The organism is Geodermatophilus dictyosporus (genome assembly GCF_900115505.1).
Taxonomy (GTDB): Bacteria; Actinomycetota; Actinomycetes; order Mycobacteriales; family Geodermatophilaceae; genus Geodermatophilus; species Geodermatophilus dictyosporus.
Window position 1 is genome coordinate 1 of the sequence record NZ_FOWQ01000004.1, and the last position, 56,209, is coordinate 56,209.

The window sequence follows — 56,209 nt, forward strand, 5'->3', positions numbered from 1 at the left end:
GGGCGTCGGCTCCGGGGTGGGCGTCGGCTCCGGGGTGGGCGTCGGCTCCTCCGGCGGGGCCTCGATCGGGGGCTCCTCGACCGTGACCGGGGACTCCGTCGCAGCCTGCGACGGAGCAGGCTGCTCCACCGGTGCCCCTGCACCCGCCTCCGGCGAGGTCGGCACGGCCGGCGACGCCCCGGGCGCGGCGGGCGCGGACGTGGTGGGCGCGGACGTCGACGGCGCCGCGGGCGGCGGACCGGGCGCCCAGCCCCCGTCGAAGCCGGGTGCGAGCACGCCGATGCTCGGCACCTCCAGCGGACCGGCCGGCGACGGCAGCGGCTCGTCGGCCAGGCGCTCGGCGGTGCTGCCCGCCGGCGCCGTCCCCGGGGTCCGGGCGGCCGCGCTCGGCAGCACGGAGGTCGCCGCCAGCGTCGCCGTCACACCGAGGGCGCAGGCACTGGCACCGATGACCGGGATGAGGCGGGCCGGACGCCCACGCCCCGAGGACCTGCCCACGCGCTCTCCCCCTGAGCTGTCGGACGACGTGGCCCCCATCGTGACCGGACCGGTGACGCGGGGCCAGAGGAACGGTGACGGTCAGTCGTCCGGGGACGCCCGCCGTCAGCCGGACGGGTGCACCCCCGCGCTGCTCACGGTGGCAGCCCGGCGGCCCGGCGCAGCGCGGTCAGCCCCTCCGGCGTCCCCGGCCAGTGCCGGGACAGCGCCTCGGGCCCGGCCCGGCGGACCACCGAGCGCAGCACGAGGACGGTCACCACCGCGTCGTCGGCGTACCCGAGCACCGGGACGACGTCGGGCACGAGGTCGACCGGGGAGGCCAGGTAGGCCAGCAGCAGCCACAGCCGGACGCGCACCCCGCGGGGCAGCGTGCGGTCACCGGCCAGCCGGCGGACCAGGCGCAGCACGTCGGGCAGCAGCCGCAGCAGGTCCCGCAGCCGTGTCTCCTCGGGCCGCCGCCACCACAGGACGGCGACCAGGACGGCCCAGCACAGCAGCAGGCCGCCGGCGACCGCGAGCAGCGTCCGGGCCCAGTCCGGCACGGTCAGCGCGCGTTGCGGCGGGTGATCTCCGCGCTGAGGGCGACGGCGAAGGCCGTCCAGCCGGCGTAGGGGAGCAGCAGCCGGCCGGCGACGGGGTCCAGGCGCGCGGTCCGCCGGGCCAGGTCGGTGGTGGAGACGGCCAGCGCAGCGGCCTCGACGGTGGCCAGCGACGGCCGGTGCGCGCGGAAGAACGCCCAGGTCCAGCCGGCGTTGAGGGCGAGGTTGGCGGCGTAGGCCCGGACGTAGCCCCGGCCACCGCGCGGCACCGCCCGGGAGCCGGCCACCGCGAGGAGCACGTACAGCGCCGTCCACACCCCGCCGAAGACCGCACCGGGCGGCTGCCAGCGCGGCTTGTCCAGACGCCGGTACCAGGGTGAGGTGACGTCGGTACCGGCCGATCCCACCAGCGCGGTCGCGGCGACGGCGGCGGAGGTGGCCAGGGTCGTGGGCCTCATCACCCGAGCATGCTCCGGCCGGTGGGTCCGGCGGCCGGAGGGGGTCGGTCCTGCACGTCCCCGAGCAGAGGAGCCACGCATGCCCCCGACCACCGCACCGTCCGGCCTCCCGGCCGTCGGCCTGGCCGCCGCGGCCGCCGTCGCGTCGAGCACCGCCTGGTACACCGCCTTCGGCCGTCGCCTGGCACAGCTCGACGAGGTGTACGCCGGCGGTGCACCCCCGCCGCCGTGGCTGCCGCCCGTGGAGTTCGCCCGCAGCGCCGTGGTGGCCGCGGCGGTGCGCGCCCTCGCCGTCCGCACCGGTGCCACGGAGCCGGCGGACGCCGCCCGGCTGGCCCTCGCGCTGTGGGCGGCGTTCCCCGGCGTGCTGCTGACCGGGTCGGTCGTCCACGAGAAGGTGCCGTGGCAGCAGGCGGCGATCCACGCCGGCGACTGGCTGGTGAAGCTGCTGCTCGTCTCGGCGGTCACGACCCGCGTCCCGCGGCGACGGGCCCGCCGCCTCTGACGTCCGCGACGCGCCGCCCGGTGGGCTCTCGTCCCAGCGGCTGGATCGTCGTCCGCCTCGAACCGGGAGCGCTGACCCAGGTCCGGCGCAGGGACGTCGAGCACGGCGTCGGCTGCACCGACACCTGGGGTGTGCGAGGACGGCCGCGATTGCTGACCGCGCACACCCCGGGTCAGGGGGACCAGTTCGCGGCCCGGGTCCGCAGCCACCGGGTGGTGCCGTCGGCGGCGCGGCGCTGCTCCTCGCGCAGTCCCGGCGCGTACGGCGGAGGGGGCAGCAGCGAACTCGCCCGCCAGAAGCCGGCGAGGGCGACGAGGACGGCGTCGACTGCGGCCGGCGGCGCGGCGCGACCCGCGGCGCGGGACAGGAAGACGGCCTCGACGTCGTGCCGGCCGGTGCGCCCGGCCACCGTCGGCAGGAGGCACACCAGGTCCAGCCACGGTGCCCCGACGGCCGGCCACGCCCAGTCGACGAGCGCCACGTCCGTGGCGGTGAGCAGCACGTTGTCCCGGCGCAGGTCGAGGTGCAGCAGCGTCTCCCCGTCGACGCCGTCGGCCCACCGCGGCTCGCGGGCGACGAGGTCCGCCAGGTGGCCGGCGGCCCAGGGGTCGGCGTCGGGCAGCGCCGGGTGCCCGGAGAGCCGGGCCCAGGCGCCGCCGAGGACACCGGCGAAGGCGTCCCGGACCGGCGCGGCCCCCGGCACCGGGTTGGGCGTGAGGGCCCGTGCGCTGCCGTCGACGGCGTCCAGCACGCGGGCCAGGTCGCCGTCGTCCCAGGACGGCGAGGGGAAGCGGCCGGCCACGTCGTCGAAGACGAGGGACACCCAGTCCCCGTCGTCGAGGTGCGTCCACATCCGCGGCGCGGGCACCGACGGCGGCAGGTGGGCGTTGACCGCGGCCTCGTGGCGGTAGGCGGCGACCACCCAGTCGCCGTGGGTCGCCGACGCCGCCTTGACGAAGCACCGCCGCCCGTCGGCGAGCACCAACCGCGCGGCGACCCCGGGCGTGTGCCCGCCCTGCGGCGACCCGGCGGACACCACGGGCGCGCCGACGGCGTCGGTCACCGCCCGGCGCACCGCGGCCGGCAGTGCGGCCCAGCCCGCCCTCCGCGACGGCGGGTCCGACGAGCGCATGCCGACACCCTCCTCCGACCGGGGCCGGACGGCGGCGCGCCGAGCCGGTGGCGCGTGCAGGCGGCGTCTGGTCGGGACGCCGCAGAGGGGCCGCGTGGCAGGGTGCCGGTGTGCTCCCCTCGGCGATCGCGACCACCGACTACCACACGGGTGGGGAGCCGTTCCGGATCGTGGCCGATCCTCCGGTGCCGATCCCGGGGGCGACGGTGGCCGAGCGGCGGGCCCGCGCGATCGGGGACCCCGAGGTGCAGGGCCTGCGAGCGGTGCTGTGCTCGGAGCCGCGTGGTCACGCCGGCATGTACGGCGGCTTCCTCGTGCCGCCGGACGACGACGGTGCGCACCTCGGGGTGCTGTTCTGGCACGAGGACGGCTTCTCCACCGCCTGCGGGCACGGGACGATCGCGCTAGGGGTGTGGGCGGTCGACACCGGGCTGGTCGAGGCGCCGGAGACCGGCAGCGTGGACGTCGTCGTCGACGTGCCGTCCGGCCGCGTCACCGCACGGGTGCACCGCGAGGCGGGCCGGGTCGTCGCCGTCGACTTCGTCAACGTGCCCAGCTGGGTCATCGCCCGCGGGGTCCCGGTGGCCACCTCCCGGGGCGAGGTGACCGTGACCGTCGCCTACGGCGGCGCGGTCTACGCGACGCTGCCGGCAGCCCAGGTGGGTCTGTGCGTCACCCCGACCCACCTCGGTGAGCTCGTCGCCCTCGGCCGGGAGGTCAAGGGGGCCCTCGACGACAGCGAGCACGCCGTCCACCCGGACGACCCGCGGCAGGACGGCGTCTACGGGACCATCTGGTTCGACGACCTCGGCGACACCGACGGGCAGGTGCACCAGCGCAACGTGACCGTCTTCGCCGACGGCCAGGTCGACCGCTCCCCGTGCGGCTCGGGCACCTGCGCCCGGCTCGCGGTGCTCGCCGCCGAGGACCGCCTGCCCGGCGGCACGGTGCTGCGGCACGACTCGATCGTCGGCAGCACCTTCACCGAGACCGTGCTGGAGCGCGTCGACGTCGGGGGACGGCCCGCCGTCGTCCCCAGGGTCACCGGCACGGCGTACCGCACCGGTGAGCACGTCTTCTCCATCGACCCGCGCGACCCGCTCGTCCCGGGCTTCGTGCTGCGGTGAGGTTCCTCGATGCGGACGCCGTCGCGGCGCTCGGACCGGCCGCGGCGGTGCAGGCGGTGACCGAGGCCCTGCGCGGCGGGCTCGACCCCGCCGTCGACCCGCCTCGCGTCCCGGTCGGGTTGGCCAACGGCCAGTTCCTGCTGATGCCGTCGGAGGGAGCGGCCGCCGCCGGGGTGAAGGTCGTGACCGTCGCCCCGGACAACCCGGCCCGTGGGCTGCCCCGCGTCCAGGCCGTCTACCTGCTGTTCGACCCCGGGACCCTCGCGCTGCGCGCGGTGCTCGACGGGACCGCGCTGACCACGCTGCGCACCCCCGCGGTCTCGGCCGCCGCCGTGCTCGGCCGGCTGCCCGACCGGCCGCTGCGGGTGGGGGTGGTCGGTGCCGGCCCACAGGCGACCGGTCACGTCGCCACGCTGGCCGCGGTCCGCCCGCTGTCGCACGTGGTGCACCTCGTCCGCGACCCGTCCCGGACACCGCTCGACGCGGTCGCACTCGGGTCGCCGGAGGCGGGGGAGGCCCTGCGGTCGGCCGACGTCGTCGTCTGCGCGACCTCGGCGCGGACCCCGGTGGTCGACCCCGCCCTGCTGCGCGAGGACGTCGTGGTGGTGGCGGTCGGGTCGCACGAGCCCGACGCCCGCGAGCTCGACGCGGCGCTGCTCGCCCGCGCCACGGTGGTCGTGGAGGACGTCGCCACCGCGCTGCGCGAGGCCGGCGACGTCGTGCTGGCCGTCGCCGAGGGCGCCCTCAGCCCTGGCGACCTGGTGCCGCTGCGCGACGTCGTCACCGGGACGGCCGCCGTGCCCGCCGACCGCCCGCTCGTCGTCAAGACCGTCGGCATGTCCTGGCAGGACCTCGTCGTCGCCACGGCGGTCGCCGACCTCCACGGGGCCTGACGGCGACGGTCCGGTCAGCCGCTCGTCAGGACGACGAGCTGCGAGGTGGCGCGGGTCATCGCGACGTAGCGGTCGACCGCCCCCTCGACGCCGCCGCCGAACGCCTCGGGGTCCACGAGGACGACGAGGTCGAACTCCAGCCCCTTCGCCAGCTCCGGGGGAAGCGACCGGACGCGGGGCGTCGCGCGGAACGCGGGGTCGCCGATGACGCAGGCCGTCCCCTCGGCGTGCGCGGCCAGCCAGCCGTCGAGCACCGCGTCCCGCTCCGCGACCGACCCGTGGACGACGGGCACGCCGCTGCTGCGGACGGAGGTGGGCACGTTGGCGTCGGGCAGCACGGCGCGGATGACCGGCTCCGCCTCGGCCATGACCTCCGCCGGCGTCCGGTAGTTGACCGTGAGGGAGGCCAGCCGCACGTCGCCGAGCCCGACCCGCCGCAGCCGCTCCTGCCACGTCTCGGGGAAGCCGTGCCGCGCCTGGGCGCGGTCGCCGACGACCGTCAGGCTCCGGGACGGGCAGCGCAGCAGCAGCATCTGCCACTCGGCGTCGGTCAGCTCCTGCGCCTCGTCCACGACGACGTGCGCGAACGGCCCGGCGAGGGCGTCCCGGTCGGCCACCGGCAGCGCGGCCCGGTCGACCAGGGCGTCGCGGAGGTCGGAGTGGCGCAGGCTGGTCATCAGCAGCAGCTCGGAGTCGTCGGTCGCGATCAGCTCGTCGATGACGCCGGCCATGCGCTCCTCCTCGGCAGCCACGCCGGCGCGGTGCCGGCGCTGCCGCCGGGCGGCCTCCGGGTCGCCGACCCGCTGCCGGGCGGCGTCCAGCAGCGGCAGGTCGGACACCGTCCAGGCCCGGGGGTCGGCGCGCTGCAGCAGCCGGACCTCGTCCGCGCGGAGCCAGGGCGCGCACCGGCGCAGGTAGGCCGGGACCGACCACAGGTCCGCGACGACGTCGGGCGCCTCCAGCAGCGGCCACGCCCGGGCGAACGCCGCGCGCAGCTGCCGGTCCCGCTGCAGCGCCTCGCGGACCAGGTCGGGGTCGACGTCGTCGTCCTCGAGCCGGTCGGCCAGGATCGCCAGCAGCTCCTCCCACACCTGCTCGCGCGCCTCGTCGTGCGGCGTCCCGGGCTCGCGCGCCTCGAACGCCTCGGCCCAGTCGGCGGCGTCGAGGGGGAGGTCGCCCCAGGGGGTCTCGACCGTCAGGCCCCTGGCCGGGGGCTCCTCGTGGAACCGGACCGCCGCCTCGACCGCGGCCACGAGGTCCGCGGACGCCTTCAGGGCGGCGACCCGAGGGTCGGCCTCGACCGTGGCCGCCGCTCCCTCGGGGACCAGGTCCCGCAGCGTGCAGGTGAGCACGCCCTCCTCGCCGAGGCCGGGCAGCACGTCGGAGACGTAGGCCAGGTAGGGCTGGTGCGGGCCGACGAACAGCACGCCGCCGCGGTGGTGGCCGAGGCGCGGGTCGGAGTAGAGGAGGTAGGCGGTGCGGTGCAGGGCGACGACGGTCTTGCCGGTGCCCGGGCCGCCGTCCACGACCAGCGGGCCCTGGGAGCCGGCCCGGACGACGGCGTCCTGGTCGGCTTGGATGGTGCCGAGCACGTCGCGCATCCGCGGCGACCGGCTGGTGCCCAGGCTCGCGATGAACGCGGACTGGTCGTCGAGCGCGGCGTGCCCCTCGAGCCCGTCGGGGGTGAACACCTCGTCCCAGTAGTCGGTGATCCGGCCGCGGGTCCAGCGGTACCGGCGGCGGCTGGCCAGCCCCATCGGGTTCGCGTGGGTGGCGCCGAAGAACGGCTCGGCCACGGGGGAGCGCCAGTCGACCAGCAGCCGGCGACCCGCGCCGTCGGTGAGGCCCAGGCGCCCGACGTACACCGGGTCGGCGCCGTCCGCGCCCACCATGCGGCCCAGGCACAGGTCCAGGCCGAAGCGGCGCAGCGTGCGCAGGCGGGCGGTCAGCCGGTGCACCTCAAGGTCCCGGTCCAGCGCCTCCTGACCGGTGCCGCCGGGCGCTCTCCGCTCCGCGGCGAGGCGGTCGGACAGGTCGGCGATCGTCTGCCGGAGGCTCGCTGCGACGGCGGCGAAGTGCTCCTCGTCCCGTGCGATCAGCGCCGGATCGGCCTTGGTGGTCAGGTTCGCGGGGAGGTCGAACGCGCCGGTCGCAGCGGCGTGCCGGCGTCCGCCGTCCCCCTGGTCGTTGACGACACGTGCACGTGGCGACTCCCGGGTCCGCAGGTCAGAGCTCCGAGCGGCGAGTGTGGGGCCCGACCCGGGTCTTGCCGCAAGCCCCGGAGTGCGCTATACGTTCGAGTGGGACGAGGTGTGGTGTCCTCCCGTCCGTCCCCCTCCCGGCGGTCGTGCGCTCCGGCCGGCGTCCGCGCTCAGTTGATGCAGCTGGTGTCCTCGGCGGTCCGGGGCTCCTCGGTGGGGGCCGCGGGCTCGGCCGGCGTCTCCGCCCCGCCGCTGCCGGCGGCGTCGCTGCCGAGGACCAACTGGACCGTGCCGGGGTCCGGGTCGTCGCTGACCTCGGTCACGGCGCCGGGGACCGCCGCCGCCAGCGTCGCGGCCAGGGCCTCGTCGCCGGCCGCGTGCCGGACGACGGTGTGTGTGTGGTCGCTGGTGGCGGCGTTGCCGGTGGAGGTGACGACGAAGCCGACGGCCTCCAGCTCGGCGGTGGCGTCGGCGGCCAGGCCGGCGATGCCCGAGCCGTTGTAGACCTCCACCGACACCTCCGACGGCGCCACCGTGGCCTGTGCCTCCGGCGCGGGGCTGCCGGTGCCCTCCGGCTCGGCCGACAGCTCGGCGAAGAACGCCCGCAGCGTGGCCGCGTCGGCCAGCCGCACGATCGAGCGGCCGTCGTCGTCCACGTCGTCGGGGTCGGCGATCGGCACCGTCTGGAACTGGATGCCGTCGAGGCGCACCGCCTGCATCCGCTGGGCCAGGTCGAGCAGGTCCAGGTCCTCGTCGATGGTCAGCGACCGCGACGCCGCCTCGACGAGCCGCCGCTGCGTGCCGAGGTCGAGCAGCGTGTCCTGGGAGAGGATCTTGCGCAGCACCCCGCCGATGAAGACCTGCTGGCGCACGATGCGGTCGAGGTCGCCGCGGGGGAGCGCGGGGCTGCCGTCCGGGCGGACGCCGTGCCGCTGGCGGACGAAGGCCAGTGCCTCGGCGCCCTCGATCACCTGGACGCCGGCGTCGAAGACCGCGCCGGAGTACGCGGAGTCGTCCACCGCCGAGCAGAGGTTGACCTCCACGCCGCCGACGACGCTGCTGAGCTCGAAGAAGCCGAGCAGGTCCACCTCGGCGTAGTGGTCGATCATCAGGCCGGTGAGCCGGCTGATCGTCTGCACCAGCAGCTGCCTGCCGCCGGCCCTGCGCTCGTCCTCGGGGGCGGAGTCGTCGACCTCGCCGTAGCCGAGGGCGTAGGCGGCGTTGAGCTTGTCCGTCCCGTGACCGGGGATCTCGACGTAGGAGTCGCGGGGGAAGGAGACGAACGAGGCGCGCGACCCGTCGGCCGGGACGTGCACCAGGATCATCGTGTCGGTGTTGGTCCCCGAGTCGGTGCCGGCGCTGAACTCCTCGAGCTGCTCGGGGGTGAGGTCGGCGCGGCTGTCGTTGCCGACCAGCAGCAGGTCCATCGCCTCGGCGGCGCCACCGGCGTCGGCGTTGCCGGAGTCGGGGATGGCGTCGGTGCGGGTGACCGTGGCCTCCGCGACCCGGGTGAGGTACCAGCCCCAGCCGCTGGTGCCGAGCAGCACCACCGACAGGACGGCGGCCACCGCGTGCGCCACGACCGCACCGCGGCGGGTGCGGGACGCCGCCCGCTGCGGAGCGCTCGAGGCACCGTGCGGATGGGCCGGCCGGCCGGCGCGCGGGTCCAGCCGCGGCGGCAGGGGGCGGCCCGCGGGGGCGCCGTCCTCGTCCCGGGTCACGGGGCGAGGTTAGGGGCGGCCGGCGTTCCGCAGGGGTCCGCGGCACACGGGTCCACTGTCCGTCGTCGACCGGGCGCCGGGACCCGCCGTCAGGCGTCGAGGGCCGCATCGAGGACGAGCAACAGCTCGACCGACGGGCAGTTGCCGCTCCGCACAGCGCCGGCGACCGCGAGGATGTCGCCGTGACGGCCTTCCCCGAGCAGTCGGCCGACGCGTGGCCTTCCCTGGACGAGGTGCAGCGGTGGCAGCGGGCACTCGCCGACGTCGCGGCCCGGGTCCGGCACGAGCGGGGGATCGAGGAGCCGTACCGGTTGTCCGTGGTGGCGGACGGGCTGTGAACCGGGTTCGGGGGTCGCCGGATCCGCGTGGGCGGCGAGGCCCCCGACGTGCAGGACCCCTCCGGGCTGTTCGACGACGTCGACCACTGGGTGGCGTTCGAGCGGGCCGCAGGCCCCGGGCGCGTGCTCGACCGCGACCGTCAGGCCGTGGCCGTGTACCGGGCCCGCCTGCCGGAGGCGCAGCGGTTCTGGGAGCGCGTCACCGGTCGTCTCGTCCCGGACGTGGAGCGGACGACCGGACTCGAGCTGAGGTGGAGGGTCAGGGTGCGCGAGGACGAGGAGGTGTGGCCGGGCCCCTCGGTTGTTGGCGGCACGCTGCTGTCCGGGCCGGTCGAGCCGGTGCGGCGGCCGCTGCTCTTCCCGCAGATCTGGTTCGAGGCGCCGAACGTCTCGCGGCAGCTCCCGGAGATGACCGACGAGGACGAGGCCCTCGCGTACCTGGCCGACCTGGTGCAGGAGGCCGTCGTCGAGGAGTTGCACGGCGCCTGGCCCGAGTGCCCGCGGCACACCCACCCGCTCACGGTGCAGCTCTCCGCGGAGGGCCGGCCGGTGTGGCAGTGCCCGAGGGACCCCTCGGTCCGGATCGCGGTGGGCAGCCTCGGCTCGGCGTCCACCACCCGCGCACAGCCTCGCGCGGTGGACGTGGTCGTGGAGGTGGGTGGCTGGGAGCACGAGTGCTGCGGGCCGGCCATTGAGCGCCACCAGGTGGTGGATCTCCACTGCACCCGCTGGACGGGGCCGGACGGCCGGGTGCTCCTCGTCGAGACCCACCACCACCTCGAGCCCGAGGAGCGAGTCCGGGGACGGGTGACCGGGATCGAGGTGACCCGGGAGGTGAGCGACACGCAACCGGTCCTCCGCGTGCCCAGCGGGCCGGCCCTGCGGGGCATGGACCAGCACGACGACGGTCATCTGGAGGACCCGTGGACCGGTGACGTCGTCGAGTGGGACGGCGGGGACTTCCTCGTGACCATCCGGAGGTCCACCTAGGCCCGGGACGGGGCCTCTCGGCCCTACGCCGACGAGCTCGGTGACCGGCAACCCAGCTGTCGACCATCACCGGCAGCACGCGCGCGACGCACCCGAACCCATGGCCGGGCACCGGGCGAGACGGCGCACCTGCTGGTGGGGCGGGTGGGGCTTGAACCCACGACCCAGGGATTATGAGTCCGTTTCCACCCGTCTCTTGACGTGCGTCGATCTTGGCGATTGGGCCGTTGAACTGCGTCTTCACGGTTGAACGTCTCTGGCGCTGACCGATTGTTTGCGGACCTCTTGCGGACTCTCTGCGGACCGGCGCACTTCCGCGCCTGACTGCCAGCGAGTGGTAGGGGAGCCTCTGCTGAGCTCCAGTGCCGGCTCGTCGCCCGGTAGCTGCGGAGCATGGAGGTGCCATCTCGCTAGCAGGCGCGCGCCGCCCCGTTCCTGTGAACCTTGTTTGTCGGTCCACCGGAGCCAGCCCAGCCGCCGCCCTCCAGCAACGCGGCGCCGAGCTGCGTGTCCCATAGGGCTGCCTCAGGGACAGGCCCTGGGGACCGCAACCGGCGGGGCCGAGCGGCGATTCGGCGCTGGATCGGGGAAATCGCGCCCGCGCAGATCGCCCGTGCGGGCGGCGAGCTCGGCGGGCACGGCGATCAAGAGCCGGCGAGCAACACACCTAGCAGGAACCCCAGCACAATGCCGACTGCAAATACTACGAGAAGCAGGACCACGAGGCGCCAGGACACAGCGGCCAGCGCTCCGCTATACGGAGCCTTCACATAGTCTTGGCCGTAGAGGGGAGCGGCCTGCCCGTAGTAGCCGTATGCAGGCGACTGCCCGAACTGGGGATACGGCGCTCCTCCATACTGCCCCCGGTAGCCTGACGTTGGCGGTTGCGAAGGATGACCTGGGTGGGCATAGCCACTTGGCTGGCCGTACGGGGTCGGTTGAGAGGCTGGGGGAGTAGATCCGTAACCACCGTTTCTCCCGGCAGCGTCTCCGGTTGTGTCGGGATTCTCACCAGTCTTCGCCACCATGACTCCCGCTGCCGGATGTCGTAGGCCCAACCGGCAGTCCCCTGAACCGCCGGAGGAGTGGACAGCCGAGGCAGTCCACGGTCATGTCCCCAGTACTACCAGTAATATCCGCGAAGCCCTGAGTCTGACACTCGAGCTGTCCTGTCTCCAGAGAACCGGCGGCCCTCGTCTAGGAGAGAAGCAGTCACCGCCGTGTCAGATCCATTGGTAGTCATGGTGTCACGCTCTGCTGCAGTTTGTACCACCCACCCCATTGATCATGCGGCACTCAACTAACCAAAACCCGAGGGGCCACTGCAGTCGGGAGTGTTGTCTACGTGCGCAGTCGGGCGCGTACATCGTTCCTTTGAACGCCAGGTCTGGAGCAGACTACGCAACCATGGCTCGTGGGGATCTGCGCTCTTGGGTGACCAAACTTGTCAAGGCCATCAGTGGAGGCCAGACTGTGGACCTGGCACCCGGCATGGCCGACGAGGACATCCACCCCCAGGGAGCGGACTCATGGCCGAGTGAGCGGCGCATTCCCGCCGCTGCAATTCGCGAAGCGCTCCTCGGACGCGACCTCAAGCCAGCTCCTGAGGGGCTGGTGATTCGAGGTGCGGACATCACCGGGACCCTAAACCTGGACTACGCCTCAGTCCCATTTCCCTTGGTGATCAACCACAGTCGGTTCAACCGTCCATTGACGGCTAGACATGCATGCGTCAAATATCTTAGTCTCGCCTCATCGCATCTACCAGGTGTCCGTCTGGATGACTCTGTTATTGACTCATGGGTTGTACTCGACGAATCCGTCGTGGCTGGCTATGTCAGTGCTATACAGTTGCGAGCAGGGCTGTTCTCCGCTACTAGGATGGAGCTTAAAGCCGAAGGCGGACGGGCACTGATCCTAGACCGAGCAAACATTCAAGGCAGCGTCTACTTCGACGGACTGAAGTCAACTCAGGGGGAGCTCCGCCTAACTTCCGCACGCATCGGCGGCTCCCTGACGATAGCCTATGGGACTTTGCGGACAGTAGGCAAGGTCATCTTGAACCTCGAACGGGCTAAGGTGTCCGGGAACGTGTATTTAACGGAATTGAATGCAAGGGGGCGCATCAATCTCGCGAGCGCCCAGTTGGACGGGCTGCTGACCTGGACCGGCGCGACGATTCGGGCCGTCGATCACGAAGTCAAGGGCTTGGAAGATATCGCTGTGTACGGCCAGTACCTACAGGTGTCAACCCTTTGGCTACGGGGAATACGAGAGGTTCGCGGAAGCCTATACTTGGCGGCCGCCCAGATCGGAAGCCTTGTTGTGGATCCAAACCCGCCAGACCGGCAACTACCCGGTCCATTAATGGCAATCGGATGCTCAATCAGGGACATGCACGGCATAATTCGCGAGGATAGACGTGCGGCGGCAAGCTGGTTGAGTTCTGTTGATTCGAAGCTCTCCCACATCACGCAGCCATGGCACGAGTTTGCTGCCGTGTATGAGCGGATAGGGCAGACCTCAGATGCCCGGTGGATGCGATGGCAGGCGGCAAAGCTGACGACTAGGCATGCTCCTTGGTACACGAAGTTGGCCCGGTGGCCGTATGGCGCCCTGGTTGGATACGGCTATTATCCCCTTGTCGCTGCGGCCTGGTTGGCGTTAACGCTCATCGTCACGGCGACTCTCGTCGCAGGCAGCCGTGCTTCCTTCGCGCCGACCAATCCAGCCTCGGCTCAACTCGTGCAATCTTCTCCACCACAAAATCCGGGTGTAGCGCCAGAGGCCCCTGGTCCGACAGTGACTGGTGAAACTGCCTGTTCCGAGATCAATCCTGCCTATCCGTGCCTAGACCCGATCCTGTATGCGATCGATTCTTTGCTTCCGCCGGGGACCGCTGGACAAGCAGGCGCATGGCGAGTCATTTCAACGGACTGGTGGTCGGGGTCCTTCGCGGTCCTAAGGACCTTTGCATGGATTACAACCGCGCTACTCTTGGCTGGCGTAACCGGCCTGCTGCGGAAAACTTGAGGCGGCTTGGCCTCGTGTCGCTACCTGTGGGGATGCGAACGTGTACATCGATTGCTGTCGCTGATGTGACTCGGAGTTTCTGTCATGAGATCCGGCGCATGGCGCAGCGAGGCGACAATCGCATAAAGTTCAGTGCAGGTTGCCACCGCAGCGGCAGGTCCTCTACGGGGCGTCGAAGACTTCGGCGACCACCCGTCGCAGGAGAGTCTCCACGTCGATCACCACGGAGATGCAGCCTGCCACGCCCGTATCGAGCGACGCCTACAAGGCGTGGGGTCGGAGCAGCGGGGAGGTCGTCTCTGAAGCCGCCCTCCCGGCGAGCCGGCGGGTGTCCCTAGGCGGCCGGCGGTTCTAAGCGGTCGTCGCAACGACTGGCTTTTCGGGGTCGGACAGTAGCCGCTGCATGGCTTCGGCCGGGGTGATTAACCCGAGGGTCTGGCGGGGCCTGCCGTTGAGTTCGGCAGCGACGGCGTCGAGGTGCTCAGCGGTGTGGACCGAGAGGTCGGTGCCTTTGGGAAAGTACTGGCGCAGGAGGCCGTTGGTGTTCTCGTTGCTGCCGCGTTGCCAGGGCGAGTGCGGATCGCAGAAGTAGATCGCCATGTCGGTGGCCAGCGTGATCGCCTGGTGCTGGGCCAGCTCGCTGCCCTGGTCCCAGGTCAGCGAGCGGCGCAGCTGCTCGGGCAGGGTCTAAATTGTTGCGACCAGCCGGTCGCGCACGGTCTGGGCGCCGTGCCCGTCGGGCAGGTGCACCAGCAGGCAGAAGCGGGTCTGACGTTCGACCAGCGTGCCGATCGCTGAGCGGCAGTGGGTGCCCAGGATCAGGTCGCCTTCTCAGTGGCCGGGCACCGCCCGGTCGGCGGCTTCGGCCGGCCGTTCGCTGATCGAGACCATGCCGGAGATCTTCGCCGTGGTCGCGGCGGAGAACCCGTGGGGTCGGCGCCAGGCCCGACCGGTGCGCAGATGCCGGTGCAGCTCGGTCCGTAGCTGGCCGCGGCCCTGCACGAATAGCGCCTGGTAGATGGTCTCGTGGCTCACCCGCATCGCCGCCTCGTCGCCATGCTCGCTGGCCAGGTGCACGCTGATCTGGGCCGGGCTCCACTTCCGGCACAGCTTGTCCTGCACCGCCACAGCGCCAGCCGTGCGTCCTCCAGTTTGAACGGCTTGGGCCGCCGCGCCCGCAGCCCGGCGCGTTTGTGCGCCGCGTACGGGGCGTACCTGGCCTGCCTCACCCGGCCGGCCCCCGGCACTGGCCCGTTGCGGTGTAGCTCGCGGCTGATCGTTGATGGTGCGCGGCCGAGCCGGGCAGCGATCGCGCGCATCGACGCGCCAGCCAGATGCAGGTCGGCGATCTGCAGTCGCTCCTCCAGCGATAGATACCTCGCCGACACCACCCGCGGTACCGACGGCGGTCGACCGCCTGACGCGCGTCGCCATCGATATCCCTGCCGCCGATCCACGCCGACAGCCTCACAGGCCTGCGAGAAGGACGATCCCGCCGTCACCAGCTCCCAGAACCGCTCCTGACGCTCATCCCGAACCCGTCGCCACTCGGAAACCACCACAACACCTCACGCTCGACAGGTGTTGCGACGACCGCCTGAATGCGCCGCCCGCTAGACGAGTAAGTCCTATCGGGGAGCAGGGCCGAAGGTCGCTGTAGGCGTGGGCGGAGGGTGCCCAGGCTCGGGGTGTGAGAACGGACCTAAACACCCTCCTGACCGCACTGTATGTCTGGATCGATGATCGTCTCGCCGGTCGCGTGCGCGTCGGACGCCGCCCGCGGCTGACCGACTCCGAGCTGCTCACCCTCGCGGTCGCGCAGGTACTGCTGGGCTGGCACTCCGAGGCCCGCTGGTTGCGGCTGGTGCCTGCCGCGCTGCCCGGCGCGTTCCCCTACCTGCCCGGCCAATCCGGCTACAACAAGCGGCTGCGCGCGGCGCTGCCGCTGCTCAACCGGATCATCCGCGACCTGGCGGCCGACACCGATCTGTGGACCGATCCGGTCTGGCTGATCGATTCCACCCCGGTGGAGTGCGCCCGCTCCCGCCCGGCCGCGCTGCGCTCGCAGCTGGCCGGGATCGCCGGCTACGGCTGGTGCCGATCGCACTCCCGCTGGTTTTGGGGCCTGCGGCTGCACCTGGTCTGCACCCCGGCCGGGCTGCCGATCACCTGGGCGCTGGCCCCGCCCAGCCTCGATGAGCGCCAGGTGCTGATGGCCATGCTCGATCACGATCAGCCGCTGCTGGCCCAGCGGCCGGGGCTGCTGTTGCTCGCCGACAAGGGCTACATCTCCGCCGAGCTCGACGACTACCTGCACGCCCGCGGCGCCGATCTGCTGCCGCCCGTCGCTGCGTCACCGCACGCCTCGCCCCGGTCAGGCCCTGCTCGCGCCGATCCGCCAGCTCATCGAGTCGGTCTACGACACCCTCAAAGGCCAACTCGACCTGGAACTGCACGGCGGCCGCACGATCACCGGCGTGGCCACCCAAGTCGCCCAGCGCTTGCTGGCGCTGACCGCTGCCATCTGGCTCAACCGCGCCACCGGCCAGCCGATCACCCGATCGTTGATCGCCTACGACCACTGACCGACTTCGGACTCACTCATCTAGGGGACACCGACGCCTCATCCGTCCCCTGCGGCCGCAGCGGCGGGTGAGGGTGGGCTGCTCTCACTGGGTGTCCCTCCTCGTCCCCCTGCGCCAAGACCTCCACTCTCGCAACCGCCCCGACATGTCGATGTGTCGGCTCTGCAAGTGATCTTGCTGGTGGGGCGTCATGCCGAGAAGGGCTCTGCCACACCGCGGCCAGCCTCTCGGTGTCCGCCGGAGCGAACGTCAAAGCCGTCCAACGCCTCCTCGGGCATGCCTCGGCCGCGATGACCCTGGACGTCTACTCGGGGCCGTTCGACGACGACCTGGATGTCGTCGCTGACCGCCTCGACGAAGCCGCAGTCCGCGCTCGTGCGGACTCTCTGCGGACTGAGCGAGGCTCCGACGTCGTCCCGATCAACCTTGTAGGCCGCTGACTTGCAAAACACCGGTGGGGCGGGTGGGGCTCGAACCCACGACCCAGGGATTATGAGTCCCATGCTCTGACCGGCTGAGCTACCGCCCCGAACGAGTGCCGTCCAGCCTGCCAGACGCCGTCGACCGGCTCCCCGCGAGTTCCAGCCGGATCACAGCGAGCACGCGGCCGCACCCCGGTCCCGGCCGTGACCGTGGGGGCTCCCCGGGCCACGGGGAGGACAGTGGACGAGGAGCAGACCCGGGCGGCACCAGCCGGGAGCCCTCGGGAGTCCCGCACGTCGCCGCCACGACCCGCTGGCGGTCGGCGGGATCGGCGGGTTCCCCTTCGGCCGGGCCTGGGCGGGGTGACGGGACCGCGCCGTCGGTGGCAGCACGGCACCACCGGCGACGCGGCGTGCGCACCGCCGTGCTCCCGCTCCCGGGGCGGCAGCCGCCGTCCCGGAGCGGACCGCCTCGTGGCGCGGGTGTCCGTCGTCGGCCGCTGAGCGGCCGCCCACCCCGGCCGCACGGACTGGTCGGGACGCCTGCTGTCCACAGCCCGATCGCCGTCCACAGGTCCGCTCCGGACGCTGCCGCCGTGCCCTGCGCCCTGATGGGCTGCCCAGCGAGACGAGCAGCCGGCACCGTGCCGGCCGGGAGGAGGAGCGGTGACGGGTCAGGACGCAGCGGGACGGGTCGGGAGCCACCTCGGGGAGAGCCCGCCGTGGCCTTCGGGCGCCGGGAGGCCCGTCCACCGGCAGGGCCGGATGGCCACCTGGGGACTGGCCTGCAGCCTCGCCGCGCTGCTCCCGGTCCTCCTGCAGGTGGCGGAGGCCGTCCTGGCCGTGCCGCTGGTCCCCGACCCCCTGGAGAACCCTGGGCTCCTCGCCTCGCCGGTCCTGGCGATCACCGGCGTCGTCCTGTCGGGGGTTGCGCTCGGGACCGGGTCGGGACGCCGCGGCCGGGCCCTCGCCGGCGTGGTGGTCGGCAGCACCTGGCTCGTGCTGCTCGCCGGCCTGCTGCTGTTCCTGATCGTGTCCGTGACGGTCTGAGTGTCCGGGCTTCAGCGCGGGCCGCGGGGGCCGTCCCAGCGGCCGAAGCCGTCGGGCCCGCCGTCGAGCAGCGCGTGCAGCGCCATCGAGCCCAGGGCCACGAGGACGACGAGCGCGACGACGGCCAGCAGGGCGATCCGGAGCACGGCCGGACCGCCGCCCCGGGCGGTGGTGAGCGTCGTCCGCAGCTGCTCCCAGGCGAGGAGGCCGAGCGGCCGCCAGCCCGGCGCGGTCCGGTCGGGTGCCATCGGCGGGAGGTCGGCGGTCAGCGGTGCCAGGTCGCGCAGGTGGACGGCGGCGAAGACGGAAGCCATCCGGTCGCTGCCCTCGTCCGGCGTGAGCAGCCCCCGTGCGACGGCATCCTGCAGCCGGTGCACCGTGGCTGCCCGGTCGCTGTCGGCCGCCCGCATCGGCGGGGCCTGCACCGGGGTGGCGTCGTCCATGTGGTTCCTCCTGCTGGGGGCCGGTCCGGCCGGCCAGGGTGCCCGCCGATCCTGTGACGGAGCTGTGAGCTGTGGCACTGACCTGCGGTGCGACCTGCCGGGGGGACCGGGTGTGGCGCAGGGTGCACTGGTCCGCACGGTTTGTGAGCACCGCAGGTCAGACGGTTGAACGCGCAAACAGGCGCGCCGGGATCGTCACCGTTCCGTGATCTGGCGGCTTTACGGCCGTGTAGTTTCGCCCGCGGTCCTGCCGGGCCTCAGCTCCTCGAACCGAGGGCCCCGGGCAGGCCCCGCCTGACTGCCCGGCCCGCGCGCCGGGGGACCGGGGACCCACGGGAGTCCCCGGGTCGGTCACGCCCGCGGACGCCGGACGCGGGCACGGGCGTGCCCTCGCGGGGCACACCCAACGGCCCGACGGGCGGCCCCGAGGAACGGAGAGACGCTCTCTTGGCGAGCCTGCACCACCGCCCCGCTTCCGGCACCCGCCCCATCCTGCCCCGCCGTCTCCGCCGCGCCGTGCTCGCCGCCGGGGTCGCCCTCGGGGTGGTCCTGACGGCACCCGCGCCCGGCCTGGCCGCGCCCGAGGACGACGTCGCGGCCGCGGAGGCCGCCGAACGCGACCTGGTCGCCGAGGTGGACCGCATCGAGGCGGAGGTGACCGCGGCGGAGGAGCAGCTGCAGCGGATGACGGTCGAGGCCGAGGCCGCCGCCGACGCCGCGCTGGTCGCCCAGGCCGAGCTGGCCGCCGCGCAGGAGGCCGCCACCCTCGCCGCCGAGGAGCTGCAGGCCGCGCGTGACGCGGTCGCCGCCGCCGAGGACGAGGTCGTCGAGCTCGGCCGCGAGGCCTACATGGGCAGCGGCGGGGAGCTCGGCGGCGACGTCACGGTGCTGCTCGACAGCGAGGGCCCCCGCGAGGTGCTCGAGCGCGCGGCCACCCTGGACCTGCTGGGCGTGCAGCGCGCGCAGACGCTGCAGGAGTTCGAGCTGCTCGAGGCGCAGGAGGAGGAGGCCGACGCCGCCGCCCGCGCCGCCGTCGCGGAGCGGGACGCCGCCGCGCACGTCGCCGCCGAGGCGCAGGCCGCCGCCGACGCCCGGCTGGCCGAGGCCCAGGGCGACTTCGACGCACTGTCGGCGGAGAAGGCCGCGCTCGACGAGCGCCTGCGCGCCGCGGAGGTCGAGCTGCTCCGCCTGCGGGGCGTCGCCGAGGCCGAGGCCGCGTGGGAGGCCCAGCAGCAGGCCGAGCAGGCCGCCGCGATCACCGTGCAGTCCAGCGGGGGTGGTGTCGCCCCGACCACCGGCCGGGTGACCTCCTGCTACGGCGCCCGCTGGGGGACCATGCACTACGGCGTCGACATCGCCGCCCCGATCGGGACGCCGGTGCTCGCACCCGCCGGCGGCGTCGTCCTGCAGGCCGGTCCGGCCAGCGGCTTCGGCCAGGCCGTCTACGTGCAGCACGACGACGGCCGGGTCACCGTCTACGGCCACGTCAACCAGTTCTTCGTCTCCGCCGGCCAGGTGGTCAGCGCCGGCCAGCGGATCGCCGAGGTCGGGAACAAGGGCCAGTCCACCGGGCCGCACCTGCACTTCGAGGTGCACGAGGGCGGCCTCTACGCCAGCCGGGTCAGCCCCATCCCGTGGCTGAGCCGGCAGGGCGTCTCGCTGGGCGGCGGCTGCACCTGACCGGTCGCGGGCGTCACCGGCGCCCGCGCAGCCGGCCGAGCAGGTCACCGGCGCCCCCGACGGTCCGCGCGGCCAGCGCCAGCACGGGGGCGCCGGGGATGCCCGGTGCCGACTCCACGATCGGGGCCAGCCGCACCAGCCCCGGCAGGTCGTGCACCCGCAGCCGCCGGCGCACCAGCGCCGCGGCCGGGTTGGTCCGGCCCGACGCGGCCTCCAGCAGCACGTCGGCCCGGGCCTCGACGGCGGCTCCGCGCGGACGGCCGCCGTCCAGGAGCCGGACCGTCCAGCCCCCCGCGTCGGCGGCGAAGGCCCACCCGCCGTCCGGGGTGACCAGTGCCGCCCCGCCTGTGATCCCCGAGGCCGCGGCCAGCGCCCCGGTCACGTCGGCGAGCGCGGCCAGACCGGACTGCAGCACCGAGGACGGTGGGGGAGGGGCGCCGGCGTCCGCGAGGTCGAGCCCGTGGACGGCGAGCTCGTAGGCCTGCCCGAGCACCACCGACAGCACCGGCAGCCGGCCCACCGTGGACACCGTGGACGCGGTGTCGAGCTCCTCGGGTTCCTCGGCGAGGTAGCGGACGGTGGCCTCGCGGTTGCGGCGTAGCGCGGCCAGCACCTCCTCCCGCGAGGCGCCGCGGTGCGCCGCGGTCACCCGGGCGTTGGTGCCGTCGACGTCGGCCGGCGTCCCCGTGCCACCGGCGCGGGCTGAGGCGACCAGGCCGGCGAGGGCCTCGTGGTCGGGCCACGCACCCAGGTGCACGCACACCTCGTGCACCCGCCAGCCGGGCAGCCGGGTCGGCCGGGCGAGGTCGACGGCGGCGGCCTGGTGGAGGAAGGCGTCCCAGGCGTCGAGCACCATCGGCCCCACCACGTCCCGGCCGGCGTCGGCCAGCCCGTGCCGTCGCGTCGGCCCGCCCCGGTCGCCGGTCATGCCGGGGCCCTACCCATCGCCGCGCCGCCGGTCGCAGGTGCCGCCGGTCACACCTCCCCCCTCGGAGGAGGGACGCGCCGCCGACCCGGGTCAAGCGCTGGGTCCGGGGCGTCGATCCCGGGGACGTGAGGGAGAGGGTGCCCCGGCGCCGGTTGCTGCCCCGGGTGCCGGCCTGGCTGGCCACCGGGCTGCTGCGCCCGCTGGCCGAGGACGAGGAGCGGGCGCAGTACTGGGTCCGCCACGTGCGCACCGGCGTGCTGCTCACGCAGCTGTGCGGCTGGACCACCCTCGTCCACCTGCTCGTCGCACCGACCTCGGCGCGGGTGGACCGGGCCCTGCTGCTGCTCGCCGGCGGGGTGGTCCTGGCCTCGCCGCTGCTGCTCGTCCTGCCGCTGCGGCAGATGATGCGCGACCTGCGCGGCTGCCTGCTGTTCTACGGGTGGAGCCTGGCCACCACGGCCGTCGTCGCGCTCGGTGCGCGGCTGGACGGCGGCGCCGAGAGCCCGCTGTGGGCGATGCTGTTCGTCACCCTGGCCTTCATGGCCGTCGCCTACCCACCCGTCGGCGTGGCCCTGACCGGGGCGGTGATGGCCGCTGCCCACCTGTTCGTGGTGGCCGACGAGATCGACTCGCACGTGGTCTTCACGGCGAGCGTCATGGCGATCTTCACCCTCTGCTGCACGTTCACGTCGGCCAACCACTGGGCCGCCCAGGACCGCCAGGTGCTGCTGCTGCGCACCCAGGAGGCGCTGGCCACCACGGACCCGCTCACCGGCGTCCCCAACCGCCGCGCCTTCCTCGAACGGCTCGAGCAGGCGGTCGCCCGGGCCGGCCGGGGGGAGCGCGCCGTGGTCTGCATCGTCGACCTCGACGGCTTCAAGGCGGTCAACGACCTCGAGGGCCACGCCGCCGGCGACGCCGTCCTGCGGGCGGTGGCCGTCGCGCTCACCGCGGCGGTGCGCGAGACCGACACCGTCGCCCGGCTCGGCGGCGACGAGTTCGCCGTCCTGGCCGACGCGCTGCTGCCCGTCGACGACGCGACCCTCGCCGACCGGCTGCGCGCCGCGGTCGCCACCGTCGGCGCAGGTCACGGCGTCACCGCCAGCGTCGGCCGGGCCCTGGTGGCGTCCGAGGACGACGTGGCCGGTGTGCTGCACCGCGCCGACGCGGCCATGTACCGGGCCAAGGCCGCCGGTGGGGACCGGGTCCACGAACTCGCTGGGTGAGCACTGTCTCCGCGCGGCGGTCACCGACCGTTATGCCGGAACCAAGGAGTGCCGCAGGGGACACGGGGCCCCGCAACGCCCGGTGACGGTGGCCTCGGGGTACGGTCAGGACGATCCCCGACCGGGTTGGACGGTGGGGTCGCCGTCGTGGTATGGCGCTGACCAGCACTTCCGTGACGCGTGAGATCACCGCCGTCACTTCTGACGCATGTGGCGCATCCGCACTGGCGCGACGGGTACCTCATCGTGCACACTGTCCCCGGAGGCCCTGATCCGCCGCCGCTGACCACAGCCTGTCACCGAACCGATCGTCCGTTGGGGAAGACGAGACCGATCGAGTCGATGGAGGTGCCTCGTGCAGCGACGGTCTACCCAGGGTGTCGTCTTCGTGCACTCCTGCCCGAAGGCGCTCTGCCAGCACGTCGAGTGGGCGCTCGAACGCGTCGTCGGCGCGCCGGTCTCCCTGTCGTGGGCCGACCAGCCCGCGGCGCACGGTGCCTTCCGTGCCGAGGTTGCCTGGACCGGTGTTCCCGGGACGGGCGCCAAGCTGGTCGCCGCACTGCGCCAGTGGCCGATGCTGCGCTTCGAGGTCACCGAGGAGGCCAGCCACGGCAACGACGGCGAGCGGATGTCCTACGTGCCGGGGCACGGGGTGTTCCGCGCGCCGACGAGCGCCAACGGCGACATCGTGGTCACCGAGCAGCAGCTGCGCACCCTCGCGGCGACCGCCACGTCGGTCGAGGCGTTCCGCCACGGCGTCGACCAGCTCCTCGGCGCGGCCTGGGACGCCGACCTCGAGGTGTACCGCTACGCCGGTGACGGCAGCCAGACGACCTGGCTGCACCAGGTCGTCTGAGGGAACGCGCAGGTCACGATCCGGGCACACGAGATGAGGACCTGCGGGAACTCGTCGTAGGCTCCAGACCAGGTCGACCGGACGCCGTCGGGGAAGCGGCGTCCGGACGACCTCACGAGAGGCCCGTCACCGCTGCAGCGGTGACGGGCCTCTCCTCTCGTGCGCGCCCTCGGGCGGGCGCGCTCCCGCGCCGCAGCGCTCGACGGACCCTCCTGCCCCCCACCGCTCGCACGCTGGCGGCGGGCCCGTGCAGGAGGGCCGGGACCGCCCCTCAGAGCGGGATGTTGCCGTGTGCCCCTCGGCCGGCCGGTGCGCCGGCCAGCGCGGCCACCAGCGCCCGCCGGGTGCGGCTCGGCTCGACCACCTCGTCGACCACGCCGATCTGCAGCGCCCGGTCGACCCCGCCGGCGATCCGCTCGTGCTCGGCGGCCAGCCGCGCGTGCAGGGCCTCGCGCTCGGCGGGCGGGACGGCGGCCAGCTCCTTCCGGTGCAGGATGCCGACGGCGGCCTTGGCCCCCATGACGGCGACCTCCGCACCCGGCCAGGCGAACACCGCCGTGGCGCCCAGCGAGCGGGCGTTCATGGCGATGTAGGCGCCGCCGTAGGACTTGCGGGTCACCAGCGTCACCCGCGGCACGACGGCCTCGGCGAAGGCGTGCAGCAGCTTGGCGCCGCGCCGCACGACGCCGTCCCACTCCTGGCCGACGCCGGGCAGGTAGCCGGGGACGTCGACCAGCACGACCAGCGGCACCCCGAACGCGTCGCACATCCGCACGAACCGGGCCGCCTTCTCCGCCGACGCCGAGTCCAGGCAGCCGCCCAGCCGCAGCGGGTTGTTGGCGACCACGCCGACGGTCCGCCCGCCGAGCCGGCCCAGGGTGGTCACGACGTTGGGCGCCCAGCGGGGGTGCAGCTCCAGGCCCGGCCCGTCGAGGACGGCGGCCACGAGCGGCCGGACGTCGTAGGCGCGGTTGGTCCGCTCGGGCAGCAGCGCGCGCAGGTCGACGTCGGCCTCGGCGGCGGCCGGCGCGAACGACCCCTGGGCGGCCAGCAGGTCGACCGCCTGGCGGGCGGTCCCCAGCGCGGCGTCCTCGGAGTCGGTGACCACGTGGACGACGCCGCTGCGGCGGCCGTGGGTGTCGGGCCCGCCGAGGCTCTCCATGTCGACGTCCTCGCCGGTGACGGAGCGGACGACGTCGGGGCCGGTGACGAACACCCGGCCGGCCGGGCCCATGACCACCAGGTCGGTCAGCGCCGGCCCGTAGGCGGCGCCGCCGGCCGCGGGGCCCAGGACGACGGAGATCTGCGGCACCCGCCCCGAGGCGCGCACCATCGCGGCGAACACCTCGCCGACGGCGTGCAGCGCGGTGACCCCTTCGGCCAGCCGCGCGCCGCCGGAGTGCCAGATGCCCACGACCGGCAGCCGCTCGCGCAGCGCCGTGTCGATGGCGTCGACGACGTGCCGGCAGCCGTCGGCGCCCATGGCCCCGCCCATCACCGTGGCGTCGGTGCAGTAGGCGATCACCCGCGTGCCGGACACGGTGCCGCGGGCGGCGAGGACGCCGGAGGTGTCGCGGGGGGCCAGCAGGGTCGCCGACCCGGCGTCGAGGAGGCGCAGCAGCCGGTCCTCGGGGTCGCGCGGGTCGGGGGTGGGCAGCGTCGGGACGGCGTGCAGCGTGGTCACGGGGTCTCCTGAGGCCGGCGCGGGGCCGGTGAGTGGGGCCGGCCCCGCGAGGCCGGTGGGCGAGCGGCCCGCGACGGGGCCGTCGGTCAGGCGGTGGTGAAGACCAGTGCGATGTTGTGGCCGCCGAAGCCGAAGGAGTCGTTGACCGCGGCGGTCAGCGAGGCCTTCCGCGGCTCCCGGCGGACGATGTCGAGGGCCTGCACGGCCGCGTCGTCGTCGGGGTCGTCGAGGTTGGCCGTCGCGGGGACGACCTGGTCGCGCAGCGCCAGGATGGTGAAGACCGACTCCAGCGCGCCGGCGGCACCGAGCAGGTGGCCGGTCTGGCTCTTGGTGGCCGTCACCAGCACGTGGTCGCCGACCGAGTCGCGGATGGCCGCGGCCTCGGCGGTGTCGCCGACCGGGGTGGAGGTGGCGTGCGCGTTGACGTGGCCGATGTCGCTGGGCGACAGGCCCGCGTCGCGCAGCGCGGCGGCGATGGCACGGCCGGCGCCCTCGCCCTCCGGGTGCGGTGCGACCAGGTCGTAGCCGTCGGCGGTGGCGCCGGCGCCGGCCAGCCGGGCGTGCACCTGCGCACCGCGGGCACGGGCGGAGTCGGCGCGCTCGAGCACCAGGGCGGCGGCGCCCTCGCCGAGCACGAAGCCGTCGCGGGCCTTGTCGAAGGGGCGCGAGGCCCGCTCGGGCTCGTCGTTGCGGGTGCTCATCGCGCGCATGGCGGCGAACCCGGCCATGGGCAGCGGGTGCACGCAGGCCTCGGCGCCGCCGACCAGGACGACGTCGGCGCGGTCGAAGCGCAGCAGGTCCAGCCCCCAGCGGATCGCCTCGGCACCGGAGGCGCAGGCGCTCACCGGGGCGTGCACGCCGCCCCGGGCGCCGACCGCCAGGCCGACCGCGGCCGCGGGGCCGTTGGGCATGAGCATCGGGATGGTGAAGGGGGAGACCCGCTTGGGACCCTTCTCCTCCAGGACGTCGTCCTGGCCGAGCAGGGTCAGTGCACCGCCGATGCCGGTGCCGAAGACGACGGCGATGCGCAGCGGGTCGACGCCGGCACCGGCGGCGCCCGACGCGGCCCAGGCCTGCTCGGCGGCGATGACCGCGACCTGCTGGCTGCGGTCCAGGCGCCGGGCGCGGACCCGGTCGATCTGCTCGGCCGGCTCCTGCGCGAGGCGGGCGACGAGCTGGGCGGGGAACTCCTTGGCCCAGTCGTCGGTGATGCGGCTGACCCCCGACCTCCCGGCCAGCAGCGCGTCCCAGGTGCTGGCGACGTCACCACCGAGTGGCGTGGTGGCGCCGAGGCCGGTGACGACGACGTCGGTCATGACGGTTCTCCTCCTGGGAGCGGTGTGGCCGGGGGGCCGGGAGTCGGCCACCCTTCCGGGCCCGCGCCGGTCTGCGAGGCGCGGGGGGAGGGTGGTCCTGCTACTTGTTCTTCTGGATGAAGCTGATCGCGTCGCCGACGGTCTTGATGTTGCCGAGCTCGTCGTCGGGGATGGCCACGCCGAACTTGTCCTCGACGGCGGTGGCGATCTCGACCATCGACAGGGAGTCGACGTCGAGGTCCTCGGTGAACGACTTCTCCGGGGTGGCGTCGGCGGGGGCGACCCCGGCGACCTCCTCCAGGATCTCGGCCAGACCTGCCTGGATGTCCTCGCTCACGCGAAGGTCCTCTCTCTCGGTGGGGGCGGGGGCTGCCCGCCGTCGGGCCCGGGTGGGTCCGGGGGTCACAGTGCCCGTCAGGGCAGGCGGAACACCTGGCCGGCGAAGGTCAGGCCCGCGCCGTAGCCGAGGACGAGGGCGAGGTCGCCGCTCTTGGCCTCGCCGGACTCCAGCAGCGCGGTGAGCGCGAGCGGGACCGACGCCGCCGAGGTGTTGCCCGACTGCACGACGTCGCGGGCGACGACCGTCTTCTCGCCGAAGCCGAGCTTCCTGGTCATCGACTCCACGATGCGCAGGTTGGCCTGGTGCGGGGCGAACACGTCGATGTCGCCGGGGCCGACGCCGGCGGCCTCCATCGCCTCGACGAGGGTGTCGGTGAGCTTGGTGGTGGCCCAGCGGTAGACCGCCTGGCCGGCCATGGTCATCGTCGAGCTGCCCGCGGCGATCTCGATGGCGTTGTACTGGTCGCCGTCGCTGCCCCAGACCACCGGCCCGATCCCGGGCTCCTCGGAGGCGCCGATGACCGCGGCACCGGCGCCGTCGGCGAAGATGACCGCCGTCGAGCGGTCGGTCTGGTCGGTGACGTCGGTGAGCCGCTCGACGCCCACGACCAGCGCGTTGCGGGCCGAGCCGCCGCGGATGGCGTCGGAGGCCACCCCGAGGGCGTAGCAGAAGCCGGCGCAGCCGGCGTTGAGGTCGAAGGCCCCCGGCCGCGGGATGCCCAGGCGGTGGGCGACCTGCGGGCCGATGCCGGGGATCGGGGCCCGCAGGCTCGCGCTGGCCAGCACGACCAGGTCGACCTCGTCGGGCGCCAGGCCGCTGGCGGCCAGCGCCTTGCCGCCGGCGGCGACGGCCATCTCGACCAGCGTCTCGTCGTCGGAGGCCCAGCGGCGCTCGGCGATGCCCACGCGGCTCTGGATCCACTCGTCGTTGGTCTCCATGACCTGGGCGAGCTCGTGGTTGGTCACCCGCCGGCGGGGCCGGTAGGAACCCAGGCCGAGGACGCGGGTGCCGGGGGCACCCTTCTTCAGGTGGATGGTCACGCGGAGACCTCCGGGTAGAGACGGGCGAGGGGGTCGCCGGCGTCGACCAGGTCGCCGTCCTGGACCAGCCACTCGGCGAGGACGCCGTCGTAGCCGGCCGAGACGTCGGCCTCCCCACGGCGGCTGCGGATGCGGCCCAGCGGCGTGCCGGCCGGCAGCCGGGTGCCCTCGGCGACGTCGGCCGGGCTGACCGTGCCGCGGACGGGGGAGACGACGACCCGCCAGTCGGGCTGGTGCTCGGGCTCGGGCCGGCCGCGGGCGGCGTCGATGAGGGCGCGGGCGCGGTCGAGGTCGCCGGGACCCGACAGCGCCAGCACCTCGACGTCGGCACCCTTCCACTCGCGCTTGGCCAGGCCGGCCAGCGCGCCGGCGGGCGGGAGCTCGATCGCCGCGGTGACACCGAGCTCGCGCAGCGTCGTCAGGCACGCGTCGAAGTGCACCGGGCTGGTGACCTGGCTGACCAGGCGGGAGAGCACCTCGGCGCCGGAGGGGACCGCCGCGCCGTCGGCGTTGGACAGCAGCAGGCGGCTGGGGTCGGCCGGCCGCAGGCCCCCGACGAGCCCCTCGAGCTCCTCGCGGGCCGGTGCCATGTAGGAGGTGTGGAAGGCGCCGGCCACCGACAGCGGCAGGACGCGGGCCCCGGCCGGCGGGGCGGCCTTGAGCGCGGCGAGGCCCTCGAGCGGCCCGGCGACGACGGTCTGGCCGCCGCCGTTGAGGTTCGCCGCGGCCAGCCCGTGCTGCTCGAGTGCGGCGGCCAGCTCGTCGGGGTCGCCGCCCAGGACGGCGGACATCCCGGTGGGGGTGAGCGCGCACGCGCGGGCCATCGCCCGGCCGCGCACGGCGGTCAGCGCGATCGCGGCCTCGACGGACAGGGCGCCGGCCAGCGCCGCGGCGGTCAGCTCACCGACGCTGTGCCCGGTGATGACGACGTCGCGGCCGGTCTGCGGCGAGTGGGCGACCGGACCGGGCAGGCCGCCGAGCTCGCGGGCGACGAACAGGCTCATCGCGACGACCAGCGGCTGGGTGACCGCGGTGTCCTTGATGGCCTCGGCGTCGCCGGTGGTGCCGAGCGTCAGCAGGTCGGCGTCGGCGATCGCGCCGGCCCAGCGGAAGAAGGACTCGGCGCCGGGCAGCTCCAACCAGGGGGTGAGCATCCCGGGCTTCTGGGCACCCTGTCCGGGGGCGAGGACGGCCAGCACGCCCTCCACCGTCTCAGAGGACACCGGCGCCCGCGCGCTCGCCGGGCACGAAAGCTCACCGGCGTCTTCTGTAGAAACCCTCCAAAGCGAAACCGCAGACGCGCCGTCGCGGACCGTTTCAGTGGTAGGGACCACTTAAGGGGGCGAGGAGGTCCTTCCTCAGTGCCAGAGGGAGCGGCCGCCGTCGAGGTCGGCGAGGACGAGAGCCACCTGGAGCGTCCAGGCGCCGCGGGGGTCGGTGGCCACCTGGCCGGTCAGCTCGGTGGCCCGCCGGAGCCGGTACCGGACGGTGTTGGGGTGCACGAACAGCGCCCGCGCGCTGGCCTCCAGGTTGCCCCCGCCGGCCAGCACGGCGCGCACCGTCTCGAGCACCCCGCCGCCGGCGCCGCGCAGCGGCCGGACCACCCGCTCGGTGAGTGCCGCGCGGGCCAGCGGGTCGCCGTCGAGGGCCCGCTCGGGCAGCAGCGCGTCGGCCCGCACCGGTCGGGGCGCACCGGGCCAGGCGCGGGCGGCCCGCCAGCCGGCCAGCGCCGCGGCGGCCGACCCGCCCGCGGCGCTGAGCCGGTCGACCACCGGGCCGAGCACCACCGGCCCGGGGCCGAACTCCTCGGCCACCCGGTCGGCCGCCGCGCCCACGTCCTCGGCCCCGCCGAGGACGACGACCAGCTGGTCGGCGTGCACCCCGACCATCACCTCGCACGACTGGGAGCGGGCGGCCCGCCGGACGGCGGCGTGCGCGTCGCCGACGTCCGGCGCGGCGCCGACCAGCACGGTCACCGGGCTGGTGTCCGCCCAGCCGAGCGCCGCGGCGCGGCCGGGCAGCTCCTCGGAGCGCTCCCCGCGCACCAGCGCGTCGACCACCAGCGCCTCGAGCCGGGCGTCCCAGGCGCCGCGGTTCTCCGCGAAGCTGGCGTAGACGTGCGCGGTGGCGAACGCGACCTCGCGGCTGTACTGCAGCACCGCCACCCGCAGCGCGTCGACGTCCCCGGGCTCGGCGACGGACTCGACGTGGTCGTCCATCACCTCGGCGGTGAGCTTGACCAGGTCGACGGTGTGCTTGAGCGGCATGACCCGCACCAGCTCGCGGGGCGCGGCGCCGAAGACCTCGCCGGTGAGCCGGGGCGGGCGGCCGGGGTGGCGGCACCACTCGACCAGGGAGGCGATGCCGGCCTGCGCCACCAGCCCCACCCAGGAGCGCTGGTCGGCGGGCAGCATGCGGAACCACGGCAGGTCGTCGTCCATGCGGGCCACGGCGCGGGTGGCGATCGCCCCCGAGGCGCGCTCGAGCCGCCGCAGCGTCGCCGCCGACGGCGGGTGGGCGCTCACCCGGTGGGCCACCCGGTCAGCGTGTCACGACCCGGGGCGTCGGGGAGAGTGGGGGAGTGGAGCCCACAGGACCGGCCACGGCACCGGCCACGGCACCGGCCACCGCGCCGCCCCCCGTCCCGCGCCGGACCCACCGCCGGGTGCGGGCCGCGATCGGCGCCGGTGCCGCCGTCCTGACCGTCCTCGGCGCGGGGGTCCTCACCGGCTTCGCCCCGCAGGTCCGCCTCGACGACGCGGTCAGCCGGTCGCTCTACGCCGGCGACGACCGCACCGCGCTGGTCGGCGGGCTGCTGGAGGTGCTCACCACGCCGGGCGTCACCTGGTTCCGGGTGCTGGTGTTCCTCCCGGCGCTGGTCTGGCTGGTCCGCCGCCGGCTGTGGCGCACGCTGCTGTGGGTGGTCGTCGCGATCACCGCCATCGGCCCGGTGACCACCGCGCTCAAGGAGTTCGCCGGCCGCGCCCGGCCCGCGTTCGAGAACGGCGGGCTGACGTACGAGTCGCTGTCCTACCCGAGCGGCCACTCCTCGGGCATCGCCACGCTGGTCACCGTCGGGCTGGTGCTGGCCTGGCCGCGGCTGACCGCGCCCGCCCGCCGCCTCGCCGTCGTGTCCGGGGTCGCCCTGGCCGTCCTCGTGGGGCTGACCCGGATGTGGCTGGGGGTGCACTTCCTCTCCGACGTCCTCGGCGGCCTGGCGCTGGGGACGGCGTGGTCGCTGGCGGTCGCGCTGGTCGCCCGCGGCCTGCCCGGCGGCGCCGCGGCGCTGCCGGAGCGGGGCGTGCGGCGGTGACCGGCCTCGCCGGGCGCACCCTGCTCGAGCCGGGCGACGGGTCGCTGGGCCCGCTGCTGCGGGTCACCGACGACCGGCTGGCACCGGCCACCGGATACGGCCGCCACGAGCACCGGGCCGTCGACGTCGTCGCGGTGGTGCTGGCCGGCTCGCTCACCCACGCCTGGGAGGAGGGTGCGCCGATGGCCGCCGGCGACGTCGGCGTGCTGCGGGCCGGCACCGGGCTGGCGCACGACGAGGTGGCCGGTCCCGACGGGGCGCGCGTCGTGCAGACGTACCTGCGGGCGGCCGACCCCGCCGCGCCGCCGTCGCACGCGGTGCTACGAGCCGCGCGGGGCTGGGTCGACCTGGGCCGGCCCGACGCCCGGCTGTGGGTCGGGGACGACGGCCCCGGGGTGCCCGACGGCGTGGTCCTGCGCCCGGACGCCGGCCCCGTCCTGGTCTGGCGGGTGGACAGGAGCCGGCCGTCCTGGAGCGAGGGCTGAGCGACCGCCGGGAAGGCCGCCGCCGGCGTGGTGTAGACCCGCAGGCGAACCGTTCCCTGCCACCCGGAGGTCCCTCCCCATGACGACCGACGCCCCGCGCGAGGACCTCCTCGCCGGCCTGTCGTTCCCACCCGGCTTCGTCTTCGGCGCCGCGACCGCGGCGTACCAGATCGAGGGCGCCGTCGACGAGGACGGACGGGGGCGGTCGATCTGGGACACCTTCAGCCACACCCCGGGCCGCGTGTTCGAGGGCCACACCGGCGACGTCGCCGTCGACCACTACCACCGCTACCGCGACGACGTCGCACTCATGGCCGACCTGGGGCTGTCGGCCTACCGGTTCTCCGTCGCCTGGCCGCGGGTGCTGCCCGAGGGTGGCGGCCGGGTCGAGCAGCGCGGCCTGGACTTCTACCGCCGCCTGGTCGACGCCCTGCTGGAGGCCGGCGTCGACCCCTGGCTGACCCTCTACCACTGGGACCTGCCGCAGGCGCTGCAGGACCGCGGCGGGTGGGCCGACCGGGACACCGCGGCCCGCTTCGCCGACTACGCCGCCGTCGTCGTCGACGCCCTCGGTGACCGGGTGCGGCACTGGTCCACCCTCAACGAGCCGATGGTCAGCGCGCTGCTCGGCCACGTGGCGGGGGAGCACGCCCCGGGCCTGCAGGACCCGGTCGCCGGGGCCCGCGCCGTGCACCACCTGCTGCTGGGCCACGGCCTGGCCGCCGCCCGGCTGCGGGAGGCCGGCGTGGCCGACCTCGGCATCACGCTCAACTTCACCCCGATGCGCCCGGCGAGCGACGCGCCAGCTGACGTCGACGCCGCCCGCCGGCTCGACGGGCAGCAGAACCGGGTGTTCTTGGAGCCGGTCGTGCACGGCGCCTACCCGGCCGACGTCGTCGCCGACCTCGAGGCCGCGGGCGCCCCGCTGCCCGTGCGCGACGGCGACCTCGAGGTGATCGCCGCGCCGCTGGACTGGCTGGGCGTCAACTACTACTTCGAGAACACCGTGCAGGCCGGCCCGCGGCCGGCGGGCAAGGGGCCCTCGCCGTTCATCGGCGGGCACGACGTGGTGGAGCTCGACCCCGAGGGGCCGACGACGACCATGGGCTGGGGGATCAGCCCGGACGCCTTCACCGAGGTGCTGCTGTGGCTCGGCGAGCGCGCGCCGGGCCTGCCGCTGGTGGTCACCGAGAACGGCTCCGCGTGGGCGGACGAGGTCGACGCCGAGGGCGCCGTGCACGACCCCGAGCGGGTCGACTACCTGGTCCGCCACCTCGCCGCGGTGACCGCGGCGGTCGACCGCGGCGCCGACGTCCGCGGCTACTTCGCCTGGTCGCTGCTGGACAACTTCGAGTGGGCTCGCGGGTACGCGCAGCGCTTCGGCCTGGTGCACGTCGACTACGCCACCCAGCGGCGGACGGTGAAGGACAGCGGCCTGCTCTACGCCGAGCTGCTCCGCCGCCACCGCGAGCGGGCCTGACCGGGGGCGCCGGGCGCGGACCGCGGCGCCCGGCGCGCCTCAGACCAGGGCGACGACGTCGGCGGCGCAGCCCCAGGAGAGGGTGACGCCCGCGCCGCCGTGGCCGTAGCAGGCGACGACGGGCCGGCCCGCTCCCGGCACGCGCTCGAGCCGGACGGTGGGCCGGCCCGGCCGCAGCCCGACCTGGCGGGACAGCACCGGGGCCTCCCGCAGCTCGGGGACCAGCGCCCGTGCCCGCACGAGCACGGCGGCCTCGACGTCCGGGTCGGGCTCGGTGCCGGTGGCGCCCTCCACGGCCGTGCCGCCGCAGACGACGTCGTGGCCGCGGGGGATCACGTAGGTGAGCCCGCCGGGCCCGTCCTCGTCGAGCAGCCAGTCGGTCAGGCCGGGATCGGCCAGCCGCACCACCTGCCCCTGCACCGGGACACCGCTGTCGTCGCCCAGCAGGGGACCCGAGGCCAGTCCCGCGGCCACGACGAGCACGTCGCCCGGGACGTCGTCGAGCCGGTCCACCCGCCGGCGGACGACCTCCACCCCGGCCGACCGGACGGCGCCGGCCAGCCACGGCAGGTACCGGACCGTGTCGACGACCGGCACCGTGCAGCGGGTGCCGCCGGGCACCCCGGGCGGCAGCTCGGCGGCCGCGGCGGGCCGGTGGGGCAGCCCGGCGCTCCACCACAGGTCGGGTCCCGGGGTGCGGTGCACGACGGTGCCGGGCCGCAGGGTCACCCCGGTGGCCGGGTCGCCGGCGAGGGCGGTGAAGACGGCCCGCGAGGCGAGGCCCCAGCGGAGGACCGCGTCCAGCGGCGCGGCCCGGTAGGGGAACCAGAGCGCCGCGGCCACGGCCGAGGTGGTGGCCTCCGGCGGGTCGGCGGCGACCACCTGCACCCGGTGGCCGGCCCGCGCCAGCTCGAGGGCGCAGGTCAGGCCGATGACCCCGCCGCCGACGACGGCGACCCGCAGGCCCGGGTCGCCGTCGCCGGGTCGCCTCACGTCGCGGGGCTGGGGTCCGACCGCTGGTCCTCCGGCGCCTTGCGGACGTCGCGGATCTGGTACTTCGCCACCGCCTCGCGCACCGTCGCCCGGTCGAGCTGGCCGCGGTCGGCCAGCGAGGCCAGCGTGCGGACGACGATGCTCTCGGCGTCCACGTGGAAGTGCCGCCGCAGCGCCGGGCGGGTGTCGGACAGGCCGAACCCGTCGGTGCCCAGCGTCGACATGCCGCCGGGGACGAACGGGGCGATGAGGTCGGGGACCGCCTTCATCCAGTCCGACACCGCCACGACCGGACCCTCGGTGTCCCCCAGCCGCTGGGTCACGTAGGGCACCTGCGGCTCGTCCTCCGGGTGGAGGAGGTTGTGCTCGGTGACCTCGTCGGCCTGGCGGCGCAGCTCCGTCCACGACGTCACCGACCACACGTCGGCCGACACGCCCCAGTCCTCGCGCAGCAGCTCCTGTGCGCGCAGCGCCCACGGCACCGCCACCCCGGAGGCCAGCACCTGCGCCCTGGGGCCCTCGCCCTGGCCGGGCGCGTACAGGTACATGCCCGCGAGCAGGCCCTGGACGTCGAGGCCCTCGGGCTCGGCCGGCTGGTGGAACGGCTCGTTGTAGACCGTCAGGTAGTACATGACGTCGGGGCTGCGGTGCCCGCCCAGCGGCGCGCCCGGGTCCTCGCCGTACATGCGGGCGAGGGCGTCCTTGGTGATGTGCCCGACCTCGTAGGAGAAGGCCGGGTCGTAGGACACGACCCCCGGGTTGGTGTGCGCCAGCAGCAGCGAGTGGCCGTCCTCGTGCTGCAGGCCCTCGCCGTTGAGCGTCGTCCGGCCGGCGGTGGCGCCGAGCAGGAAGCCTCGCGTCATCTGGTCGGCGGCGGCCCAGAGGCCGTCACCGGTCCGCTGGAACCCGAACATCGAGTAGAAGATGTAGATCGGGATCATCGGCTCGCCGTGCGTGGCGTACGACGTGCCGACGGCGGTGAACGACGCCGTCGAGCCGGCCTCGTTGATGCCCTCGTGCAGGATCTGGCCCTGCTCGGACTCCTTGTAGGCCAGCATCAGCTCGCGGTCGACCGAGGTGTAGCGCTGGCCGGCCGGGTTGTAGATCTTCTGCGACGGGAACAGCGAGTCCATCCCGAAGGTGCGCGCCTCGTCGGGGATGACCGGCACGAACCGCGGGCCGAGCTCCTTGTCCTTGAGCAGCTCCTTGAGCAGGCGGACGAACGCCATCGTCGTCGCCACCTCCTGCTTGCCCGAGCCGCGGCGCAGCACGTCGAGCGCCTTGTCGTCGGGCGCCTTGAGCTGCTTGAACTCCGAGCGCCGCCGCGGCACCGCCCCGCCCAGGGCCCGCCGCCGGTCGAGCATGTACTGCATCTCGTCGGAGTTCGGGTCGGGCTTGTAGTAGGGCGGCAGGGTCTTGTCGAGCTGCTCGTCGGGGATGGGCAGGTAGAGCCGGTCGCGGAAGCCGGCGAGGTCCTCGGCGGTCAGCTTCTTCATCTGGTGGGTCGAGTTGCGGCCCTCGAAGTGGCTGCCCAGCGTCCAGCCCTTGATGGTCTTGGCGAGGATGACCGTGGGCTGGCCCTTGTGCTCCACCGCCGCCTTGAACGCCGCGTAGACCTTGCGGTAGTCGTGCCCGCCGCGGGAGAGGTCCCAGATCTCCTTGTCGCTCATGCCCTCGACGAGCTTGCGGGTGCGCGGGTCCCGGCCGAAGAAGTGCTCCCGGACGAAGGCGCCGTCCTCGGCCTTGTAGGTCTGGTAGTCGCCGTCGGGCGTCTGGTTCATGAGGTTGACCAGGGCGCCGTCGCGGTCGGCGGCCAGCAGCGGGTCCCACTCCCGGCCCCAGATCACCTTGACGACGTTCCAGCCCGCGCCGCGGAAGAACGACTCCATCTCCTGGATGATCTTGCCGTTGCCGCGCACCGGTCCGTCGAGCCGCTGCAGGTTGCAGTTGATGACGAACGTGAGGTTGTCCAGCTCCTCGCGGGCGGCCAGGCCGATGGCGCCGAGCGACTCGGGCTCGTCCATCTCGCCGTCGCCGAGGAAGGCCCACACGTGCTGGTCGGAGGTGTCCTTGATGCCGCGCTTCTCGAGGTAGCGGTTGAACCGCGCCTGGTAGATGGCGTTGAGCGGGCCCAGGCCCATCGAGACGGTCGGGAACTCCCAGAAGTCCGACATCAGCCGGGGGTGCGGGTAGCTCGACAGCCCGCCGCCGGGGTGGCTGACCTCCTGCCGGAAGCCGTCGAGCTGCTCCTCGGAGAGCCGGCCCTCGAGGAAGGCGCGGGCGTAGATGCCGGGGGAGGCGTGGCCCTGGAACCAGATCTGGTCGCCGCCGCCGGGGTGGTCCTTGCCGCGGAAGAAGTGGTTGAAGCCGACCTCGTACAGGGAGGCCGAGCTGGCGTAGGAGGAGATGTGCCCGCCGACGGCGATCCCGGGCCGCTGTGCGCGGTGGACCATGATCGCGGCGTTCCACCGGATGTAGGCGCGGATGCGCCGCTCGACGTCCTCGTCGCCGGGGAACCACGGCTCCCGCTCGGGCGGGATCGTGTTGATGTAGTCGGTGCTGCGGAGGGCCGGGACGCCGACCTGCTGCTCGCGGCTGCGCTGCAGCATCTTCAGCATCAGGTAGCGGGCCCGCCCGCGGCCTGCGTGCTCGACGACGCTGTCGAGCGACTCCACCCACTCCTGGGTCTCGTCGGGATCGGTGTCGACCAGCTGGCTGGGGAGTCCGTCGGTGATGACCGCGCGGGGCTGGCCGGCGTCGCGGGTGGGGTCCCCACCCTGCTGCGGTGCGCTCATGCCCCCATCGTCGCGCGTCCGGGCGGTCTGCGTCACGCCAGCGCAGCGCATCGGTGGCGTACCGCCCGGTACCGGCACGGCCGGTCCTCGCGGAGCGCTTGCGCCTGACCAGGCATGGCCTACGCTCCTGCCCACGCGGACCGACGCCGTCGGCCCCGCGCGGCCGGGCAGGAGAGGGGTGACATGACCAGGCAGCGGGTCACAGCCCCGCCGGTCGTGTCCGCCGTCAGCCCCCACAGACCGCCACGTGCGCCCGACCACCGGCGCCCCGCCTGCGCCGGCCCCGGGTCGGCGGCCATCGATCCTCCGGAGGAACAGCAGGGATGAGCGTCGACTCGGGCACCGCCGGCATGGCGGCCCGGTTGGGCATCAAGACGGGCATGGTCGTGCAGGAGCTCGGCTGGGACGAGGACGCCGACGAGGACCTGCGCGACTCCATCGTCGAGGCCTCCGGCAGCGAGATGGTCGACGAGGACACCGACGAGGTCGCCGACGTCGTCGTCCTCTGGTGGCGGGAGGACGACGGCGACCTGTTCGACGCGCTGACCGACGCCCTCACCTCGCTGGCCGACGACGGCGTCGTCTGGCTGCTGGTCCCCAAGTCCGGCCGGCCGGGCCACGTCGCGCCCGGCGACGTCACCGAGGTGGCGCCGACCGCGGGCCTGTCGCAGACCAGCAGCATCTCCGCGGCGAAGGACTGGTCGGGCATCCGGCTCGTCACGCCGAAGGCGGCCCGCAGCCGCCGGTGATCGAAGGACCCCCTCGCCCCCACGCCTCGCTCCGCTCGGCGCGGGCCCCGGCGAGGGGGCCGTTCCAGCACGTCGCCGAGGGTGGGGCACGATCAGGCTCATGAGTCTCTCCGTCGGCGACGTCGCGCCCGAGTTCAGCCTCCCCGACCAGGACCGCCAGGTCGTCTCCCTCGCCGAGCTGCGGGGCCGGCCGGTGCTGGTCGTCTTCTACCCGTTCGCCTTCTCCGGCATCTGCACCGGTGAGCTCTGCCAGCTGCGCGACGAGCTGGCCACCTACACCGACGCCGGCGTGACCGTGGTGGCCATCAGCACCGACCCGGTGTTCAGCCTCAAGGCGTTCAAGGCGCAGGAGGGCCTGGAGTTCCCGCTGCTCAGCGACTTCTGGCCGCACGGCGCCACCGCCCAGGCCTACGGCGTGTTCAACGACAAGGCCGGCATGGCTGTGCGCGGCACCTTCCTCGTCGACGCCGAGGGCAGGGTCGCCTTCGCCGAGGTCAACCAGCCCGGCGACGCGCGCGAGCAGTCGGGCTGGAAGGACGCCGTCGCCAAGATCGCGGCCTGACCAAGGACCCCCGCTACCCCCCCCCCCCCGCCACTCGCACGCTCGCGGCGGGACCCTGTAGCGGGGCCGCCACCCGGACCCACCGCCCGGGGCCACCTACCCTGGGCGGGCGGGGCGCGTAGCTCAGCGGGAGAGCTCTCGCCTTACAAGCGAGCGGTCGCAGGTTCGATCCCTGCCGCGCCCACACATCTCTTCCCTTTGATGCGCAACGTCACCGGTGACGCTGCGGTGACGGCAGCCGCTCTATCTTGCCGCACTGGTGGATCCTCGCGGAGGACCGCCAAGTGGATGGGGGTGTCCGCTCCCTCGCGGAGCAACGTTGTAGGAGCAGCCTCATGGCTCAGCGCCTACCCGAGGAGGGGCCAACCTCTGGCCCTAACCCGTTGGCTCTCGGAGCCGCCAGGGCGGCTGCTGTTGGTGCCGTCGCCTACGGCGTCGCAGACGGTATTGGCCTGCCTAGTGATAAGGCTGTCGTGGTCGGCGGTGCAGCAGCCGCCGTGGACGGAGCCGCCGGAGCTGCCGGCGCTATCCGACGTCGGATGCGTGGCACGCCCAGTCGATCGGAGGTCGAGGCGTGGCGCGGCGTTAGGGAGTACATGATTCTCATCGATAAACGCATAAAGGAAGAGTCCACACCTGAAGATGTATCGGAGTACATCGCTAGGATCAGTGAATATCAGCGAAGAATAGACGCATTTCAAGACGATGGGGCGTCGGCCGCCCTCACTAGTCCGATAAGAACACCACTCACCCAACCTCTTCGTATTCGACTCAGTCGTCCTCGTGAAACTGCTTCAGATGGGGCACGCAGACCGGATGCCCGCTGCACTCCTTCGGGTTGTCATTCAGGGGGCAGTTGTCCCTGGTGCTTGTCGACATGGGCGAGCACCCTTCCTCCGGGTCAGCGACGGTGGGATCGATGGGAACTGTCGCGGTGAAGGCGCAGGTCGGCATAGCTCGACGCTGACACCATTAGCCCACCGTCTACCCTGCGCGGTAGTGGACCGACGTGGCTGGGCGCGCATATGACTAGCAGGCATCCTTGGGTCTGCCCGTCGAGAGGGTGGTCACCGCCTCGCTGGGACGACGCCGAGTGCCAAACCGACCGATTGGCGTCTTCACCAGCGACCGGGCTGCCGTCCGAGGCCACCTGCCAAGTGGGCCTCGGCTTCCAGCCGCCCTCGTCCGCATCCGGGCTTGCCGCGAGCTGACCGACAGGGGAAGCCCAAGGCCCCCTGCCCGAAATCGGACAGGGGGCCTCGGAGCCGGGCGTCAGAACCTCAGGACTGCAACTCGTAAGTGAAGGTCGCCGGGTCACCCTCCAGATCCTCGCTGGACAGCAGGGTCACTGTGGCCGTCACTCCGGCCTCGACATCATTCGCCGCGCCCACCGCGCTACCCACCAGAGAGCCGTCCGGCCCGAGCACCGTGATCGTGAAGAAGGCCGACCGGGTGCTGCTCTCGTTGTTGGTGATCCGCGCGGTCAGCGAGTTGACCAGGCCGGTCTCCACCTGAACCTCACCGAGTACCCAGCCGTCGTCCTCCAGCGGGTCATCCTGGGGAGGTGCCGGTGCCGGTGCCGGTGCCGGTGGCTCAGCCGCCGACCCTCCGCTGTCGGCGGGCTGCTCGGCGGTGGGCGTAGTGGGGTCGGCCGCCGAGGTTTCGCCGTCTCCGCCGCCTCCGGCCGCCGCCGCGATGATGATCACGGCCAGTCCAGCCAACAGCCAGAACCAGACGCGCTTGTAGATCGACTTCTTCGGCGGCGGTCCCTGCGGCGGCATCTGCGGGGCCATCCCCGGGGGCGGCCCGTAGCCCTGCTGAGGGCCGTAGCCCTGCTGAGGGCCGTAGCCCTGCTGAGGGCCGTAGCCCTGCTGAGGGCCGTGATTATGGGGGGTGCTCATGGTGGTGTTCCGATCGGTGGTGGGCTGGAAGCGAGGACGATGACGTTGGTCCTGTACTCCCGACCGCCTGTCGCTCGCTGAGAGGGAAACGTCCGGTTCTGTATCGGCGACCTGACGGGAAGTTTGACCGGAATCTGGCAACGGCGCTGCTGACCGGGAGGTCGTCCTCTCGCATGCGTTCAACTGACGTTGAGGGGGCCGACCGGCGTCAAGTGGGAGACCGTCCTCACGAGTGAAGTAGGCAAGTGCTCCTCAGCAGCAAAGCCCGCCCGCACAGGCATTCACTCAACCGGGTCAAATCCCCAGGGCGCAGACACCGCTGTAACACTTGCACAGTCAGACCACTCTGCCCTGCAAAAGCGCAGGTCAGCACAGCGTTCAAGCTCTGCCTGCTTACAAGCGAGCGGTTGCAGGTTCGATCCCTGCCGCGCCCACCACGGACCCCCACCGCGCCAGGTGCCCGTCGTCGACCTGTGGTCGTCTCCGGTGGGTCGAGGCGACCGCAGGTCGACGTCCGGCGGTGTCGAGGTGCGGCGCGTCGTCGTCACCCGGCCCGGGTGACCGCGGTCCGGCGCACCCCGGCGCGGGCGGGGACCCTCAGGCGGCCGTGGCGGTGCGGGGGAGCGCCGTCGGGACGTCCGGGCGCGGGAAGCAGGGGCGCAGCGCCAGCGGCGCGCGGAAGGGCCGCCAGGTGCCCTCGGGCTGGGCGAGCCGGTCGGCCACCGCGTAGATGACCGCCGGGTGGTGGCCCATCCCCAGGTGGCTGGCGTAGACGGCGATGTTCTCCGTCTGCGGGGAGAGCCGGTCCAGGCACGCCTGCCAGGCGACGATCCCGTCGTGGTGGGAGTAGATCGAGGTGGCCGGTACCTGCAGCGGCGTCGCCTCGCTCGCCAGCGGCAGCGTGCGCCGCTCCACGTGCAGGTGCGAGTAGCGCTCGAAGACCCGGTTCGCCCGGGTCTGGCTGTCGCGCTGCAGCGCGAACGGGCTGCCCAGGGTGATCACCTGGCGCACCGAGTCGGGCACCTTGCGGGCCAGGTCGCGGGCGAAGATGCCGCCCAGGCTCCAGCCGACCAGGCTGATCGGCCGGCCGTAGCGGTCGCTGAGGTCGTCGATGCGGCGGGCCATGCCCTCGACGCACTCGGCGGTCGGGCCGATGTTGCGGCCCAGCCGCCAGCCGTGCACCCGGTAGCCCAGCCGGCGCAGCGTGCGGCGCAGGGTGCGGGTGGAGGCGTCGTCGGCCATCAGGCCGGGCAGCACGAGCACGGGGTGCCCGTCGCCGACCGGCAGGCGCGGGAGCAGCGGTCGGGCCGCGAGGTAGAGCCCGTAGTCCGCGCAGGCCCGGCCGACCTCGGTGAGGTACAGCGGCAGGCCCGGGCCCTCGTACTGGTGTCGCGACACGTCGTCCTCCTCGCCGGCGGCCCGTCCGGCCTCCGTACGCTCCGGTACCACGGTCCCGCTCCGGTCACACCTGACCGTGGCGGCGCGCGGCCGCGGCGCGGCCGACTTGTGGCTCGCGCCACAGCCGTCGCACCCACCCCACGGCGCCTGCGGGCAGGGGGCGTGGAACCGTACGGACGGCGCACGCGGCGGGAGGAGCACAGGTGGAGCAGCCCGGGACGGGCCGGACCGTCGACCTCGGCGGTCCGGTGCACGTGGTCGACTACGGCGGTGCCGACGACGGCCCGGCCGTGGTCCTGGTGCACGGGCTGGGCGGCTCGCACGGCAACTGGGACCTGCTCGCCCCGCTGCTGACGCCGACGGCCCGGGTGTGGGCCCTGGACCTGCCCGGCTTCGGCCGCAGCGAGCCCGGCAGGCGGCGGACGACGGTGCAGGCGAACGTCGGCGTGCTGCGGGACTTCCTGCGCGAGGTGGTCGGCGAGCCGGCCGTGCTGGTCGGCAACTCGATGGGCGGGATGGTCTCGCTGTTCACCGCCGCGGCCGAGCGCGACCGCGTCGCCGGGCTGGTGCTGCTCGACCCCGCGCTGCCCGGCGGGCGCCGCCGCCTCGATCCGCTCGTGGCGGCGACCTTCGCGCTCTACGCCGTCCCGGGCGTGGGGGAGCGGGTGCTGCGGCTGCGCCGGTCGCGGCAGACGCCGCTGACCCGGGTCCGCGCGATGCTGGAGCTGGTGGGCGTCGACCCCGACGAGCTGCCCGCGCCGGTGGTCGACCGGGCGGTCACCCTCCTCGAGCAGCGGGAGGACGTCGCCGGCATGGACCGGGCGTTCCTGACCGCGGCCCGCTCGCTGCTGGGGATCCTCCTCGACCCGCGCCACTACCGGGCGGCCATGGCCCGCGTCGCCGCCCCGGTGCTGCTGGTGCAGGGCGACCGCGACCGGCTGGTGCCCGTGGACGCCGCCCGCGAGGTGGCCCGCCAGCACCCGCACTGGCGTTACGAGGAGCTGGCCGGCGTCGGGCACGTGCCGCAGCTGCAGGTGCCCGACCGCCTGGCCGCCCTCGTCCTCTCGTGGCTGGGGGAGTCCGTCAGCGGTCCCGCAGCTCGGTCGTGAGCCCCGTCCCCTCGCTTCGGGCACGGTGCCGCCCCGCTGCAGGCCGGCCGAGCGCAGCCCCGCCGCCACCCGGGCCGGGAGCTGGCCGACCCGGCCGTGGCCGAGGGTCAGCGGGCCGAGCCGCGGCATCGGCTCGTCGGGGTGGGCGAGGGTGGACCCGCGCAGGCCTGGACCGTGACGTGCGTCGCCTGACGGTCCGGCATCGCGAGAGCCGGTGCGCACACCTGCCCGCCGGGGCTCAGCGGCCGAGGGCGACCACCTCGTCCAGGCCGGCCTGCAGGTCGGCGACCAGCCCGGCGGGGTCGGTCACCGCAGCGGAGTCCACGTTGACGCCGATGCAGCACTGCGCCTCGTGCGAGAGCAGCGTGACCATCGCCGCGCAGCCGGGCAGCGGGCCGAAGGGGTACATCCGATCGATCCGCGACCCGGCGATGTAGACCGGGTGGGTCACCCCGGGCACGTTGGAGATCTGGACGTCGTTGGCGCTGGTCAGCCGCCCGGAGACCGCGCCGATGACCGGCGCGGGCAGCCAGCTCAGCGTCGGGGCCAGCAGGTCGGTGACCACGCTGGTGCCGCTGCTGTCGCCGCGGACCGACAGCACGAACTCGCGGATGGCCCTGACGCGCACCGCGGGGTCGGCCTCGTCGAGGGGGGCGGGGAAGCGCGCACCGGTGAACCGGTTGCCGCCCTCGGGCGCGTCCTGGGCGCGCAGGCTGATCGGGATGCCCACGGCGAGCGTGCCCAGTGGGGCGCCGTGCCGCTGGTGGTAGCGGCGGAAGCCCCCGATCACCGCGGCGAGGAACCCGTCATTGAGCGACCCGCCGGCGGCCTTGGCGCCGGCCTTGAGGTCGGCCAGCGGCACCTCGAGCACCTCCAGGTGCCAGTCGCCGCCGCGGGGGGTGAGCAGGGTGGAGCCGGGCCCGGGCGGGGTGAGGCTGCGCCCGGCCGAGGTCACCGACCCCAGCGCGGAGGTGACGGCGTCCCAGGGCCGGGCGCCGGCGGTGAGCGCCCCGACGCCGCGGCGCAGCACCGCCAGCGGGGCCGAGCGCGCCGTCCCGACCAGCTGCTCGGTGAGCAGCGCGGTGCGCGACACGTCGTCGTCGGGGGTGGGGACCGGGGGCTCGGGGCGGGCCGGGTCGTGCTCGGCGGTGCGGCTGTGCAGCCGGCTCATCAACTGCACCGCGCCCAGCCCGTCGGTGGTGCTGTGGTGGGTCTTGACGACGTAGCCGGCCCGCCCGTCGGACAGGCCCTCGACCAGCACCGCCTGCCACAGCGGGCGGTCACGGTCCAGCGGCGCGGAGACGAACTCGCCGACGACGTCGAGCAGCTGCCGCACCGACCCCGGCGCCTCCAGCCGAACCCGCCGCACGTGCGCGTCGAGGTCGAGCCCGGGCACGGTCACCCAGCGGGGGGCGCCGATGCCGAGCGCCGGCTCGACGACGCGCTGGCGCATCCGCGGCACCATCCGCGAGGCCCACTCGTGCGCGGCCCGCAGCCGCTCCCAGTCCGGCGCGGGGTCGAGCAGCTCGAGCAGCGCCACGTTGGCGCGCAGCCGCGGATCGGCCACCTCGGCGCGCCACATCGCCGTCTCCAGCGGGTTCATCTCCGGCGCGCTGCCCCAGGCCAGCGGCGGGGCCGGCACCGGGGCACCGGCGTCGGCGGTCGGCTCCTCGGAGACGACCGGCCGCTCGGCGCGGCCCGACCAGTTGGCCAGGGTGCGCAGGTACTGGTCGTGCACCTCGGCGACCCGCTGGTCGATCTCCGTGACGGTCCACCCCTCGGTGGGGATCGGCGGGAGGACGCGCACCTGCACCACGCCGGGGTGGATGGTCGTGGCGCCGCGCCACATCAGCTCGCCGGTGTTGCGCAGCACGATCGGCACGATCGGGGCGCCGGCCTGCATGGCGACGTGGAAGGCGCCCTTCTTGAACGGGCCGAGGGTCGGGGTGGCCGAGCGGGTGCCCTCGGGCGCGATCACCAGCGAGATGCCCTCGCGCAGCCGCTCGACGGCGGGCTCGAGGGCCCTGCGCGCCTGGGCGGGGTCGCCGCGGTCGACGAAGGCGACGTCGGCCAGCCGGAAGGCCAGCCCGAAGCCCGGCGTCCGCGCCAGTTCCTTCTTGGCCACGCCGGTGAAGCCGCCGCGCAGCAGCTTGGCGAGCACGAGGACGTCGAGCTGGCTCTGGTGGTTGAACAGGAAGACCGCGGGCCGGGTGGCCAGGTGCTCGGCGCCCTGGACGTCGAGCTTGACGCCGGCCAGCGCGCTGCCGAGTTCCCCCGCGAGGGTGATGCCCAGGTCGACCGCCTCGCGGCGGGAGCCGCTGAGCGCCCCGACGGCCAGGCCGGTGGCGAAGCCGCCGAGCATGCCCCCGACGCCGGCCACGGTGCGGGCGAGGTCGACCGGGGAGGTGCTGCCGCGGCGGCGGAAGCGGGCGATCGGCCAGGAGTTGTGTCGGGCCGCGGCGGCCAGCCCCCGGCCGGGGTTGAGCGCGCGGGCGCGGCCGACGGTGCGCAGGAACGGGACGTCCTCGTCGCCGTTGGAGTAGGCGTAGCTCTGCAGCAGGTCGATGCCGTGCTCCGCGGCGAAGGTGCGCACCGCCTCGGCCTTGCCCGTGCGCCACAGCAGCGGGCCCCCGGGGCGGCCGGTGCACACGCCGTCGACGACCTCCACCGGCGAGACCAGCACGTGCTCGACGCCCAGGGCGCGGGCGGCCGGCTCCACCTGGAAGCGGGTGGCCGAGGAGGCCAGGACGACGGTGTGCCCGGCCTCCAGGTGCGCCGTGACCAGGCGCCACGCCTCCGGGTACAACGACCCGGCGATGCCCTGCACGAACAGCCGCTCCCCGAGCTCGGTCAGCTCGTCCTCGGTGCGGCCGGCCCAGGCGCGCATGCCGGCCACGGTGAACCGCTCGAAGTCCTCCTCGGTGGTGACCCCGCGCAGGCCGTTGAGCAGCAGCTCGCCCATCGCGGCCGGCGTCACCTGCAGCGAGCGCAGGTGGTGGCGGGCGAAGGCGGCCAGCGAGTAGCCGTCGATGACGGTGCCGTCGAAGTCGAAGAACGCCCCGACCCGCGGGCCGGGCGGCGCCGCGTCGACGTCGGCGATCAGCTGCTCCTCGGTCCAGACGCCCGACCGCGCCATCGCCGCCGCGTGCTGGCCGAGCCCGCCGCCGGTCGTCGTCCCCTGGTCGGCCGTCACGGCTCCACCCCCACGTTCTCCCGCCGCGCCGCGGCGTCCAACTCGTCGATCACTCCCACTCGGCTCACCACGTCCCGGACCTGAGCCGCCCACTCCTGCCGCCGGCGGGCCAGGTCCTCCCGGCCGGGGTCGAGCAGGTCGAGGTTGGCGGCCAGCTGCAGGGCGCTGGTGAACAGCTCGCGGGACAGCGACTCGGGCCCGTGCAGCCGGCCCTGCAGCAGCATCTGCTGGCCGACCCCGCTGCACTCGGCGAGGAAGTCGGCCTGCACGACCGGCGCCCGCGGGTCGCGGGCGGCCAGCCGCTCGGCGACCACCAGCTGCGCGTCGACGAAGGAGCGCAGCACCCGGTGGGCCAGCAGCAGGGGCGCTCCGCACAGGACCTCGCGGCCGTCGGCGGTCTCCCACTCGGGGTCCAGCAGCGCGAGCTCCTCGGCCAGCCGGTCGCGGTAGGCGTCGCGCTCGGGGAAGAAGAACTCGAACTTGAGCTGGTCGCGCAGCCGGAAGGCCTCCTCCCAGCGGTCGACCGGATCGCGCAGCAGCACCAGCTCGGCGATGGCCCGGTCGACGACGTGGTGGATGGCGCTGTTGCGGTAGAACGCGGCCACCAGGTGCTGGCCGCGCTCGATGGCGTAGACCGGCTCCTCGCCGCCCTCGTAGGCGGTGACCACGCCCTGCTGGGCCAGCGCCGTGAGCACCCGCCGCACCCCGCCGCTGGTGCGCAGCGCCGCGCCGGAGTGCGGCCGGCCCTGCTCGGTGAGGTGGTCCAGGAGCGGCTCGAGCACCCGCTGCACCTGGGCGAGGGTGAGGGCGCGGTCGCGGACGCCGAGCAGCGCCAGGGTGACCAGCGCCGTCGCCGTCGCCGGGGTGACCGCGTTGATGCCGACGGCCACCTGGAAGGCCACCTTCTGCAGGGTGAGCCGGCGCGCGTCGGGGTCGGTGGGGTCGGCGCCGCTGCGCAGCGCGGCGGCCAGCGACAGCGGCTCGGCGAAGCCGACGTGCACCGTGCCCAGCGGCGTGCGCACCTGCTCGCGGATGTAGGAGGCCATCCACGACAGCCCCTCGCCGCGCTTGGCCGCGCCGCCCTGCTCGGCGGCCATGCTCGACACCTCGCGCAGCTGGTCGTAGGTGATCGAGACGGGGACGACGTAGACGTCGTCGACCCGGCCCCGCTCGACGGCGTCGGCGACGTAGCGCAGCAGCCCGTGCCGGGGCGGGCGCAGCTTGCCCGTCCGCGAGCGGCCGCCCTCCATGTACCACTCGAGGTTGAACCGCTTGGCCAGCAGGAACGCGAAGTACTCGCGGACCGCGAGCTTGTAGACCTGGTCGTCGCCGAAGCTGCGGCGGATGAAGACCAGCCCGGCGCGCTTGGCCAGCGCCCCGACCGGCCAGAAGTCGAGGTTCTCCCCACCGAGGACGTGGTTGCGGGGGAAGTCGTGCCGGGCCAGGACGTCGGCGAGCACGAGCGGGTCGACGTAGGAGCGGTGGCTGGGCAGGAACACCAGCGGGTGCCGCCGGTTGAGCTCGCGCAGGTCGTCGAGCCGGGCGGTGTCGGCCTGCACGTCCCAGGCGCGGGCGTGCACCGGCCGCAGCAGGCCGGTGAACAGCTCGACGGCGACCGGGTCCATGGCGGCGGCCAGGCCGTGCAGGTCCGCGACCGCCTCGGCGAGCACCTCCTCCTCCGGCCGGTCGAGCTGCGCGGCCAGGGCGGCGACCTCGCGGCGGAAGTCGGGGCTGTGCTCGATCGCCTCGGCGACCTGGCGCGGCACCTTGGCCCGGTCGCCGACCACCGAGCGCTCGGCCCGGTCGAGGGCGAGGGCGGCCTGGTGGGCGACGAAGCCGGCCAGCGAGCCGCTGCCGTCCCACCGGCCCGCCAGCTCTCCGACGGTGGCCGGCTCGGCGACCACCACGCGCGCCCGGTCGGGGTCGCGGCGCAGCGCGGCGGCCTGCAGTGGCGCCGGCGGCCGGCGCCGCAGCGAGGGGCGGGCGTCGTGCAGCCGCCCGCGGGCCGACCGGCCGGGCCGGGACGCGGGAGGCCGCCGGGGCGTCCAGGCCACCCGGACCGCCGTCACGACCGTGTCGGGGGAGGCGGTCGCCAGCGCCGCGGCCAGGGCCGTGCCGCTCAGCGGCAGCACGGTGACGCCGTCGCCGTCCGGCAGGGCCCCGGCGACCAGACGGCGCTCCACCTCGGTGCCGACGTCGGTCAGCACGAGGCGGGGGACGGCGGTGTCCACCAGCTCGGTCATGCGCACCTCTCCTCGGGACGGGTCCGGCGGGGTCGCCGCGGCGCGGGCGCGGGACGGCGGCGAGGGCAGCCTGCCCTCCCGCGACCGGCCGCGGTAGCCCCGGGTCACCCCGAGCGGAGCGTGGCGCGCAGCGCCTCCAGGCCGCTGTAACGCGGGGTCCAGCCCAGCTCCTCGCGGGCCTTGGTGGTGTCCATGATCGCCGGGTGGCTGGCCGCCTCCACCCACTCGGCCACCGGCGGCAGGAACGGCAGCTTCGACACCGCGCGGGCGGCCAGCTGCGCCGGGGCGGCCGGCAGCGGCAGCGGCAGCGCGCCGTACTCCCGGGCGACGTCGGCGGCGGTGAGCACGCCGTCGCCGGCGATGTTGTAGGCCCCGGGCGGGCCGGCCGCGACGACGCACCGCAGCAGCGCCTGGCCGACGTCGTCCTCGTGGACGACCTGCAGCGGCAGGGCCGGCACCGCGACCGGCACCGGGATCGGCAGCCGCCGGGTGCTCTGCTCGGCCAGCCACCGCCCCAGCGGGGCCAGCGGGCCGGGCAGCAGGTCCTTGGCGCCGACGGTGTGGGGGCCGAGCACCACCGGCGGGCGCAGCAGGTACAGCGCCATCTCCGGGTGGGCCCGCGCCTCGGCCTGCAGGAGCTGCTCGAGCTCGGCCTTCTCCTGGGCGTAGAAGAGCCGGGACGCCGGGCGCACCGGCCACTCCTCGGTCATGCCGATCGGGTTGTCCCGGTGGAAGCCGTAGGCGGCGAGCGAGGAGGCGTAGACGAAGCGGCGGGCGCCGGCCGCGGCGGCGGCGCGGAAGGCGTTGAGCGTGCCGTCGACGTTGATCGCCCGGGTGGTGTCGCGCGAGGCGTTGCCGGTGATGAGGAACGCCAGGTGGACCACGACGTCGGCCCCGGCGAAGGCCTCCCGCAGCGCGCCGGCGTCGCGGACGTCGCCGCGCCGGTAGGTCATCTTCGTCCAGCCGCGGGCGGCCGGGTCGAAGGGCCGGCGGGCGATGCCGACGACGCGGCCGACGCGCTCGTCGGACTGCAGCAGCGGCACCAGGCCCTCGCCGAAGGTGCCGGTGGGGCCGGTGACGGCGACGGTCAGGTCGGTCTCGGGAGCGGTCACCCGGGTTCGGCTACCCGGCGTCCCGCGCGGTGAACCGGGTTCCCGCGCGGGACGCCGGGACGGTCAGCGGGCGGCGGCCGCGGGCCGCCCGGCGGCCAGCGCGACGAGCTCGTCGACGCCGCGGCGGATGCCCTCGGACAGCACGTCGACGTCGGGGAAGGCGTCGAAGTCGGCGTTGATCCCGAAGGTCATCGAGTTCAGGTAGCTGAAGATGCCGATCGAGATGCGGGTGCCGCCGGCGATGGGCACGTAGGGGTGCGCCGACACCATCCGCCGCCCCAGCAGGTACAGCGGCACCCGGGGCCCGGGCACGTTGGTGGTCACCGCCTGGCACCACATCTGGCCGGCCTGCATCGAGGCGCGGACGCCGAGGGCGAGCATCGTCGGCGCCATGAAGTCGCCCATCGCGATGATCGAGCGGGCGTCGACGGCCGCCATCGTCCGCTTGTGCTCGTCCATCTGCCGGCGGATGGACGCGAGCCGCTCGCGGACGTCGCGCTCGCCCACCGGCAGGTCGACGAAGGCCGCCGTCACCCGGTTGTCGAGGGAGCCGCGCTCGCCCGCCTGGCGCACCGAGATGGGCACCATCGTGCGGACGACGGTGTCGGCGCCCAGCGCCCCGCGGCCCTCGAGCAGGTCGCGGAAGCCCCGCGTGATGGCGGTGAGGACGACGTCGTTGACCGTGCCGCCGAGCGCCGTGCGGGCGGCCTTGAACTCGGCGAACTCCGCGTCGGCCCAGGCCCACCGCCGGTGCGGCCCGATCGGGCCGGTGAGCGTGCGCGCCGTCGGGGTGACCGCCTGCCGGGCGAGGGCGGGCAGCACCGAGGCGGCCGCCCGGGCGCTGCTGACCAGGCCCTTCGCGCCACCGGTGACCGCGGCGGGGCCGGCGGTGAGCTGGCGCAGCGGCGCGGTCACGGTCTCGGTGAGCGCGCCGGCCACCAGGCCCGCGCCCGACGGGCTGCGCTGCGGCGACCAGTCGCGCGGCGCGGCGTGCTCGGCGTCGGGATCGAGGTCGAACACGACCTGCATCAGGTCGGTGCCGGCGATGCCGTCGACCATGCAGTGGTGGACCTTGGAGATGACCGCCCAGCGGTCGTCCTCCAGGCCCTCGACCAGCCACACCTCCCACAGCGGCTTGGCCATGTCCAGCCGCTGGCCGAGCACCCGGCCGGCGAGGTTGCGCAGCTGCTCGGGCCCGCCCGGCTTGGGCACCGCGGTGTGCCGCACGTGGTAGAGGATCTGGAAGTGCGGGTCGTCGACCCACACCGGCCGGCCCAGGTCCAGCGGCACCCGCCGGACGCGCTGCCGGTAGCGCGGGACCTGGGGCATCTTGCTCAGCAGCAGCCGCACCAGGTCGCCGTAGGAGGGGGCCGGTCCCTCGAAGACGGACACGGAGCCCACGTGCAGCGGGGCGTCCTCGCTCTCGGCGTAGTAGAAGCCGGCATCGGTCGCGCTCAGGCGGTCCACGGTCGCTCCTCGGTGATCGAGACGGTGTCGTCCGGTTCCGTGTCCAGCCGGACCGTCGCCGCAACACGGTCGTGTGGTGGCGGACACGCTAGGCGTGCCGCTCCTCACCCCGCCCGCCGGGCCGTGCCCGGACCGGCCGCCTCCACCCGGTCGAGCAGGTCCAGCAGCGCCCGGTCGACGACGGCCGTGCGGGTGAGGTTCACGCTGTGCCCGGCACCCGGGACGACGACCAGCTCGGCGGTCTCGCCGATCAGCTCGGCCAGCCGCCGGCCGTGCGCGGCCGGGGTCAGCCGGTCGTGCTCGGCGGCGACGACGGTGACCGGCACCCGGCCCAGCACCGGCAGCGACGCGGTCTCGTCGTGGTCGAGGAACGTGCCGTAGAAGGCCATCGTGATCGGCAGCGGCGTCTCCTCGAGCATGTCCTGCACCTGCCGCACGGCCTCCGGGGTGGCGTCGTCGCGCCCGAACAGGTATCGGCGCACGTAGCGGCGCCCGATGCGGGTGCCGCGGCGCCGGTACCGCTCCATGGTCGGCGCGAGCAGCCGCAGCCACCACAGGTACAGCGGCAGCAGGCGGAGCCGGCGCATGAGCCGGACCACGGTGCCCAGCAGCCCGGCGGCGACCAGCCCGCCGGCCGAGGTGGCCAGCAGGAAGGCGCCGACCACGCGGCTGCCGAACAGCTCCGGGCGCTGACGGGCCAGCGCCATGACCGTCATGCCGCCCATCGAGTGGCCGGCCAGCACGACCGGCCCCCGGGGGACGACGGCGTCGAGCACCTGGGCCAGGTCGCGCCCGGTGCGGTCGATGGTCGCGCTGGTGGGGTCGGCCCAGCCCGAGCGGCCGTGCCCGCGCTGGTCCCACAGCACCACGCGGGCGCGGTCGCGGACGGCGTCGCGCTGCAGGTCCCACTCGCCGAGCCGGGCGGTGAAGCCGTGGCTGAACACGACGGTGAGCGGCGCGTCCGCGCGGCCGTCGACCTCGACGTGCAGGTCGACGCCGTCGTCGGTGCGCACGGTGCTCGAGCCCTGCGGCGGCGGGCCGGGCTGGCGGGGGACGGGGGAGGCGTTGCCGGAGGCGGTGGGCACCGGTCCATGACAGCGCAGGCCCGGGACCCCGGCGACTCCGCGCGGCGGGGCCGGGTCAGCCGCCCGGCGCCGTGGTCTCGGGACGGCGGCCCGGCGCGGCGTCGCGGACCAGCCGGCGGGCGGCGTCGACCTCGCGGGCGACCGGGGCGAGCACGCCGTCGGCGAGGATCTCGGCGTCGTCGGGCGGCCGGTGCGCCGCGACGTCGTCGGCCAGCTCGCGGACCGCCCTGCGCAGCACGGCCACCTGCGCCGGGTCGGGTCCGTGCTCCCCGCCGCGGACGGCGATGACCGCCTCGGTGACCGCGTCGGCCGACCGCTCCAGCTGCACGATGACCGGCCACCAGGCGCCGGCCCGCGTGCTGATCGGCGGGGGCTCGGCCAGCCGGCGCTGCAGCTGGGTGTGCAGCTCGGTCAGGGCCCGGTAGGCGCGCCGCCGGGCCCGCCGCCGGCCGGCGGGGTCGTCGCCGAACGCCGCGCCGACGAAGTCGTCGAGGGCCAGCGCCGCGGCGCGCAGCGCCTCGTCCAGCGGTGCGCGCCAGGTCTGCGGCCACAGCAGGTAGCCGGCGACCAGCACGATGGCGCAGCCGATGAGGGTGTCGACCAGCCGGGCGCCGACCAGGCCGGGCCCGCCGGGGACGGCGAGGTCGAGCAGCAGGATGATCACCGGTGTCTGGAAGACCGAGAACAGCCCGAAGTTGGCGCCGCGCGCCCACGGGAGCAGCCCCGCGGCGAGGGCCAGGGCCGCCACGACCCAGGCGGGGCCCGGCAGCACAGACAGCAGCAGCGAGCCGATGAGGACGCCGAGCAGCGTGCCCGCGCCGCGCTGCACCGCGCGGGTGAACACCGACCCGAAGTCGGGCTTGAGCACGATGGCCACGGTGAGCAGCACCCAGTAGGGCCGCTCGATGGGCAGCAGCTGCCGGGCGACCTCGGCGATCGACATGCAGAGGACCAGCCGGACGGCGAACTCGCGGGTGTCGGAGCTGCCCAGCGTGCGGTCGGCGAGGTCGCGCAGCCGCTCGCGCCAGGGCAGCCGGGCCTGCGGGACCGCCGCGCCGGCCCGCTCCTCGGGGTCGCCGACGACGGCCCAGGCCAGCCGCACGCCGTGGCGCACCGCGCGGCGGACCGCCGGCCCCTCCTCCAGCGCGGGCGGCCGGTCGGCGGGCAGCTCGCGGGTGCCGGTGACCGCGGCGGCCAGCGCGTGCACCGCCGTCACGTCGTGCGGGTCGGCCTGCACGCCGGTGCGGGCGGCGGCGACGGCGGCCTCGACCAGCGGTGCGGCCGCGTTGAGGACCCCGGCCAGCTCGGCGAGCTGCCGGTTGCGGCCGGCGGCGAGGCTGCGGGTGCGGATCACCCGGTCGTAGGCGGCGTTGAGCGCGGTGGTCAGGTCGCGGCGGGCGTCGTCGGTGCGCTCGGTGCCGACGGCGGTGAGCAGCCCGGCGATGCGGGTGAGCACCGCCGCGACCGAGGCGCGGTCGGGGTCGCTGGGCTCGGTGGCGGCCTGCACGAGGGTGGCGAGGGTGGCCCAGGCGGCGCCGGTGAAGAAGAACCCCACCTCGGCGGTTGCCGACAGCGGGGTGAGCAGCCCTGAGGCCAGCGCGGTGTAGACCAGCAGCTGCAGCGCGCCCAGGGACATCGCCGAGTTCACCGCGCTGATGACGGCGGCCGCGGCCGACAGCCCGGCGACCAGGAGCACGGGCAGCCACCCGCCGCCGGTCGCGTACTGCCCGGCGACCAGGCCGACCGCGCCGAAGCCGACCGCGGCGGCGGTGCGGCGCAGCCGGTCGCGCAGCGGCCCGGCCTGCGGGGCCAGGCTCGCCGCCAGCGCGCCGGTGGTGCCGAAGACGCCGGCGCCGAGCGCGCTGCCGCCGCCGACGAGCAGGGCCACGGCCAGCGGCGCGGGCACCGCCACGGCGAACCGGACGACGTCGCGCCACGGCACGGGCGGGGGAGTGGTGCGGACCAGCTCCTCGAGCCACGCCGGCGCCCGCAGGGCCCTCTCCGCCACGGTCCCGAGCCTGCCACCCGGGGTGCGGGGCGGCCGCGACGATCAGGTCACCTGATCGTCGGGTGTCCTCCCCGACGGTGGGCGGTGAGGGTGGACGCGCTGCGGTGAGGGTGGACGCGCTGCGGTGAGGGTGGACGCGCCGCGGTGAGGTGGGCCCGGGTGTGCGGCGGTGGCTCACGCGGTGTGCACACGGCGCGGATCGCGGGGCACTCGAGTCGCGCCGTGTGCACGGGGCGTCGAGCGGGCGGTCGCCGTCGACCTCGCCCGCGCACGAGGCGGTCCACGGGGCCCGTGGCGCACGGCCGGCGCGTCGCGGTGGCGCGGGCCACCTAGGGTCGGCGGCCGTGAGCGCCACCCTCGGCGAGGTCGTCGCCGCCCTCGAGGCCCGCTACGACCCGGCGCTGGCCGAGAGCTGGGACGCCGTCGGCCTGGTGTGCGGCGACCCCGTCGAGCCGGTGGAGCGGGTGCTGGTCGCCGTCGACCCCGTCGCCGCCGTCGTCGACGAGGCGGTCGAGAGCGGCGCCGGCCTGCTGGTCACCCACCACCCGCTGTTCCTCACCCCGGTGCACGGCGTGCCGGCCGATGACCCGAAGGGGCGGCTGGTGCACCGGCTGGTCCGCGCGGGGTGCGGGCTGTTCGTCGCGCACACGAACGCCGACCGCGCCGCGGAGGTGGGCGTCAACGACGCACTCGCCGCCGTCCTCGGGCTGCAGGCCACCCGGCCGCTGGAGGCGGTCGCCCCCGGTTCACGGCAGGGACTGGGCCGGGTCGGCACGCTGGCCGAGCCGACGACGCTGGCCGCCTTCGCCGCGCACGCCGCGGCCGTGCTGCCGACGACGGCGGGCGGCGTCCGGGCCGCCGGCGACCCCGACCGCCCGGTGCGCACGGTCGCCGTCTGTGGCGGCAGCGGCGGGTCGCTGCTGCCGGCCGCCGCGGCCGCGGGCGCCGACGTCCTGCTCACCAGCGACCTCAGGCACCACCCGGTCTCGGAAGCCGGTGAGCTGCCCGGACCCGCCTTGTGCGACGTGGCACACTTCGCCTCCGAGTGGCCCTGGGTGCCCGTGGCCGCCGAGGTGCTGGCCGCGGACCTCTCCGGCCGGGTCCGGGCGGTCGCGTCGCACCACCGCACCGACCCGTGGACGGTGCGCGCAGGGGGGAACGGGGGACCGGCCGCACGCGTGGCCGGCTGAGCTCCGGGGTGCGACCCCGGGAGGAGGAGGGCGGGGATGGCGGGCGCACCGACACCACCGACGCGCAGGCCGGGAGGGACCGACGTGGCGCCCGCGCGCAGCGACCGCAGCCCGTGGAACTGGCTGCTGCTGGTGCCGATCGTCGTGCCGCTGCTGGTCCCGCTCTACAACCGCGTGGAGCCGACCCTGTTCGGCTGGCCGTTCTTCTACTGGGTGCAGCTGCTGTTCGTCGGGCTCGGCGTCCTGACCACCGTGCTCGTCTACCGGGCCACCCGCCGCAGCCCGGCCGACCGGGCGGCCGCCCGCGCGGCCGTCACACGCGACACCGCCGCACGGGACACCACCGCACGGGACACCACCGACCGGGACGGGGGGCGCTGAGCCGTGGACGGGGTCAACGTCGTCGAGCTGACGATCGTCGTCGTCCTGTTCCTGGTCGTCACCGTGATGGGGTTCGTCGCCTCGCGGTGGCGGCGCGCGGAGAGCCTCATGCACCTCGACGAGTGGGGCCTGGGCGGGCGCAGCTTCGGCACCTGGATCACCTGGTTCCTGCTCGGCGGTGACCTCTACACCGCCTACACCTTCGTCGCGGTCCCGGCCCTGATGTTCGGTGCGGGTGCGGCTGGCTTCTTCGCCGTCCCGTACACCGTCGTGATCTACCCGCTGGTGTTCCTCGTGGTGATCCGGCTGTGGTCGGTCAGCCACGTGCGCGGGTTCGTCACGCCGGCCGACTTCGTCCGCTCCCGGTTCGACTCCCCGGGCCTGGCGCTGCTCGTCGCCCTCACCGGGATCGTGGCGACGATGCCCTACATCGCCCTCCAGCTGGTCGGCATCGAGGCGATCCTCAAGGCGATGGGCGTCGAGGGCGAGCTGCCCCTGGTCGTCGCGTTCGTGATCCTGGCGCTGTACACCTACAACTCCGGGCTGCGGGCGCCGGCGCTGATCGCCTTCGTCAAGGACACGCTCATCTACCTGACGATCATCGTCGCGGTCATCGTGATCCCGTCCAAGCTCGGCGGCTGGGACGCGATCTTCGGCGCGGCCGAGGAGAAGTTCTCCGCCGGGACCGGCGCCGGTGTGCTGCTGCCGGCGACCGGCCAGCTGGGCTACGCGACGCTGGCCCTGGGCTCGGCGCTGGCGCTGTTCCTCTACCCCCACTCGATCACCGGCATCCTGGCGGCCAGCAACCGCGACGTCCTCAAGCGGAACATGAGCGCGCTGCCGCTCTACAGCCTCGCCCTCGGCGCGATCGCGCTGCTGGGCTTCATGGCCATCGCCGCCGGTGTCACGCCCATCGGCGAGGACGGCAACACGATCGTCCCGGTGCTGTTCCAGGAGATGTTCCCGAGCTGGTTCGCCGGCATCGCGTTCGCCGCGATCGGCATCGGCGCGCTCGTGCCGGCGGCGATCATGTCGATCGCCGCGGCGAACCTGTTCACCCGCAACATCTACAAGGAGTTCCTGAAGAAGGACGCCACCCCGCGCCAGGAGGCCCAGGTCGCCAAGGTGACCTCGTTGGTGGTCAAGGTCGGCGCGGTCGCGGCGATCCTGTTCATCGACCCGCAGTTCTCCATCGACCTGCAGCTCATCGGCGGCGTGATCATCCTGCAGACGCTGCCGGCGGTGGCCCTGGGCCTCTACACCCGCTGGCTGCACCGCGGTGGGCTCATCGCCGGCTGGTTCGCCGGCATGGCCGCGGGCCTGCTCCTGCTCTACAACATCCAGCGGGTCGGCCCGGACGGCACCGTCGTCCGCGAGCACTTCGGCGGGTCGTCGTTCCCGCTGTCGAAGCTGGGCCTCGACGTCGCCTCCAGCGTGTACGCCGGGTTCCTCGCGCTGCTCGTCAACCTCCTCGTCACCGTCCTCGTGACGGTGGCGCTGCGGGCGGCCCGGGTGGCCGAGGGCGTCGACGGGACGGCGGAGACCGACTACACCGCCGAGCGGGAGGACCCGACCTTCCGCGACCTGCCCGACCCGCTGGAGTCGGCCCCGCCGGGATCGACCGGAGGGGCCGACGCCCGCAGGTGAAGGACCCCCGTGCCCCCCACCGCTCGCAGGCTCGCGGCGGGACCCTGCACGGGGGCCGAGGGCCAGAGGACGGGACGGAGCCCCGGTAGTCGA

42 protein-coding genes, 2 tRNA genes and 4 pseudogenes are annotated in these 56,209 nt (G+C 74.6%); 22 read left to right on the forward strand and 26 right to left on the reverse strand.

Annotation, left to right across the window (positions count from 1 at the left end; translation table 11 throughout):
• The 3 genes and pseudogenes from BMZ33_RS23715 to BMZ33_RS10705 form a co-directional block, all read right to left on the reverse strand.
• Positions 1-423, reverse strand: a pseudogene (locus tag BMZ33_RS23715) (hypothetical protein); the annotation flags it as partial.
• 209 nt (positions 424-632) lie between these two features.
• Entirely contained in the window at positions 633-1,040 is a 408-nt protein-coding gene (locus BMZ33_RS10700) for a DUF1232 domain-containing protein (RefSeq protein WP_091109926.1), read from the reverse strand.
• A 2-nt stretch (positions 1,041-1,042) separates the two neighbouring features.
• On the reverse strand, positions 1,043-1,495 hold the full coding sequence (locus tag BMZ33_RS10705) for a TspO/MBR family protein (RefSeq protein WP_091110847.1): 453 nt from the start codon (positions 1,493-1,495) through the stop codon (positions 1,043-1,045).
• Positions 1,496-1,574: 79 nt separating this feature from the next.
• Here BMZ33_RS10705 and BMZ33_RS10710 point away from each other — a divergent pair, with 79 nt between their 5' ends.
• A complete protein-coding gene (locus BMZ33_RS10710; protein ID WP_091109928.1) occupies positions 1,575-2,000 on the forward strand; it encodes a DUF1761 family protein in 426 nt (141 codons plus the stop codon).
• Positions 2,001-2,172: 172 nt separating this feature from the next.
• Here the strand turns inward: BMZ33_RS10710 and BMZ33_RS10715 are convergent, their stop codons facing one another.
• Positions 2,173-3,132 (reverse strand): phosphotransferase family protein, encoded by a 960-nt coding sequence (locus BMZ33_RS10715; RefSeq protein ID WP_091109931.1) that lies wholly within the window; start codon positions 3,130-3,132, stop codon positions 2,173-2,175.
• A gap of 110 nt (positions 3,133-3,242) precedes the next feature.
• Here BMZ33_RS10715 and BMZ33_RS10720 point away from each other — a divergent pair, with 110 nt between their 5' ends.
• Positions 3,243-4,259 carry a proline racemase family protein gene (locus tag BMZ33_RS10720; protein ID WP_091109933.1) on the forward strand — a complete coding sequence of 339 codons (1,017 nt, stop codon included), beginning with the start codon at positions 3,243-3,245 and terminating at the stop codon, positions 4,257-4,259.
• Positions 4,256-5,152: an ornithine cyclodeaminase family protein gene (locus BMZ33_RS10725; RefSeq protein WP_091109936.1), complete on the forward strand. Its 897-nt coding sequence runs from the start codon at positions 4,256-4,258 to the stop codon at positions 5,150-5,152. Before BMZ33_RS10720 ends, BMZ33_RS10725 begins: the two co-directional genes overlap by 4 nt.
• Positions 5,153-5,166: 14 nt before the next feature.
• Here BMZ33_RS10725 and helR read toward each other — a convergent pair whose 3' ends face one another.
• Both helR and BMZ33_RS10735 read right to left on the reverse strand, forming a co-directional pair.
• The gene (helR, locus tag BMZ33_RS10730) at positions 5,167-7,275 is read right to left on the reverse strand and encodes an RNA polymerase recycling motor ATPase HelR (RefSeq protein ID WP_091109939.1); all 2,109 of its coding nucleotides are present in this window, start codon (positions 7,273-7,275) and stop codon (positions 5,167-5,169) included.
• 248 nt (positions 7,276-7,523) lie between these two features.
• On the reverse strand, positions 7,524-9,074 hold the full coding sequence (locus BMZ33_RS10735; protein ID WP_091109942.1) for an LCP family protein: 1,551 nt from the start codon (positions 9,072-9,074) through the stop codon (positions 7,524-7,526).
• Positions 9,075-9,256: 182 nt separating this feature from the next.
• Here BMZ33_RS10735 and BMZ33_RS23230 point away from each other — a divergent pair, with 182 nt between their 5' ends.
• The 3 genes from BMZ33_RS23230 to BMZ33_RS22685 all read left to right on the forward strand — a co-directional run bounded on the left by BMZ33_RS23230 (position 9,257) and on the right by BMZ33_RS22685 (position 13,435).
• Entirely contained in the window at positions 9,257-9,412 is a 156-nt protein-coding gene (locus BMZ33_RS23230) for a hypothetical protein (RefSeq protein ID WP_169064153.1), read from the forward strand.
• A gap of 27 nt (positions 9,413-9,439) precedes the next feature.
• Positions 9,440-10,402, forward strand: a complete 963-nt coding sequence (locus tag BMZ33_RS24050; protein ID WP_169064154.1) for a hypothetical protein — start codon at positions 9,440-9,442, stop codon at positions 10,400-10,402.
• A 1,473-nt stretch (positions 10,403-11,875) separates the two neighbouring features.
• Positions 11,876-13,435, forward strand: coding sequence for a hypothetical protein (locus BMZ33_RS22685; RefSeq protein WP_169064155.1), 1,560 nt, complete (start codon positions 11,876-11,878; stop codon positions 13,433-13,435).
• Between the two features lie 351 nt (positions 13,436-13,786).
• Here BMZ33_RS22685 and BMZ33_RS23725 read toward each other — a convergent pair.
• Positions 13,787-14,997: pseudogene (locus tag BMZ33_RS23725) on the reverse strand (IS30 family transposase).
• Positions 14,998-15,125: 128 nt separating this feature from the next.
• Here BMZ33_RS23725 and BMZ33_RS10750 point away from each other — a divergent pair.
• Positions 15,126-16,020 (forward strand): annotated as a pseudogene (locus BMZ33_RS10750) (IS982 family transposase).
• A gap of 203 nt (positions 16,021-16,223) precedes the next feature.
• Positions 16,224-16,460 (forward strand): annotated as a pseudogene (locus tag BMZ33_RS24790) (site-specific integrase); the annotation flags it as partial.
• A gap of 15 nt (positions 16,461-16,475) precedes the next feature.
• Here the strand turns inward: BMZ33_RS24790 and BMZ33_RS10760 are convergent.
• A tRNA-Ile gene (locus BMZ33_RS10760) sits at positions 16,476-16,549 on the reverse strand.
• Positions 16,550-17,207: 658 nt separating this feature from the next.
• Between BMZ33_RS10760 and BMZ33_RS10765 the strand changes: the two genes are divergently transcribed.
• Complete coding sequence (locus BMZ33_RS10765) at positions 17,208-17,492, forward strand: hypothetical protein (protein ID WP_091109944.1); 285 nt, start codon at positions 17,208-17,210, stop codon at positions 17,490-17,492.
• Between the two features lie 11 nt (positions 17,493-17,503).
• Here BMZ33_RS10765 and BMZ33_RS10770 read toward each other — a convergent pair whose 3' ends face one another.
• Positions 17,504-17,935 (reverse strand): DUF1707 SHOCT-like domain-containing protein, encoded by a 432-nt coding sequence (locus tag BMZ33_RS10770; RefSeq protein ID WP_091109947.1) that lies wholly within the window; start codon positions 17,933-17,935, stop codon positions 17,504-17,506.
• A 447-nt stretch (positions 17,936-18,382) separates the two neighbouring features.
• Between BMZ33_RS10770 and BMZ33_RS10775 the strand changes: the two genes are divergently transcribed.
• Complete coding sequence (locus BMZ33_RS10775; protein WP_169064158.1) at positions 18,383-19,615, forward strand: M23 family metallopeptidase; 1,233 nt, start codon at positions 18,383-18,385, stop codon at positions 19,613-19,615.
• 13 nt (positions 19,616-19,628) lie between these two features.
• Here the strand turns inward: BMZ33_RS10775 and BMZ33_RS10780 are convergent, their stop codons facing one another.
• On the reverse strand, positions 19,629-20,543 hold the full coding sequence (locus tag BMZ33_RS10780) for a maleylpyruvate isomerase N-terminal domain-containing protein (RefSeq protein ID WP_091109949.1): 915 nt from the start codon (positions 20,541-20,543) through the stop codon (positions 19,629-19,631).
• 125 nt (positions 20,544-20,668) lie between these two features.
• Here BMZ33_RS10780 and BMZ33_RS10785 point away from each other — a divergent pair, with 125 nt between their 5' ends.
• The gene (locus BMZ33_RS10785) at positions 20,669-21,769 is read left to right on the forward strand and encodes a GGDEF domain-containing protein (RefSeq protein ID WP_169064159.1); all 1,101 of its coding nucleotides are present in this window, start codon (positions 20,669-20,671) and stop codon (positions 21,767-21,769) included.
• Positions 21,770-22,124: 355 nt separating this feature from the next.
• Positions 22,125-22,625, forward strand: a complete 501-nt coding sequence (locus tag BMZ33_RS10790; RefSeq protein WP_091109956.1) for a DUF3145 domain-containing protein — start codon at positions 22,125-22,127, stop codon at positions 22,623-22,625.
• Positions 22,626-22,896: 271 nt separating this feature from the next.
• Here BMZ33_RS10790 and BMZ33_RS10795 read toward each other — a convergent pair whose 3' ends face one another.
• The 6 genes from BMZ33_RS10795 to BMZ33_RS10820 all read right to left on the reverse strand — a co-directional run bounded on the left by BMZ33_RS10795 (position 22,897) and on the right by BMZ33_RS10820 (position 29,542).
• Entirely contained in the window at positions 22,897-24,309 is a 1,413-nt protein-coding gene (locus BMZ33_RS10795; RefSeq protein WP_091109959.1) for an acyl-CoA carboxylase subunit beta, read from the reverse strand.
• An 86-nt stretch (positions 24,310-24,395) separates the two neighbouring features.
• Complete coding sequence (locus tag BMZ33_RS10800; RefSeq protein WP_091109962.1) at positions 24,396-25,625, reverse strand: beta-ketoacyl-[acyl-carrier-protein] synthase family protein; 1,230 nt, start codon at positions 25,623-25,625, stop codon at positions 24,396-24,398.
• 100 nt (positions 25,626-25,725) lie between these two features.
• A complete protein-coding gene (locus BMZ33_RS10805; protein ID WP_091109968.1) occupies positions 25,726-25,962 on the reverse strand; it encodes an acyl carrier protein in 237 nt (78 codons plus the stop codon).
• 77 nt (positions 25,963-26,039) lie between these two features.
• The gene (locus BMZ33_RS10810) at positions 26,040-27,005 is read right to left on the reverse strand and encodes a beta-ketoacyl-ACP synthase III (RefSeq protein ID WP_169064160.1); all 966 of its coding nucleotides are present in this window, start codon (positions 27,003-27,005) and stop codon (positions 26,040-26,042) included.
• The gene (locus BMZ33_RS10815; RefSeq protein WP_169064161.1) at positions 27,002-28,228 is read right to left on the reverse strand and encodes an acyltransferase domain-containing protein; all 1,227 of its coding nucleotides are present in this window, start codon (positions 28,226-28,228) and stop codon (positions 27,002-27,004) included. Before BMZ33_RS10815 ends, BMZ33_RS10810 begins: the two co-directional genes overlap by 4 nt.
• 135 nt (positions 28,229-28,363) lie before the next feature.
• Positions 28,364-29,542 (reverse strand): PucR family transcriptional regulator, encoded by a 1,179-nt coding sequence (locus BMZ33_RS10820; protein ID WP_091109971.1) that lies wholly within the window; start codon positions 29,540-29,542, stop codon positions 28,364-28,366.
• Positions 29,543-29,670: 128 nt separating this feature from the next.
• On the opposite strand from BMZ33_RS10820, the gene BMZ33_RS10825 reads away from it, so the two are divergent.
• The 3 genes from BMZ33_RS10825 (at position 29,671) to BMZ33_RS10835 (ending at position 32,283) form a co-directional block, all read left to right on the forward strand.
• Complete coding sequence (locus BMZ33_RS10825; RefSeq protein WP_091110859.1) at positions 29,671-30,318, forward strand: phosphatase PAP2 family protein; 648 nt, start codon at positions 29,671-29,673, stop codon at positions 30,316-30,318.
• Positions 30,315-30,803, forward strand: a complete 489-nt coding sequence (locus BMZ33_RS10830; protein WP_091109973.1) for a pirin family protein — start codon at positions 30,315-30,317, stop codon at positions 30,801-30,803. Before BMZ33_RS10825 ends, BMZ33_RS10830 begins: the two co-directional genes overlap by 4 nt.
• Positions 30,804-30,882: 79 nt before the next feature.
• Entirely contained in the window at positions 30,883-32,283 is a 1,401-nt protein-coding gene (locus tag BMZ33_RS10835) for a GH1 family beta-glucosidase (protein ID WP_091109975.1), read from the forward strand.
• 39 nt (positions 32,284-32,322) lie between these two features.
• Here BMZ33_RS10835 and BMZ33_RS10840 read toward each other — a convergent pair whose 3' ends face one another.
• Together BMZ33_RS10840 and aceE are read right to left on the reverse strand one after the other, a co-directional pair.
• Entirely contained in the window at positions 32,323-33,276 is a 954-nt protein-coding gene (locus BMZ33_RS10840; protein WP_169064162.1) for an FAD-dependent oxidoreductase, read from the reverse strand.
• Complete coding sequence (gene aceE / locus BMZ33_RS10845) at positions 33,273-36,071, reverse strand: pyruvate dehydrogenase (acetyl-transferring), homodimeric type (protein ID WP_091109978.1); 2,799 nt, start codon at positions 36,069-36,071, stop codon at positions 33,273-33,275. The genes BMZ33_RS10840 and aceE overlap by 4 nt, the downstream gene beginning before the upstream one ends.
• 323 nt (positions 36,072-36,394) lie before the next feature.
• Here aceE and BMZ33_RS10850 point away from each other — a divergent pair, with 323 nt between their 5' ends.
• The 3 genes from BMZ33_RS10850 to BMZ33_RS10860 all read left to right on the forward strand — a co-directional run bounded on the left by BMZ33_RS10850 (position 36,395) and on the right by BMZ33_RS10860 (position 37,566).
• A complete protein-coding gene (locus BMZ33_RS10850; protein ID WP_091109981.1) occupies positions 36,395-36,820 on the forward strand; it encodes a DUF3052 domain-containing protein in 426 nt (141 codons plus the stop codon).
• 100 nt (positions 36,821-36,920) lie between these two features.
• Positions 36,921-37,382 (forward strand): peroxiredoxin, encoded by a 462-nt coding sequence (locus tag BMZ33_RS10855; protein WP_091109984.1) that lies wholly within the window; start codon positions 36,921-36,923, stop codon positions 37,380-37,382.
• Positions 37,383-37,494: 112 nt separating this feature from the next.
• A tRNA-Val gene (locus BMZ33_RS10860) sits at positions 37,495-37,566 on the forward strand.
• Positions 37,567-38,662: 1,096 nt separating this feature from the next.
• Here the strand turns inward: BMZ33_RS10860 and BMZ33_RS10865 are convergent.
• Positions 38,663-39,175, reverse strand: a complete 513-nt coding sequence (locus tag BMZ33_RS10865) for a hypothetical protein (protein ID WP_211202853.1) — start codon at positions 39,173-39,175, stop codon at positions 38,663-38,665.
• A gap of 705 nt (positions 39,176-39,880) precedes the next feature.
• Entirely contained in the window at positions 39,881-40,681 is an 801-nt protein-coding gene (locus BMZ33_RS10870) for an esterase/lipase family protein (protein ID WP_169064163.1), read from the reverse strand.
• Positions 40,682-40,884: 203 nt separating this feature from the next.
• On the opposite strand from BMZ33_RS10870, the gene BMZ33_RS10875 reads away from it, so the two are divergent.
• Entirely contained in the window at positions 40,885-41,790 is a 906-nt protein-coding gene (locus BMZ33_RS10875) for an alpha/beta fold hydrolase (RefSeq protein WP_169064164.1), read from the forward strand.
• Positions 41,791-42,028: 238 nt separating this feature from the next.
• Here BMZ33_RS10875 and BMZ33_RS10880 read toward each other — a convergent pair whose 3' ends face one another.
• The 6 genes from BMZ33_RS10880 to BMZ33_RS10905 form a co-directional block, all read right to left on the reverse strand.
• Positions 42,029-44,983 carry a wax ester/triacylglycerol synthase family O-acyltransferase gene (locus BMZ33_RS10880; RefSeq protein ID WP_091109987.1) on the reverse strand — a complete coding sequence of 985 codons (2,955 nt, stop codon included), beginning with the start codon at positions 44,981-44,983 and terminating at the stop codon, positions 42,029-42,031.
• Complete coding sequence (locus BMZ33_RS10885; protein ID WP_091109989.1) at positions 44,980-47,226, reverse strand: glycerol-3-phosphate 1-O-acyltransferase; 2,247 nt, start codon at positions 47,224-47,226, stop codon at positions 44,980-44,982. Before BMZ33_RS10885 ends, BMZ33_RS10880 begins: the two co-directional genes overlap by 4 nt.
• Before the next feature lie 104 nt (positions 47,227-47,330).
• Positions 47,331-48,338: an NAD-dependent epimerase/dehydratase family protein gene (locus BMZ33_RS10890; RefSeq protein ID WP_091109992.1), complete on the reverse strand. Its 1,008-nt coding sequence runs from the start codon at positions 48,336-48,338 to the stop codon at positions 47,331-47,333.
• 63 nt (positions 48,339-48,401) lie between these two features.
• The gene (locus tag BMZ33_RS10895) at positions 48,402-49,805 is read right to left on the reverse strand and encodes a WS/DGAT/MGAT family O-acyltransferase (protein ID WP_091109995.1); all 1,404 of its coding nucleotides are present in this window, start codon (positions 49,803-49,805) and stop codon (positions 48,402-48,404) included.
• A 104-nt stretch (positions 49,806-49,909) separates the two neighbouring features.
• Positions 49,910-50,890: an alpha/beta fold hydrolase gene (locus BMZ33_RS10900; RefSeq protein ID WP_091109998.1), complete on the reverse strand. Its 981-nt coding sequence runs from the start codon at positions 50,888-50,890 to the stop codon at positions 49,910-49,912.
• 55 nt (positions 50,891-50,945) lie between these two features.
• Positions 50,946-52,898: an FUSC family protein gene (locus BMZ33_RS10905; protein ID WP_091110000.1), complete on the reverse strand. Its 1,953-nt coding sequence runs from the start codon at positions 52,896-52,898 to the stop codon at positions 50,946-50,948.
• Between the two features lie 344 nt (positions 52,899-53,242).
• Between BMZ33_RS10905 and BMZ33_RS10910 the strand changes: the two genes are divergently transcribed.
• The 3 genes from BMZ33_RS10910 (at position 53,243) to mctP (ending at position 56,116) form a co-directional block, all read left to right on the forward strand.
• Entirely contained in the window at positions 53,243-54,088 is an 846-nt protein-coding gene (locus BMZ33_RS10910; RefSeq protein WP_091110002.1) for a Nif3-like dinuclear metal center hexameric protein, read from the forward strand.
• Between the two features lie 84 nt (positions 54,089-54,172).
• Positions 54,173-54,469, forward strand: coding sequence for a DUF3311 domain-containing protein (locus BMZ33_RS10915; protein ID WP_169064165.1), 297 nt, complete (start codon positions 54,173-54,175; stop codon positions 54,467-54,469).
• A 3-nt stretch (positions 54,470-54,472) separates the two neighbouring features.
• Positions 54,473-56,116 (forward strand): monocarboxylate uptake permease MctP, encoded by a 1,644-nt coding sequence (mctP, locus tag BMZ33_RS10920; protein WP_091110008.1) that lies wholly within the window; start codon positions 54,473-54,475, stop codon positions 56,114-56,116.
• Positions 56,117-56,209 lie beyond the last annotated feature (93 nt).

What these genes read in the sequence shown, in the direction of transcription:
- BMZ33_RS10705 (WP_091110847.1), bottom strand. Translation starts at nt 1,495, where the DNA reads ATGAGGCCCACGACCCTGGCCACCTCCGCCGCCGTCGCCGCGACCGCG.
- BMZ33_RS10835 (WP_091109975.1), top strand. Translation starts at nt 30,883, where the DNA reads ATGACGACCGACGCCCCGCGCGAGGACCTCCTCGCCGGCCTGTCGTTC.
- BMZ33_RS10715 (WP_091109931.1), bottom strand. Translation starts at nt 3,132, where the DNA reads ATGCGCTCGTCGGACCCGCCGTCGCGGAGGGCGGGCTGGGCCGCACTG.
- BMZ33_RS10800 (WP_091109962.1), bottom strand. Translation starts at nt 25,625, where the DNA reads ATGACCGACGTCGTCGTCACCGGCCTCGGCGCCACCACGCCACTCGGT.
- aceE (WP_091109978.1), bottom strand. Translation starts at nt 36,071, where the DNA reads ATGAGCGCACCGCAGCAGGGTGGGGACCCCACCCGCGACGCCGGCCAG.
- BMZ33_RS10865 (WP_211202853.1), bottom strand. Translation starts at nt 39,175, where the DNA reads ATGGCCCCGCAGATGCCGCCGCAGGGACCGCCGCCGAAGAAGTCGATC.
- BMZ33_RS10765 (WP_091109944.1), top strand. Translation starts at nt 17,208, where the DNA reads ATGGCCACCTGGGGACTGGCCTGCAGCCTCGCCGCGCTGCTCCCGGTC.
- BMZ33_RS10710 (WP_091109928.1), top strand. Translation starts at nt 1,575, where the DNA reads ATGCCCCCGACCACCGCACCGTCCGGCCTCCCGGCCGTCGGCCTGGCC.
- BMZ33_RS10855 (WP_091109984.1), top strand. Translation starts at nt 36,921, where the DNA reads ATGAGTCTCTCCGTCGGCGACGTCGCGCCCGAGTTCAGCCTCCCCGAC.
- BMZ33_RS10770 (WP_091109947.1), bottom strand. Translation starts at nt 17,935, where the DNA reads ATGGACGACGCCACCCCGGTGCAGGCCCCGCCGATGCGGGCGGCCGAC.
- BMZ33_RS10850 (WP_091109981.1), top strand. Translation starts at nt 36,395, where the DNA reads ATGAGCGTCGACTCGGGCACCGCCGGCATGGCGGCCCGGTTGGGCATC.
- BMZ33_RS10885 (WP_091109989.1), bottom strand. Translation starts at nt 47,226, where the DNA reads ATGACCGAGCTGGTGGACACCGCCGTCCCCCGCCTCGTGCTGACCGAC.
- BMZ33_RS10780 (WP_091109949.1), bottom strand. Translation starts at nt 20,543, where the DNA reads ATGACCGGCGACCGGGGCGGGCCGACGCGACGGCACGGGCTGGCCGAC.